Origin of the sequence: Kribbella voronezhensis (assembly GCF_004365175.1) — a bacterium.
Taxonomy (GTDB): domain Bacteria; phylum Actinomycetota; class Actinomycetes; order Propionibacteriales; family Kribbellaceae; genus Kribbella; species Kribbella voronezhensis.
Genome location: NZ_SOCE01000002.1, coordinates 460,571 through 518,241 on the forward strand (window position 1 = coordinate 460,571; position 57,671 = coordinate 518,241).

Here is a 57,671-nt window from a genome sequence, read left to right on the forward strand (position 1 = left end):
GTTGCTCCGGATGCGCGTCGACTCGTACGCGGCTGTCAACGAGATGGTCACGCTCACCCGCGCCGAAGCCGGCCAGAGCCGCAGCGGCCTGGTCAACGCCGTACTGCGGAAGGTCAGCCAGCGCACGCTCGACCAGTGGATCACCACGATCGCGCCGGCGCCCGAGGACGACGAGTACGGCTATCTCGCCATCGCCAAGGCTCACCCGCGCTGGGTGATCGGGGCCTTCGACGATGCGCTCGGTGTGCGTGGCCTCGAACGTGACCTGGTCGACCTGCTCGACGCCGACAACGACCCGCCGCGCGTCACGCTGGTCGCTCGTCCCGGTCTTGCGGAGCTGGACGAATTGATCGAGGCCGGAGCGACCCGCACCCGCTGGTCGCAGTACGGCGCTGTGCTGCAGGGCGGCGGTGATCCGGGACGGATCGGTGCCGTGGCGACAGGTCGTGCAGGTGTGCAGGACGAGGGATCCCAGCTAGTCGCTACTGCACTGGCCACTGCGCCGCTGGAGGGCGACGACGCACGGTGGCTCGACCTCTGTGCCGGTCCTGGAGGCAAGTCGGCACTACTGGCCTCGCTGGCTAACCAGAAGGACGCCCTGCTCACTGCTGTCGAGCCACAGAAGCACCGCGCCGACCTGGTGCGCTCCAACCTTCGTGCGATTCCCGGTGATCACCAGGTGCTTGTCGGCGACGGTACGAAGCCGACGTGGCCTGCCGGGTGGTACGACCGGGTGCTGGCCGACGTACCGTGCAGCGGACTTGGGGCGCTACGCCGCCGGCCCGAAGCACGCTGGCGCCGTACGCCGGACGACATCGCCGAGCTGCAGCCACTGCAGGAGGCTCTGCTGTCGTCAGCGATCACCTCCGTGCGACCTGGCGGCATCGTGGCGTACGTGACGTGCTCGCCGCACTACGCGGAGACCCGCGCAGTGGTGGACGCCGTACTCGACAGCCGGAGTGATGCGGTCGTCGAGGACGCCCGGGAGCTGTTCCCGGGTGTGCCGTCGCTCGGCGGTGGGCCGGATGTGCAGCTGTGGCCGCATCTGCACAGCACCGACGCGATGTACCTCGCGCTGATCCGGCGTACGTGAGGGCCATTCTGCGGACCGCCTGTCAGGTGCATGGCGAGTGACGGTCATGATGGTGCCGTGACAATCACCGAATCCCGGCCTGCCCTGAGTACTCGGCAAAGCCAGATCATCGGACTTTCCGCGGCCTTCGGCATCGGCATGCTGGTCGCCGTCCAGTCCAGGATCAACGGTGAACTCGGCAACCGGCTCGGCGACGGCGTACCGGCAGCGCTCATTTCGTTCATTTCGGGGCTGCTGATCCTCCTGGTCGCCTGCCTGCTGATCCGGCGGATCCGTACCTCGCTCCGCAACGTCTGGCGGACCATTCGTACGAGCTCTGGTGAGCAGGGCCAGCTCCGCTGGTGGCAGTGCATCGGGGGAGTCGCAGGTGCCTTCCTGGTGGCCACCCAGTCCATCACCGTCTCGGTGATCGGCGTAGCGGTGTTCACTGTGGCTGTTGTCGCGGGGCAGGCCGTCAGCAGCCTTGTAGTCGACCGACTCGGTTTCGGGCCGGCAGGGCCACAGCCGTACACCACGCTGCGGGTAGTGGGCGCTGTGCTTGCACTAGCGGCGGTGGTGCTCGCAGTTTCCGACCGTTTGAACCACCCGTCCGGCCTGCTGATCGCAGTACTGCCTGCACTCGCTGGTATCGGCACTGCGGTGCAGCAAGCGATCAATGGCCGCGTGGCGCGCACTGCCTCGGCGGATGCCTACGGCGCGCTCGCTGCCGGCTTCATCAACTTCTTGGCGGGCACTGCAGCGCTGGTGATCGTCCTGCTGATCGACCTGTTCTTCCGCGGTGCACCCCGCAGCCTGCCCACCGAACCTTGGCTGTACTTCGGTGGTGCGTGCGGCGTGATCTTCATCAGCTCCGCGGCCGCCGTCGTCCGGGTGGTCGGCGTCTTCGTGCTCGGCCTCGGCACGATCGCAGGCCAGCTGATCGCGAGCCTGCTGATCGACCTCTTCCTGCCGGCGTCGGACCAGGCTGTCACCTTCCCGGTCGTCGCGGGAACGCTGCTGGCGCTGGTCGCTGTGGTCGTCGCAGCAATTCCCAATCTGCGGAAGAACTGAGCTCTTATTGCACGGGGGTGGCGGCCGACTCGGCCGGAACCTTCGGCTTGCGGGTCCAACGGCCAGGGCTCAGGACGCCCTGAGAGACCGCGACGCCGAACAGAACGACCAGGGCACCCACCGGCTGGTACCAGGTGAGGTGCTCGTCCAGCACCAGGACGCCGACGATGATGGCGAAGATCGGCATCACGTAGGTGACCATCGAGGTCACGCTGGCGCCGACCAGCCGGATCACCCGAAGGTTCAGCACGAAGGCGATCCCGCTGCCCAGAGCACCCAGGGCGATCACGCTGGCGACGGTCTTGAGCGAGAGCGTCCACGGCATCGGCGGTGCGTGCCCGGTGACGATCGGTGCCACGATCGCGAGCTGGACAGATGCGCAGAGCAACAAGCTCGCCGACAGCGCGGTACCGGACAGCTTGCTGCCGGCAATGAACCGCTTCTGGTACGGAATGGCCACACCGTACGAGCAGGCGGCGGCCATGCACAGGAGCTGGCCGGTGAGATCGGCGCCGCCGTGCAGCTGCCAGGCGCCGAGCACGACCAGCATGCCGATGAATCCGAGCACCAAACCGATCGCCCGCTGGGCATTGAACTTCTCGGTCCGGAAGACCAGGACCGCGACGGGCAGCACCACGAGCGGGGTGATGCCGTTCCAGATGCCGGCCAGCAGCGACGGGACCCGCTGCTCGCCGTACCCGAACAGTGTCCAGGGGAGTGCGGAGCCGATCGCGCCCATCACGAAGGTGTGCGCCCAGATCTTCGGCTCGCGCGGCAACGACTCGCGCTTGATCGCGAGAATCACGAGCAGCACCGCGGAACCGGCCAGCACCCGGCCGAGCGCGAGATAGGTCGGATGGAGTTCGCGGACTCCGACGGAGATGAACAGGAAGCTGCAGCCCCAGATCGCGGCCAGCAGCAGCATGGTCGGAAGCCAGGAACGAAGCGGCGGCATGTCAGGAGTCGTCTTGAAGCTCACTCCTGACATCCTGCAGCATCCCGCCGACAATTTCCCCATCCTGCCCGCAATTGGGCAACAACCCCACCTCCGCCGCCGCCCCCGGCACCCCAGCCCTCGGCAATAGCAATGGGCAGCCCCGCGAGAGGGAGTGGAGCCCGCCGGTGGGGCGGCCACACGCGGGTGCGCTGGCGGTGGGTTGGGTTGGGTGGTGAGGATGGGCGGTATGGGTGTCTTCGAGGTGGATTCGGTACGTAAGCAGTTTCCGGCGCTGAGTGAGGGGGCGGCTCATTTCGACGGGCCGGGTGGGTCGCAAACCCCACAGGTGGTCGCGGACGCGGTGGCGGCGACGATGGTGTCCGCGCTGGCCAACCGGGGCCGGTTGACGGCGGCCGAGCGGCGGGCCGACGACATCGTTCTCGGCGCCCGCCAGGCAATGGCGGACCTGCTCGGCACCGAGCCCGGCGGCATCGTTTTCGGTCGGAGCATGACGCAGTTGACCTACGACTTCGCCCGCACGCTCGCGAAGAACTGGGCGCCAGGGGACGAGGTCGTCGTCACCCGCCTGGATCACGACGCGAACATCCGACCCTGGGTGCAGGCCGCGGAGGCGGTCGGCGCGACAGTTCGCTGGCTGGCCTTCGACCCCGCGACGTCGGAACTCGAAGACCTCGAGCCGCTCCTTTCGGAGCGCACCCGGCTCGTCGCCGTCACCGGAGCGTCCAACCTGATCGGCACCCGCCCGGATCTGCCGGCCATCGCCGAGCTTGTGCACTCGGCGGGTGCGCTCGTGTACGTCGACGGCGTGCACCTGACACCGCACGCACCAGTGGACGCATCCTTCGCCGACTTCTACGCCTGCTCGCCGTACAAGTTCTTCGGGCCGCACTGCGGGGTGCTCTCGGCCGCGCCCGCATTGCTTGAGGGGCTCCGGCCGGACAAGTTGCTTCCGGCAACGGACGTGGTGCCGGAACGGTTCGAGTTCGGCACCTTGCCGTACGAACTGCTCGCCGGAACTGCAGCAGCCGTTGACTTCCTGGCCGGTCTCGGCGGAACGGGAGAGAACCGCAGAGAGCGTTTGCTGAGTTCTCTGGCGTTGCTCGAACTGTACGAGGACAAACTGCGCGAAGACCTCGAATCCCGGCTCGCCGCCATCGACGCCGTCACTCTCTACGGCCACGCGCAACGCCGTACGCCGACGTTGCTCTTCTCCGTCGCCGGCCACGACTCACGATCGGTCGCGGCACGGCTCGCTGAAGAGGGCGTCAACGCGCCAGCCGGTTCGTTCTACGCACTGGAGGCGTCCCGGCACCTCGGCCTCGGCGACAGTGGGGCGGTGCGGGCCGGTCTTGCTCCCTACACGAACGAGTCCGACGTCGATCGGCTGGTCGAAGGCGTCACCCGGCTGGTCTCTTGACTGCCTCGGAAGTTAATAACTAAAGTCAATGGGGTAAGTCGGTCCGTGCTGCTCGGCTGGCTTCCGGAACCCGATCTGGAGGAGCCCGCGGAGTGAACGAACCGGCCAAGGTATTCGTCCAGGCGACGTTCGGCGACTCGCTCGCGGAGGCTTCCCGCAGTACCGGCCAGACCTGGACCGCGGCCGGTATCGAGGTCAGCTGGAACGATCCGGAGATCGTTGTGAGCGCGATCCGCGAGGTCTCGCGGGTCGCGCTGCGCTGGGAGCAGCCGCTCGCGCCTGAGGTGCTCGTACTCGGAGACGCCTGGGAACGCTCGTACGGCGATCTCCAGTGGCGCCACCTCCAGCCCGACCGCCTGCTCCCGTGGTACTGGCTGGCTCACGACCGTCGTACCGGCACCACCACCGGCATGGGCGTCGACGTCCATCCCGGCGCCTTCTGCTCGTGGACCGTGGATCTCGCCGGCGTCACCCTCTGGCTCGACCTTCGCAACGGAGGCGGGCCGACCCGGCTCGGCGGCCGTTCCCTGGTCGCCGCTGTGGTCCGCCGGTTCGAGGACGCCGGTACGCCGTGGCTGACGCTGCAGGGGGCGGTGGAGTCCATGAGTTCCCGGCTACCGGCGCGACCTGAGCCCGTGCCGGTAGTCGGGGCGAACAACTGGTACTACGCGTACGGCGAGGGTTTCGACGAGAAGGCTGTCCTGCAGGACGCGGCGACCGTGGTCGAACTGGCCGACGGCCATCCGGTCAAGCCGTTCTCGGTGGTCGACGACGGCTGGAACCCGGGTGGCAACGGTTCGGGCGGACCCTGGGAGAGCGGTATCTCGGGGATCTTCGACGACATGGCCGGTACCGCCGCCGCGATCAAGGCTCTCGGTGCGCGGCCGGGGCTCTGGTTCCGCCCGTTGCTGTCCCGGGAGAGCGGTCTCTGGGGTCGCCAGGGACAGAACGACGGTTTCGGGCGCGCCCTCGACCCCTCGTACCCGGAAGTCCTCGATCTCGTGCGCGCGGACCTTCAGCGCTTCCGGGACTGGGGCTACGAACTGGTCAAACACGACTTCAGCACCTACGACGTCTTCGGCAGGTTCGGTCCGGCGATGGGTGCCCGGCTGACCGACAACGGCTGGCAACTGCACGACACCTCGCGTACTACGGCCGAGATCGTGCTCGCGTTCTATCGCGAACTCCGCGCGGCGGCGGAAGACGTAGTACTGATCGGCTGCAACACCGTCGGTCACCTGGCGGCCGGCCTGGTCGACATCCAGCGGACCGGGGACGACACGTCCGGCCGGGACTGGGAGCGGACCCGGAAGATGGGCGTCAACTCGCTCGCCTTCCGGCTGCCGCAGCACAACCGGTTCTTCACGCTCGACGCCGACTGCGTGCCCTGCACGCCGCAGACGCCCTGGGCGCTGAACCGCCAGTTCCTGGATCTGGTGGCTCGCTCAGGGAGCGCTCTCTTCGTTTCCGTCGACCCGGCAGCCAGGACGGAGCGGACCGATCGCGAGCTGAGCGACGGTATACGGTTGGCGCTCAGCGGTGGAGACGCGGCGCGGGGCGGGATCGAGCCGCTGGACTGGCTGGTCAACACGACGCCGAACAGCTGGCGGGCCGGCGGTGACGAGATCCGCTACGACTGGTCGCAGCCGTGGGGCGCCGACCCGGCCTCGGGCTGAGGGTGCCGTAGTGCGAGGCTCGGCCCGATGGAAGAGACAGGGGGAGTGGTGAACGCCGAACAGCCTCCGGCCGTGGTGCGCCGGGGTACGAACCTGGATCGGGTCGGCGGCTTCAACGACACCGTGGTGCTGGACGCGATCCGCCGCGCCGACCAACGGCTCAGCCGGGTCGAGATCGCCGCGGCAACCGGTCTCTCGGGCCAGGCCATCTCCAACATCACCCGCCGGCTGCTGGACGCCGGCCTCGTACGCGAAGCCGGCCGGCAGAAGAACGCCGGCCTCGGCAAACCGCGCACCCTGCTCGAACTCGAACCCACCGGCCAGTACGCCGTCGGCGTGCACCTGGACCCGGCCGTCGTCACCGTGGTCGTGCTCGACCTGACCGGCCAGGTGGTCGCGCGCCGGCGGTCCGAGACACCGGCGACCACCGACGACCCGGACGTCCTCATCGCCGGTATCGCCGCCAGTGTCGAAGAGGTCATCACCGCCGCGGGCGCACCGCGGGAACGAGTCGTCGGGGTCGGCATCGCAGCGCCCGGGCCGATCGACGTGGACCGGGGCGTGGTCGTCGATCCGCCGAACTTGTCAGCCTGGCACCTCGTTCCGCTGCGCGATGCCCTGCGCGAGCAGACCGGGCTGCCGGTCCTGCTGGACAAGGACGTCACCGCGGCCGCGTCCGCCGAGAAGTGGGCCGGTGGGCCGAACGGCCGCGGCAGCTTCGTCTTCTTCTATCTCGGCACCGGCGTCGGAGCCGGCTTGGTGATCGGGGACGAGGTGGTCCGTGGCTCGTCCAGCAACGTCGGCGAGATCGGCCACGTGATCGTCGACCCGGACGGCCCGCTCTGCTACTGCGGCCGGCGCGGCTGCGTCGGCGAGACCAGCCGCCCCGCTTACCTGGTCCAGCAGGCGATGCAGGCCGGAGTACTTGCCCAGGGCATCGATCTCGACGATCGGCACGCCGTCGACGCCGCCTTCGCCGAGCTGTGCTCGCAGGCAGCCGCCGGCTTCGGATCGGCCCGGGACATCATCATCGCGCTGGCCGGCCGGATCGCCAAGGTGGTCGAGGACATCGCGAACCTGCTCGACCTGGAGCGCGTCGTCTTCGGCGGACCGCACTGGGACCAGCTCGCTCCCTTCTTCGACGAGTTCGTCCGGGCGGCGCTGGTGGAGCGCTTTCTCGTGCGCTCCGTGCACCCGTTCGTCGTCACCGGCACGTCGCTCGGCGCCGATGTCGGTGCGGTCGGCGCGGCCAGCCTCGTGCTCGACCACACGTTCTCGCCGAACCCCTCGGTGTTGCTGCTCGGACCGGCGCCGGCGGAGAATCCGCCGGCCGTCCAGCTCGGATCTGCTGAAAGGTGATGTGTTGATGACCGGTATCGATCGCGAGGTTCTGGCCCGCGCCGTCGAGGAGGTCCGCCGGGCGACCGGCGACCCGGTGATCGCGGGGATGTTCGAGCGCTCGATGGCGGAGAACCTGCCGGCCGTCGCGGAGCGGCTGCCGGACGGGACCACCTTCGTGCTGACCGGCGACATCCCCGCGATGTGGTTGCGCGACTCGGCGGCCCAGCTCCGTCCGTACCTGGTGCTGTGCGGCGACGATCCGGAGCTGCAGGACGTCCTGATCGGCGTACTGCACCGTCAGCTCGAGTACATCGTGATCGACCCGTATGCGAACGCATTCAACCGGGCCGCCGACGGCGCCGGGCACACCACCGACGAGACCGAGATGTCGCCGTGGGTGTGGGAACGCAAGTACGAGATCGACTCGCTCTGCTACCCGATCGAGCTGGCCTACCGGCTGTGGCGGATCACCGGTCGCAAGGAGGTGATCGACCATCGGTTCACCGCGGCGGCGACCGCGGTTCTCGAGTTGTGGCGGATCGAGCAGGATCACGAGCGGAACTCGAAGTACCGGTTCCAGCGCCACGACGATCGACCCTCGGACACGTTGGTCCGGGACGGGCGCGGCCGTCTGACGCAGCCGACCGGAATGTCGTGGAGCGCTTTCCGGCCGAGCGACGATGCCACGGAACTCGGGTTCAACGTGCCGGGCAACATGTTCGCCTCGGCCGTGCTCGGCTATCTGCAGGTGATCGCCCGCGAAGTGCTGGACGACGAGTCGCTGGCGGCCCAGGCGGAGGAGCTCAAGGCCGCCATCGACGACGGGATCGCGCGCCACGGCATGGTCGAGCACTCGACGTTCGGCCGGGTCTACGCCTACGAGGTCGACGGCGACGGGGCGCACTTGTTGATGGACGACGCGAACATGCCGAGCCTGCTGTCCGCGCCGTTGTCCGGTTTCGTGGCGGCCGACGACCCGGCGTACCTGGCGACCCGGAAGCTGTTGCTGAGCCCCGAGAATCCCTACTACTACAGCGGATCCGCCGCGGCGGGGATCGGCAGTCCGCACACACCGCCGGACTACGTCTGGCCGATCGCGCTCGCCGTCCAGGGCTTGACCAGTACCTCGGCCGACGAGCGCCAGCGCGTGCTGGAGGTCCTCCGCGACACCACCGGCGGGACCGGGCAGATGCACGAGGGGTTCCACATCGACGACCCGTCGAAGTACACCCGGGAATGGTTCTCGTGGGCGAACGCGATGTTCTGCGAACTGGCCCTCGCGCATGCCGGTCGCCGGCTGCCCGACTAGGTGACGTCTCGTCGGCGAGTCGTGAAGGCGGCCACGGCGATGAACACCAACGCGTAGCCGAGCAGCGTCAAGAGAGCGCGATCTCCGCCGACCGCCTCCCGTACGCCGGGCGGCGCGTCGGCCGAGGCCATCCCGGTGACCGCGTACACCAGTGAGCCCGCGTTCGCGCCCGGCATCGCGTCGGACAAGAACTCCAGACTCGGCAGCAAGCTGCTCACCAGACCGGCCAGCAACGCCTCGATGCCGAGGATCCACACCACGCCGAGCCCGATCGGCAGCGCGATGTTGCGGAAGGCAACGGCTAGGGCGGCGCCGGCCAAGCACCACACGGTCAGCACCAGCCAGCCGCCGGCCAGACCCTGCAGCAGCTCGAGAGGACTCGGCCAGTTCAGGTCCGCGCCTTCGCCGACGGCGATTCCGATGCTGCACAACGAGCACGCCGCGAAGATGCCGAGAACCCAGACGGCGATGGCGGTGAACAAACCGAGGAACTGGCCTGCCAGCAACGAGCCGCGTCCGGGGCGCTGGGTGAGGATCGTCTTGAGCGTTCCCCACGTGTATTCGCTGCCGATCACCACCGCGCCGAGAACCAGAGCAAGCGCTCCCGCGAACACCGGGAAGCCGCCGACCGTGTTGTCCAGCACGCGTTCCGGCAGCACGCCGCGCAGTACTTCGGCGCGCGGGATCCCGTCGGTCTGCTGATTGCCGTCGCCGGTCACGTAGCCGAGGTACGGCAGCACGTAGCCGAAGACGACGCTCAGCACCAGGCCCGCCGCGAACAGCACCCAGACAGCGGATCGCTTGCGGAGCTTGAGCAACTCGGCTCGATAGCTAGCCAACATCAGCCTTCTCCTTGCTGGTGGTGAGCTCGAAGAACACGTCCTCCAGGGCCCGTTCAGTACTGCGCAACTCGGAGACCGCGATCCCGGCCTGCACCAGGACCCGGTTCACCTCGGCCGCGCGAGCAGGATCCACGGTGACCCGCAACGTGTCGTCGTACTGATGGACGACGTCGCCGAGAGCGCTCCGGAGTACGGAGTGAGCGCTCTCCAGTGGCGCTGCGCGGATCACGAGTTCCTGCTGTCCGCGGAGTTCGTCGACGTCGTGCTCGGCGACCATCCGGCCCGCGCTGATGATGCCGACGCGATCGCAGATCTGCTGGACCTCGCCGAGCAGGTGGCTCGACAGCAGGACGGTGCGGCCGTCCGAGCCGAGTTCGCGGATCAGCCGGCGCATGTCCCGCATCCCGGCCGGGTCGAGGCCGTTGGTCGGCTCGTCGAGGATCACCAGTTCGGGATCCTTGAGCAACGCGGCTGCCACACCGAGCCGCTGTTTCATCCCGAGCGAGTACGTCGAGAAGCGGTCGCGGGCGCGGTCGGTGAGGTCGACCAGTTCGAGCACTTGATCGATCCGGGTCCGCGCCACTTCGGCGTACTCGGCCAGCAGGCGCAGGTTGTCGAAGCCGGACAGGTACGGGTAGAAGGCCGGCGACTCGATCATCGAGCCGGTCCGGGCGAGCACCTGGGCCTGGCCGGGGGAACCGCCGAGGACTCGGACGGTGCCGCTGGTCGGCGCGATCAGGCCGGTCAGGATGCGCAGAGTCGTGGTCTTGCCGGCGCCGTTGGGCCCGAGGAAGCCGTACACCTCGCCCGGATGGACGAGCAGATCGACACCGTCGACCGCGAGGGTGTCGCCGTAGCGTTTCGTCAGGCCGGTGATCTCGACCAGCGGGGCAGTTTCACTCATGCCCCGACCTTGCCGCCCGAGGCTCTGCTTCCGCGTCGGCTCAGGGAAGTGACCGCGCGTACCGCGAGAGGAGTAGCCGCCCCTGAGGCACCCCTGGCGGCCAGGTAGGGGTCCGGTGCCGAGCAGGGCGATCGCCATGCCGTACAAGCGGCGGTGGCACCCTCCCGTGCATGCCGCTGCGAGGCGATGACGTACAGTGTTCGTTGGACGAACGGTGTTCGAGATTAAGGAAGCGGAGCCATGAGCAGAGTGGTCATTTTCGGGGCCGGCGGGCGGACCGGGCGGTGCCTGGTCGACGAGGCGCTGGCGGCCGGCCATCAGGTGAGCGCGGCGATGAGGACCTCGGTGCCGCTGCCGGGAGTCGAGTCGATCGTCGCCGACCTACGGGATCCAGCCTCGGTGGAAGCTGCCGTGAAGGGCCAGGACGTCGTGATCTCGGCGATCGGACCGTCCGGCCGCAAGGCCATGGGCCTCTACTCCGCTGCCGCGCGGGCACTCGTCCCGGCGCTCGAGGCGAGCGGCGGCGCGCGGTTGATCGCGATCACCTCAGCCGGCGTCCGGCGCGACGACCCGAGCTTCAAGCCGATCTATCGCGTGCTCGCCCGGACGGTGATGAAAGAGGCGTACGACGACATGCGGTTGATGGAGTCGATCGTGCGATCGAGTTCTGTCGATTGGACCTTCGTCCGGCCCACCCGCCTGCAGGACGAGCCGGCCACCGGGACCTATCGGGTCCAGGACAACGAGACTCCCGAGGGTGGCTGGCAGGTGACCCGGACGGATGTCGCCCGCTTCATCGTCCAGGAGATCGGGAAGCGTCAGTGGTCCCACGCTTTCCCGACGCTCGCCGAGTAGCTCAGCCGAGCCAGCCGGGGCGGACCAGGCCGGTTTGGTAGGCGAGTACGACGAGTTGCGCGCGGTCGCGGACGCCGAGCTTCACCATCGCGCGGCTGACGTGGGTTTTGGCCGTCGCCGGACTCAGAACCAGCCGAGCGGCGATCTCGTCGTTCGACAGACCTTCGCCGACCAGTGCGACGATCTCCCGCTCCCGCTCGGTCAGCACGTCGAGCTCCTTGCTCGCGTGCGGCTGACGGCTCCGCGTCGCGAACTCGGCAACCAACCGCTTGGTGACGCCGGGGGAGAGCAACGCATCCCCGCGGGCCACGACCCGCACGGCCTGCAGAAGTTCGACCGGCTCGGTGTCCTTGACCAGGAACCCGCTCGCACCGACCCGCAACGCCTCGAACACGTACTCGTCCAGATCGAACGTCGTCAGGATCACGACGTGAACGTCAGAGAGCGCTCCATCCGCTCCGATCTCCCGCGTCGCCTCCAGCCCGTCCATGCCGGGCATCCGGATGTCCATCAACACCACGTCGGGCTTCTCGGCACGTGCCAGTTCCACCGCCGCGGCACCGTCGGCGACCTCGCCGATCACCGTGATGTCGTCCTCGGCATTGAGCAATGACCGGAACCCCGCCCGCACCAACGCCTGGTCATCCGCCAGCAACACCCGAATCATGCGCCCACGCTAAGCCATCCCCCGGTCAGGCCAGACCGGCGTCATGCGCCAGCAGCGCTACCTGAGTGCGGTTTCCCAGGTCCAGCTTGGTGAGGATGTGGGAGATGTGCGCCTTCACCGTCGCCACGCTCATGAACAGCTCCGTCGCGATCTCGGCATTCGCCTTGCCCTGGGCAACAGCCAGCATCACGTCGTACTCGCGCGGACTGAGTCTCTCCAGCGCCACCCTCGCCCGCGTGTGCGCATCGGCTTCCGTCGCGGCCCGATCCATCAGCCGCCGCGTGATCGCCGGCGAGAGAATCGGGTCGCCCGCCGCAACCCGGCGTACGGCCTCGACGATCTGCGCCGGGGGAGTGTCCTTCAGCAAGAACCCGCTGGCTCCGGCCCGCAATGCGTGCAGCACGTTCTCATCGGTGTCGAACGTCGTCAGCACGACCACCTCCGGCGGGTTCTTGCGCGCCCGCAGCCGCCGCGTCGCGACGATCCCGTCCACCCGCGGCATCCGCAGATCCATCAGCACCAGATCGGGGAAGTGCTTGTCGATCGCGGCCGGTACCTCGTCGCCGTCGGCCGCCTGACCGACCACGGAGATCCCGTTCGCGCCATCGAGCATCATCTCCAGACTGGCCCGGACCAACGCGTCGTCGTCCACGACCAGCACCCTGATCAGCTCGGAGTCGCTCATGCGGGCCACGGTAGCGAGGCGTGCAGCCGGAACCCGCCACCGGTCTCGCCGTGATCCAGCGTGCCGCCCGCAAGTTGCACCCGCTCGGTCAGCCCGACCAGCCCCGTACCACTTCCGGGCGTCAGCGGTACGCCGTTCCCGCGAGGGTTGGTCAACTCGATCTGCAGGGTCCCACCCGGCCGCCCCTTCACCACCACGGTCACCGGCCGTCCAGCCGCATGTTTCCGGGCATTCGTGAGCCCTTCCTGCACGACCCGGTACGCCGTACGCCCGGTTGCCGGTGGCAACGACTCCGGCGCGGTGACGGCTTCGTCGTACCGGATCTCGGTGCCCGCGTCGCGGGACTCGTCGACCAGCGCGGCCAGGTCGCCGAAGGTCGGTTGCGGCCGCCCGCCCGGCAGTTCCTCGATGTCGCTGTCGCGCAGGACGCTGATCACCTCGCGCAATTCGTCCAGCGCCTGATGGACCCCGGCGCGGATCACCCCGGCTGCCTGGGCGAGCTTCTCCGGCGACGAGTCCGGCCGGTACTCCAGCGCACCGGCGTACGTCGCGAGCAGCGACAACCGATGCGCCAGTACGTCGTGCATCTCGCGAGCCATCCTCGTGCGCTCGAGAGTCCGCGCCTCGGCGACCCGGCGGCCCTGTTCGTTCTCGGCTCGGAGAGCGCGTTCTCGCAGTGAATGCAGCAACGCCCGCCGAGCCTGCGTCCACTGCCCCCAGCCGAGCAGAGCGGCGTGGATGGCCACGTCGAGGACGACGTACCAGGCCAGGTTCAACCCGTGGATCGGTCGCCAGAAGCCCTGCACCAGATGACCGAGCGTTCCGGCGAGTGCCACCAGAGCCGCGACTCGCAGCGGACGTCGCTGGGCGACCGTCAAGGTGCCGACCGTCGAGGGCGGCGTGGCCGCGGGAGAGAGCGCGGCCAGCGCGGCCAGGGCGAGGGCCGCATGGATCGGGCGGCGGCGCAGCAACAGGATCAGACCGCAGGCGATCAAACCGATGGCGATGTCGAAGATCAACCAGCCCGGCGTCCGGAAGCTTGCCTGGTGACGGCCCAGGATCGTCGTCCCCGTGAGAACGGCGATCGCACCCACCGAGAGGAGGTCGCCCCTCCAGAAGCCCGGCTCCCCGCACTGGTCTGCCGCTGTGCCGGCCATTGGTGGCGCCGGCTGATAGCTCTCCTCCATGCCGCCGACAGTAGGCGGCGATCGGCAAGCCTCGCCACCGACCAAAGTCGAAGCCGGAACGACCTTCGGGGGTACGCCCGCAGTCGCACGACTGATGCCGGGAGGTCGCGCTCTCCCTGATGGTTGGTGAAGTCAGGAACCTCCCGTCGCGAAAGGCACCGAAATGAGCATCAACGAGAGCAACCGAACCGCGCCGGCAGCCGGAGCCTCGCGGCCCCGTCGGGTTGAGGGCCGTCGGAGACTGGACGTCGTCGGCCTCGCGGTCGGCGTAGCCCTGATCTGGTGGGCCGTTCTGTCCCAGGCCGCCGGGATCGATCTGCAGGCCAAGCAGGGATCCGTCACGCACATCAACGGTGTGTCGGTCTTTGTCGCAACGCTCGTGACGAGCCTGGCCGGCTGGGGATTGCTGGCCGTGCTGGAGCGCCGTACGCCGAACGCCCGCAACGTCTGGACCCTGGTGGCAACGATCTTCTGCCTCACCTCGCTGGGCAGTCCACTTCTCAACGGCATCGGAATGGATGCGAAGCTCGCCCTGGCCTCACTCCACCTGGTGGTCGGTGCGGTCGTGATCCTCGGGCTTCGCAGGACCGCGCTCACCGCCCAGGAACGCTGTGCCTGTTGAGTACGTCCGATGGGAATGACAGCTTGGAGCGAGTACGCCGCCGCGAAGTCGCGACTCATCGGCGGGTTGCGCGGAACCGTCCTCGAGATCGGGGCCGGACGCGGCGCCAACTTCGGCTACCTCTCCCCGGACGTGTCGTGGATCGGCCTGGAACCGCACGATCGGACCCGGGCCGCTCTGCTCCGGACAGCAGCCGCTCACGACCTGCCGAGCCGGCAGGTCCTGGCCGCGTCGGCCGAGCGCATTCCGTTGCCTGAGGCAAGCGTTGACGGGGTGCTCTCGACAGTGGTGTTGTGCTCGGTGTCCGACCTCGGTGCCGCCCTGGCTGAAGTCCGGCGAGTACTCCGGCCGGGTGGCCGATTCGTCTTCTTCGAGCATGTCGCCGCGCCGTCGGGCACCTGGACGCACCACCTGCAACGCATCGCAGCACCCTTCACCCGTACCTTCGACAAGGGATGCGACCCGTCCCGAGACATCGGAACTGCGATCCGTTCCGCCGGCTTTGCCACCGTGGAGTTCGATCGCTACGTCCGTCCGGGTCCGCTCCACATCCCTTTCATCGCCGGAACCGCCGACAACTGAACCGGGGACAGCTGATCAGAGGCGCGCGGCGCGGTAGAACCCTTCGATGTGGTCGACGACAAGCTTCGACGCATCGTCGGGTCGGCCCGCTCGAATCGCCGCGATGATCGCGCGGTGCTCGGCCCGGAGACCAACCGCGGTCGTGTCCCAGTCGGGCAGATTGGGCACCGCCGCCAGTACGTAGCCGTGGATGGCCGTCCGCAACGACGACATCACCGCCGCGATCAACACGTTCCCGGCCAGCGCCGCCATCGCCACATGGAACTCCGCATCCAGCAGATGAAACTCCTCCGGCGACAACCCCGCCACATCCATCCGATCCAGCAGCCCCTCAGCCACCGCCAATCCGGCCGCATCCCCAACCTCGTCGCCCAGCCCAACCACCCCACCACCAGCCGCCTCGGCGTCCTGGTGGTCGGTGGCCTGGCGTTCGGCGGCTTGGCGGGCGGCCCAGGATTCGAGCAGGACGCGAGTCTGCACGATGTCGCCCATCGGCAGATGGTTGGTTGCCAGGTGCAACCGTAGGAGCGCGGTCAGCGGCGAGGCCGGCTCGGCGACGATCACCGCGCCGGCCTCCGGCCCCGACCCGGTCGCGGTTCGTACCACGCCCATCGCCTCGAGCACCCGCACCGCCTCGCGCACCGACGGCCGGCTGATCCCGAGCTGCTCCGCCAGAGATCGCTCTCCCGGCAGCCGTTCACCGATCCGCAACCGCCCGGCGGCGAGATCGGCCTCGACCCGGCTCAGCACCAACTCGTAGTTCTTCACGGCCGCACCCGCTCGACAGCGCCCGCCGGCAACTGTTCGTAGTACGCGGCGCTCCTGCTGCTGGACCTCATGCCGGTGAGTGTAGCTGTGTGGTCGGACCACAGGTTATGCTGTGGTCCGACCACACCGTTCCCGGCTGAGAGAGCGCTCCCCGATGACTGATCGACAGCTGCCGCGCTGGTCCGAGCTCAAGCCGCTGCTGCGCGCCAAGCCGGTCACCGTCAACCCGACCGAGCGGAGACTCGAGAAAGCGCTCACCATCGCGGACCTGCGCGCGATCGCGAAGCGCCGTACGCCGCGCTCGGTGTTCGACTACACCGACGGTGCCGCGGAGGCCGAGATCAGCCTGCGCCGGGCCCGGCGGCTGTTCGCCGAAATGGAACTGCAGCCGTCGATCCTGCGCAACGTCGCCGACATCGACCTCGGGACGACGATCCTCGGCAAGCGCTCGGAGCTCCCGTTCGCGTTCGCGCCGACCGGGTTCACCCGGATGATGAACCACGAGGGCGAGAGCGCGGTGGTCCGGGTCGCCGAGCGGATCGGCATCCCGTACGCGCTCTCCACGATGGGAACGACCTCGATCGAGGACGTCGCGGCAGCCGCCCCGGACGCGCGGAAATGGTTCCAGCTCTACGTCTGGAAGGACCGCGACGCGGGGGAGGACCTGGTCAAGCGGTCCGCCGCCGCGGGGTACGAGGCGCTGATGCTGACCGTCGACGTTCCGGTCGCCGGCGCGCGGCTGCGCGACGTACGGAACGGGTTCACGATCCCGCCGTCGCTCACCGTCAAGACTGTCCTGGACGCGTCCATGCACCCGGCCTGGTGGGCAAACCTGCTCACCACCCGGCCGCTGACGTTCGCTTCGCTGTCGAGCTGGGACGGGACCGTCGCAGACCTGCTGAACCAGTTGTTCGACCCCACGATGACCATCGACGACCTGAACTGGCTCCGCTCGATCTGGGACGGCCCGCTGATCGTGAAGGGCATCCAGACCGTCGAGGACGCCCGCCGCGTCGTCGACGCCGGCGCGGACGCGATCGTGTTGTCCAACCACGGAGGGCGGCAACTGGACCGCGCTCCCACACCGCTGCGAATTCTCCCGGAGGTCCGGAAGGCCATTGGCAGCGACGCCGAGATCTACCTCGACACAGGCATCCTGAGCGGTGCCGACATCGTCGCGGCCATCGCCTTGGGCGCGGACGCGTGCCTCGTCGGTCGGGCCTACCTGTACGGGCTGATGGCCGGGGGAGAGCGCGGCGTCGCCCGTGCGGCGGAGATTCTAACGACTGAGGTGCGCAGGACGATGGCTCTCCTAGGCGTCCCCAGCGTCGCGGACCTCAACCCCTCGCACGTCCGCCTGCCCTAGAGTCCGGCGGGCTCCAACGGCAACTGGGCAACGATCCTCAGCCCACCGGCCGGAGTACGAGTTGCTGTGAGCGTGCCGCCGAGTGCGGTGGCCCGTTCACGCATCCCGATGATCCCGTTGCCTTCCTTGGGCGGCCCGGTCAATGACTGCCCGTCGTCGTCCACCTGGAGTACGAGAGCGCTGTCGCCGTACTGGATGCGTACTGTCGCCGACGTCGCCTTGGCATGACGTACGACGTTGGTCAGCGACTCCTGGATGATCCGGAACGCCGCACGGTCCAGGCCGGTCGGCAGCGGTCGTGGAACTCCGTGGATCATGCTGTGCACCTCGAGGCCGGCCATCGACGTACGGCTGATCAGGCTGTCCAGGTGATCCAGGCCGACCACGGGTTGGCGTGGTGCTGCTTCGTCCGACTGGCGCAGGATGCCGACGATCGAGCGCAGCTCGACCAGTGCTTCCTTGCTGGCTTCTTTGATTGCGGCAAGAGCCGGTGCGGCCTGCTCTGGTTGACGATCAGCCAGGTGCAGCGCCGTGGACGCCTGCACGTTGATCAGGGAGATGTGGTGCGCCACCACGTCGTGCAGCTCCTGCGCGATCCGCAGGCGCTCCTCGCCCGCCTTGCGGAGCTCTTCCTCGCGCCTGGTCCTGTCTGCGGCCAGTACACGTTCGCGGTGACCGCGGAAGAGCTCGGCCAGGAAGCCGAGTACGACGAAGCACGTGCCGACCAGGAGGACCTGGTAGATGCTCTGCCCGTTGATCCCGAGCACTGCCCGGCCCAGCACGTGCCCGGCGTACAGGGCCACGAGCGCCGACCAGCCGGGCACTCGGTAGCCCCGGCGGATCGCTGTGAAGACGGCGATGACGAAACTGAAGATGACCGGGCCGTACGCGTACTGCATCAACATGTAGACGAGCGTGGAGACGACAGTTGCCCACAGCACCGGGATCGGCCGGCTGCGCAGCCAGTAGAGCGACACCGAGCCGATCAGGAGCAGCACGACCATGAACCAGTCGGCTGCCCGGCGATCGGTTTCACCGCGTGAGGCCCCGAACGATCCCACCACCGCAATCACCGACACCACGACCGGCAGCATCACCCGCCGGATGCGGTCGTCGTGTGAGAGCTCAGTACTGGTCACCCTCGAACCGTAGATGGCTGCACGTCCCACTGTCATCGCCGCCACGTGGTACTTCGTACTGCTACACCTGCAGTACGCCGTGGGTCAGTACTTGGTCTTGTAGATGCCTGCCTCGTACTGCGGGCCGTAGTACACCTCCAGCTCGGCCAGCTCCGCGTCCTTGCGGTCCAGGGCCTTCGCGATCTTCGCGCGGCTCGGCATCGCATCCGGGTTCCACGTCTCGGGCTTCCAGAGCTGCGAGCGCAGGAACGCCTTGGAGCAGTGGTGGAAGATCTCCTCGATCTCGACCAGCAGCGCCAGTTGCGGCCGGTTGCCCTTCACGATCATGTCGTCGAAGAACGGCGCCTCGCGGATGATCCGGGCGCGGCCGTTGATGCGCAGCGTCTCGCCGCGACCCGGCAGCAGGTAGATCAGGCCGACGTGCGGATTGCTGAGAATGTTCGTGAAGCCGTCGATGCGGCGGTTGCCCGCTCGCTCCGGGATCACGATCGTCGTGTCGTCGAGCACCTTGGTGAACCCTGCGGGGTCGCCCTTGGGGGAGACGTCGCAGCTGCCGTCCGCGGCGGAGGTCGCGATCAGGCAGAACGGCGACTGGGCCAGCCACTGCCGGTCCAGCTCGTGCAGTTCCTTGCGGGTCTTGTCCGTTGCGTGCTGCAACGGTGCCGGGACCACCTCGCGCAGCTCCTCGTACGAGGTGATCTCGGCCAGTCCTGTCAGGTCCAGAAGGTGGTTCATCAGGCGGCGCACTCCCCATTGAGCGACGGCTCGACCACCTGGCTGGCGGGCCGGGTCCGTGCCGCCCATCGTACGGTGGGACCAATCGCCACACTGGTCCCCAGGAACAGTGCACCGAGTACCAGCCAGCCGATCGGGCCCCAGCCGAGGACCAGCGTCGTCAGCAGCGCCGGGCCGAGCATGCGGGCGATCGCGGGTCCGGTTCCGAAGAAGCCCTGGTACTGGCCCTGCTTGTCGGCGGGGGCGAGGCCGAAGCTGATTTCCCAAGCGCCAGAGGCCAGCTTCATCTCACCGAGCGTCAGGAGAATCGCAGCGACAGCCAGTACTGCGGCGGCGCCGGCTGGAGCCATTCCGAAAGCGGTGACCGCGAAGACGCTGCACGCGGCGAGGAAGGCGAGTCCGGCGAATCGGATCGAGCGGGTCGCAGTACGGAGGTCTTTGACGCCGCGAGCGACCCTCACCTGGAACAGCGTGACGCCGATGGTGTTGACGATCAGGAGCGAGGCGACCATCCAGCTGGGAGCACTGGTGCGCTCCACGATCCACAGCGGTGCGATCAGGCTGAGCAGTGGCATGAACATGAGCATCACGGCGTTGAGCAGCGCGAGTACGGCGTACGGGCGGTCGTGCAGGACAGCTAGGCGGGGTTCGCCGGCGACCTTGAGTACCGCGGTGACTGCCGGGACCCTGTGGATCAATGCGGCGGCGATGAGGAAGCTGGCTGCGTCGATCGCAAATACAGTCAGGTACGCCGGTGCCGTGTCGAACCGAAGGGCTACGCCACCGAGTGCAGCGCCTACGGCAAGGCCTGCGTTCACCGTGGACTGCAGGAACGCCCGGATTCGAGTGCGCTCGGCTGGGGCGACCAGTCCGGCCAGTAGAGCCTGGCGTGCGGCGGTGAGGCCGGTTTGGCTGCTGGCGTAGGCGATCGCTGCGATCAGGAACAGCGGGAAGCTTCGGACGAAGAGGAACGATCCGACCGAGAGCGCGGTGGACAGCGCGAGCAGGATCGCGACGCCGCGCGGGCCCTTGCGGTCGGCCAGGTTGCCGAGCGGGACGCCGGTGAGGAAGCCGATCAGCCAGGCGACCGTGAGTCCGAGGCCCACCTGGGCGGTGGAGAGGCCGACCACTCGGGTGAAGAACAGCGCCGAGGTGACGATGAATGCGCCGTCGCCGACGGAGTTGGCCAGCTGGGCCATGGCGAGGTTCCTGGCTGCTCCGGCGGGCGGGAGGAGCCTGGTCAACCGGCCCCCAGTGGAGGTCTCGGTGCGATCGGTGGCGGTGCTGGTCATCGTCGGTCTCCTTGCTCGCGCTTGATGCTCTGAGCCTAGGAGCACAGCGGCCCAGACAGCAGATCCACTTCGGCCGGATCCTGGTGGGCCAATTGTCGGGCCGGCTCGATCGCGCCGGATTGCCCTGTGGACAACCGCGGAACGGGCTGCGAATCGCGGCACCTTGTAGGTATGAGCTTCCTGAATCTCCCCCCGGACTGGTCCGAGAGCCCGCTGTCGGACACCACCCTCGCCGCTGACGTGGTCGATCTCTGCGTGAGCGCGGGCGATCGCCGCCTCGGCCTGTTCAAAGCGATCTTCTGCGACCAGGAGGATCGCTTCCGCGGCGGCGTCGACATCTCGCTGCGTGACCGGCACGGCCAGCTCCATCTGACCGACTGCCGCACGGTCCTCGAGCCTCTCGTGGCCGCCCTCAGCGACCACCCAGACCTCGGTGTTCTGCTGGCGCTCGGCCGGCCCGGGCCCGAGTCATGGCCGGCCGTCGACAACCAGTGGGCCGAGCTGTCGGCAGACATTTGCAACGAGGCCGGCGTCCGCCTTCTCGCCTTCTACGTTGCTAGCGCCGACCACATCCGCCGCGTCGAAGCGCCGGTCAATGTCTGACGGGCGGGCCGTCACTACTGAGCCGGGCCTCGGTGGGTTCGCCGAGGGTGCTCAGCAGGCGCAGGCCGTCCTCGGCCGGGCTTCCGGGTGCCGCGGACAGGACTATGAGTTCCATGCCCGATTCCGCCGGCAGCAGGAAGTTCTCCTGGTGCAGTTCGAGGAGTCCGACCAGGGGATGCTGATAGGCCTTGCGCCCATGGGTGCGGGCGCTCACGTCCGCGCGGGCCCAGAGTTTGCGGAAGCGCGTGCTGCCCATCGCCAGCTCGCCGATGAGGGAAGCCAGCCGCGGGTCGTCGGGGTACTTGCCGGCCGCCAGCCGCAGGTGTCCGACCACGTCGAGAGTGCAGGTCTCCCAGTCGGCGTACAGGCCGCGTTCGGTCTCCTCGAGGAAGATGTGCCGGGCCGTGTTCAAGCCTGGGAGCTGCCGGCCGTAGAGGAGTCCGGCGAGACGGTTCCCTGCGATCACGTCCAGCCGGTGGTTCATGATCAGCGCAGGTGCGTCGGGGACCAGGTCGAGAACGCGCAGCAGCTCGGGTCGCAGTCGTCCGCTCGGCGCCTTCGCGCGGCGGCGACGCTGCCGGGCGAGCCGGTAGAGGTGCGCGCGTTCGGTCTCGTCGAGGCCGAGGACGCCGGCGAGTGCGTCGAGGATCTGTTCGGAGGGCTGGGTGGCGCGGCCCTGCTCCAGGCGGACGTAGTAGTCGACGCTCACCCCGGACAGGTGCGCGACCTCCTCGCGGCGCAGGCCTTCGACGCGGCGGCGGCTGTCGGTGGGGATGCCGACCGAAGCAGGGTCGACCCGGGAGCGCCGGGTGCGCAGGAAGCCCGCGAGATCGTCCATGTCTCCAAGTATGGCCTCGGATGGTGGCCGTGAAGGTGGCCCTGCCGGTACCAGGAAGTCCTGTCCGACGGTGAAAGCGTCCCTGAACAAGGCGGTCTCGAAGGCCGAGCATCGATGGCGAACAACTCCTCGAAGGGAAACAGCTATGAAGACGCACATCGTCTATGCCCACCCCGAGCCGCATTCGCTCAACGGCTCACTGAAGGACCTCGCCGTGACCACGCTCGAAGCCGCCGGCCACGAGGTACAGGTGAGTGACCTGTACGCGATGAACTGGAAGGCCGTGGTCGAGGCGGCCGACTTCGGCGAGCAAGCCACCAGTCCGCTACAGGTCGTCCGGAGCTCGGGTGCGGCGTACGACGCCGGCGCGCTCACGCCCGATGTGATGGCCGAGCAGGAGAAGCTGCTGTGGGCGGACACGGTGATCTTCCAGTTCCCGCTGTGGTGGTACACGATGCCGGCCATCCTCAAAGGCTGGGTGGACCGCGTGTTCTCGTACCACTTCGCCTACGGCGTCGGCGTACACGACGAGACGCGGTACGGCGAACGCTTCGGTGAAGGCACTTTGCAGGGCCGCCGGGCGATGCTCTCGGTGACCGCCGGCGGACCCGAGTCCCACTACAGCGACCGCGGAATCAACGGCCCTATCGACGACCTGCTCTTCCCGATCCACCACGGGATCCTCTACTACCCAGGCCTGGAGGTCCTACCGCCGTTCGTCCTCTACGGCACAGACAGGATGACCGCTGACGAGTTCAAGGACGCCGCCAAGGCCTGGACCGAGCGCCTGCTCTCACTGGAGACAACCGACCCGATCCCCTTCAGACCACAAAACTTCGGCGACTACGAAATCCCCTCCCTCCAACTCAAACCAAACCTGGAACTCCCCGGCCGCGGCAGCTTCGACCTCCACGTCCGGGCCTAGCCCTCAGTCGGCTTGTGGTGGTGGCAATGCCGCATTCGCCAGATCTTAAGGGAACACCTGTTCGAGCCAGGGTGTACTCTGTTGGGCATGGCTGGAGGGCTTCAGGCTTCGTTGCTGGATGCGTTCGAGGATCCTGCGCTGGGATCTCTCGAAGGGCTGCAGCGGACAGAGTTGGGTCAGGGCGCCTGGATCGACGTGCTGCCAGGGTGGTTGACCGGTGCGGACCAGGTTTTCGATCGTCTGGCGGTCGAGGTGCCGTGGCGTGAGGAGCGGCGGCAGATGTACGACCGGATGGTCGACGTCCCTCGGCTGCTCTGCTTCTACGGCGAGACCGACAACCTCCCGTTGCCGATCCTCGACGAGGCGCGCGACGCGCTCACCGATCGGTACGCCGAGGAGCTGAGGGAGCCGTTCCGCACGGCAGGTCTCTGCTACTACCGCGACGGACGGGACAGCGTCGCCTGGCACGGCGACAAGATCGGTCGCGGCGCCCGCGAGGACACCATGGTCGCCATCCTCTCGGTCGGCGAACCACGAGTCCTGGCGCTCCGCCCGCGCCCCGGCAGCACGTCGGCAAAGGTCGCCTCGACCATCCGCTACCCCCTCGGCCACGGCGACCTCATCGTCATGGGCGGCTCCTGCCAACGCACCTGGGAACACGCCATCCCCAAGTCCACCACCCACACCGGCCCCAGAATCAGCATCCAATACCGCCCCCGCGGCGTCCGCTGATCCACCGCCCCCCGGCGTCCGCTGATCTCGCGAGCAGACTCAGACTCCACCCGAGCCGCCCCAGCCGAGCCAATCGAGCTGCCTGCGCCTCCCGAGTCGCCCGAGCGCCGGGCCGCCGAGTCGTCCGAGCCGGGCCGACGGAGCCACCGCTCGCCTTCCGAGTCGCCCGAGCCGATGGAGCCCGCGCCACCCGAACGTCCGAGCTAACCGACCCGCCCAAACACCCGAGCCAAGCGAACCGCCAGCCCCGCTTGAGGCACCCGAACCGCCGACGCCGCTCGCGCAGGCCGGTTGCCCGCGCCGCCCGAGCGTCCCGCGCCTGCCGAGTTCGGCTACCTGAGTCGGCGAGTCGCCCGAGTCCTCGGAGCCCACCTGAGTCGATGGAGTCCGGCCGACCGCGGGGTTTGCGTGGTGCCCGACATGCCCAGCCGCGACGGGGTGACTGGTGGGTCGCGTCGCCGGAGCCGGGAACGATGCGGCGGCGCAGGTCGCCTCGGCTCGGCCCTCGGATGTGGCGGACGGTGGTGCCGACCAACTGCATGGCAGAGGCGACTGGACCGTGGCTGGCACAGACTGGGGGCGTCGGCGCGGTAGAGGTGGAGGATGCATGCGGCAACTGGTGATCCGGAATTGTTCCGTCCTGGTCGTCCCGGAGACGGGGGAGTGCCGTGTCGATGAAGCGCAGGACATCTACGTCCAGGACGGCGCTATCGCCGCGATCACCGATACCGGTACGCCGGTCGCTGGTCGCCCTCCATTCGCGCGCTCAGCCGACGCTCGATCGGTCAGTGCCAGCCAGACCGACGATCACCAGTCCGATGCCGCACCGGGTGCTGCGGGATCGGTGGATGCGCGTTCGGGTGGTGCGGGATCGGCGGATGCAGGACCGGGTGGTGCGGGATCGGTGGGTGCGGGTTCCGCTGATGCCCGATGGGTGGATGCCAGTTCGGGTGGTGCGGGATCGGCGGATGCAGGACCGGGTGGTGCGGGATCGGTGGGTGCGGGTTCCGCTGATGCCCGATGGGTGGATGCCAGTTCGGGTGGTGCGGGATCGGTGGATGCGCGTTCGGGGAGTGCCGGGTCGGTCGAGGTGCTCGATGGGAGTGGGCTGCTTGCTGTGCCGGGGCTGACGAACTCGCATACGCACAGTCCGATGGTGATGATGCGGGGCGCGGCTGAGGACGTGTCGATCGACGACTGGTTCAACCGCAAGATCTGGCCGATGGAAGTGAACCTCACCCCGGAGCGCGTCCGAGTCGGCGCCCGTCTCGCCTGTGCGGAGATGCTGCTCGCCGGCGTCACCACCTTCGTCGACCACTACTTCCACGCCGACCAGATCGCCGAAGCAGCCCTCGAATCCGGCATCCGCGCCGACCTCGCTCCGACCTTCTTCTCATCCACCGGCACCGAAGGTCGAGAAGCCGCCTTCGCAGCGGTCCGCGAGATCCGCGCACGAGGCGAAGCAGCCGCAAACGGCCACCCGCCACGCGTCACCGCCTCCCTCGGCCCGCACGCGCCCTATACCGTCACCGACGAAGACCTCCGCCGTACTGCGGAAGTCGCGCGCGCCGAAGGATTGCGGATCCACCTGCACGCGGCCGAGACCGAGGACCAGACGCAATCGTCGATCGACCGCCACGGCGTGACCCCGATCGAGGTGCTCGCGCGTACCGGCGTACTGGAAGCTGGTGCCCTGATCGCCCACGGGTGTGGCATCCGCGAAGCTGACCTCGCCTTGCTGGCACCCTTCGCCGACCGTACTGCGGTCGCCTGCTGCCCCAAGGTCTACCTCAAACTCGCAATGGGCTCAACCACGCCGATCAAGTCGCTGCAGTCGGCCGGCATCCCCGTCGGCATCGGCACCGACGGGGCCGCGGTCCACAACACCTTGGACCTCTGGGAATCCCTGCGCCTCGTCGCTCTCACCCAGAAACAACGCGAACAGAACGCCGAGTGGATGACCGTCTCGGACACCCTCCGCCTCGCCACCCGAGGCGGCGCGACCGCAGCCGGGCTGCACTACCTCACCGGCGCCCTGGAACCAGGCCGCCGGGCCGACATCGCCCTCGTCGACCTCTCGGCCCCGCACCACCAGCCGATCCACGATGCCCGGGCGAGCCTCGTCTACTCCACCCGAGCATCCGACGTGGTCCATGTCGTTGTCGACGGCAACATAGTCGTCCGCGACCGTACCCTCACCACTGTCGACCTGGCGGAGATCCTCGAGGATGCCCGCACCCTGGCGCACACCCTCGTGGACCTGTCCGCAAACAGCACGATCCAGACCTACGCGCCCTGACCTACACTGCCTGATCGCCTTCGCAGATCCTCCGAACGGTCTCCAGTTCCTCATCGATGAACTTCAGCTGATCCTCGACCGCCTCCTCCGGCGTGCCCGGAGGGAACAAGATCGTGAACTGGTACTCGCTGCCCTCGCCGTTGGGCAGCACCCGGCTGAAGCCGCCGACCCGGAGGTCATGGGCGCGAAGGAAGTCCACCGTCCCGTACTCCGACGAGGTGCGCACCACCACGCGCAGCTGACCCGCCTCGCTGTCGATAACCCACTCGTCACCACTTTGCTCGATCTTCGGCGCGAACCCCGGCGCCCACTCCGGCAGGTTCCGCGCGTCGGCCACGTACTCGAAGACAACCTCCGGGGAGGCGGCAATGGAAATGGTCCGCGTCTCGGCGCGGGGAAAATTAGTAAGCATGTTCAGATCATATGCAACTGCGTATCATCTGTCACTACCTATCATGACCGGGTGGAACGCGAAGACCTCGGAGCCCTGCTCGCCCGGCTGATCCGCCGCATCATGGAAGCGGAGCGCCCGCTGCTGGAGGCGCACGGTCTCTCGATGTGGGGCTACTCGGTCCTGACCCGTCTCGCGGACCGGCCGATGGAGACCCAGCAGGCCCTCGCCAAATCCATCGGCTACGACAAGTCCCGCCTGATCGCGCTCCTGGACGACCTGGAACGCGACGGCCTCCTCACCCGCCAACCCGACCCCTCGGACCGCCGCGCCCGCACCGTCACGCTCACCGCCGCCGGCAAGTCCCGCCTGCGCGCAGCCAAGGCCGACATCCGGGCCATGGAAGAAGACCTCCTCGCCCCTCTGACCCCGACCGAACGCCGTCACCTCTTAACAGCCCTACCCCGCCTGGCCCAAACCCCCGACCACTGACAAAGCGGCCCCGAACTCTGACGAGTCCGGGGCCGCGGTTGGTACGACGGGTTCAGCTGACCGTGAAGGTCTTGGATGCGGAGACCGCGGTGGCGTGGTCTGCGTCTGCTACGAAGACCACTCGGTAGGTGTAGGTGCCCTTCGCCGTCGGCTTGATGCCGAAGGCGTAGTTGCCCGTGCTGTTGAGCTTGGTGGACGTGATGGTCGACCAGGTCGAACCGCTGAGCCGCTGCAGGTACACCAGCGAGCCGGCGTGCTGCGGGCGGACGTAGCCGTAGAAGTTGGTCGAGGCACCGAGTTTGATCGCGGTCGGGGAGACGTACGACGCGATCGTCGGACGAACCTCGACGGTGAAGTTTCCGGTGCGGGAGCCCAACAGGTCAGCCGATCCGTTGTAGCCCCAGGCGAACACGGTCGAAACCGACGGTGCGTAGACCACGCTTGCCGTTCCGTCGGCGGCGGTGGTCCTGCGGGCGATCTCGCGCCAGACGGTGCTGTTCTTGTTGCGGCCGTAGAGCGAGAGCGGCACGCCGGCGAGCGGCGCCTTGGTGTCGATCCTGCTGGCCTTGCCGTTCAGCGTGACCGAACCACCGAAGTTGACGATCGATGCGCTGGCTGACGTCAGGCTCGTGGCAGTGCCGATCAGCTGGGTGGTGGCAGGAGTGGCGCTGAGCTTGCCGCTCCGGTCCTTCACCCACGCGCTGAAGGCGTAGCTCGTCGCATTGGCCAACCCGGTCGCAGTACCGGACGTGGTTGCGCCCGGTGCGTACGCAGTACCGGCGGTCGGCGAGGCAGGCGGCGTGGTTCCGGCTGCACCTCGTACGACGACCTGGTCGAGATCCGTGATGCCCGGGAGGGTCCAGCTCAGCGCGGCCGTGGTGTAGCCACCGGTCGCGTCGAAGGCGCTCAACGGGGCCGGAGCCTGGTCAACCGTGCGGAAGACCGAGGTGAAGCTCGACACGGTCGCCCCGCTGGTCTCCTGCACACCGTCGACCGAGATCCGGTACGGCGTGTTGTCGAGCAACTCCGCGGTCGGCGTGATGGTGATCTGCTTCGTGTCGGCCGCGTAGTCGACCGTGCTCGGCACGACGGCGCCGGTCTTGCCGTTGAGCAGCCGGACAGTGCTGTCGATGACGCTCGCCGGCGACAGGTCCGTCGCCGACGTGATCACGGGCTTCACCGTCTGCGCGACACCGTTCGAGTAGTCGGCCACGGACGAGTTCTGCACCCAGGCGTGGTCGAAGGGAGCGGCCCCAGCCGACGAAGCGGCGTACGACACGGTGTAGGCCCGGCTGTCGCGCGAACCGTTGTAGTTGCGGACGGAGATGTAGTTGTCGCCGACCACCAGATTGACGTTGACGCTCGCCGTCAGCGCTACCGGGGTGTCCGGCTCGTAGTTGATCTCGGCGCCGCCGATCTGCTGCAGGTCCTTGTCGTAGACCTTGACGACGGGAGCGAAGTTCTGCGCCCGGTTCTCGAAGTCGTAGACCGGACTGGTCACGTTGACCACGACGCTGTGCGCGGTGGTCGAAGTGATCTTGTACCAGTCGACGTCGCCTTCGGGGCCGGTCGTGCCGGTGACCGAGCTGCCGGTGATCGCGGTGGCGCGGGCCGGGACGTCGTTGCCGTCCGGTCCGGCGCTCCAGAACTCCGGCGCCCACGAGCCGCCCAGAGCGTTGTAGGCGTCGAGAATGCCGGCGCCGTAGAACGGGTCGAGGCCGCGCGGGCCCGCGTCACGAGCCGTCGACTTGAGACGTGCCATGACCTGAGCCGGCGTGTAGGTCGGGTACTTGTTCCGCACCAGAGCGGCGACGCCCGCGACCATCGGGGCGGAGAACGACGTGCCGCTGCCGGTCCAGTACGGCAGGTAGCCCGCCGGGGTCAGGCTGCGGGGACCGGTGGAGATGATGTTCCAGCCCGGGGCTGCGATGTCGACCCAGTCGCCCTGCGTGCTGAAGCTGGTCAGCGCGCCGTTGTTGTCGGTCGCGGCGACCGAGAGGACCTCCGGGTACGACGCCGGGAAGTGCGGCACGTTGACGCCGGTGTTGCCGGCCGCCGCCACGACGACGACGCCCTTGGCGACAGCGGACTTGACCGCGTCGTGCAGCAGGCTGTCGTCACCGTCGCCGCCCAGTGACATGTTGATCACCTTGGCGCCGTTGCTCGCGGCCCAGTTGATGCCCGCGATGATGCCGGAGTCGGGGCCGGAGCCGCTCGAGTCGAGCACCTTGACCGGGAGGATCTTGACGTTCCATGCGACACCGGCGACGCCGGCACCGTTGTTGGTGTTCGCGCCGATGATGCCGGCGGTCATCGTGCCGTGGCCGTTGTCGTCGTTCGGTGACGTGCCCGGCCGGATCTCGTTGTATCCGGCCAGCACGCGGCCCGCCAGGTCCGGGTGACCGGCGTCGATGCCCGTGTCCAGTACGGCGACCGTCTGCGCCCCGGCCGTCTTCGTCAGGTCCCATGCCTGCGGCATCCGGATGGCGCCCAGGGCGCCGGCCTGATCCGAGCCGTAGTACGTGTCGTTCGGCGCGGAGGACGCGGTCCGGATGTAGTCCAGGGACGCCTTCTCGACACTCGCGTCGGCCTTCAGCGTCTTCAGCATGTCTGGCGCGGCGAGCTCGCTCTTCACCGCGACGATGCCGGAACCGACGGCGGCCGACGAGCGGCTGTTGACCTTGCCGAGTGCCTTGGACTTCGCCGCGGCGGAGGCGGTCTTCTTGAACTTCACCAGCACCGTGTTCGGCGTGTAGGCGTCCTTGGCCGGCTTCGCGGTGCGCGCGAAGTTCGGCTTGACGGCGTACGGGCCGGGCTGCGGCTGGGCGGCGTTACCGGATGATCCGGTGATGGTGACCAGGGTGGCGGCTACCAGAGCAGCGGGCACACCGAGGCGCAGGAGATGGACAGGGCGGACGGGAATCACGGACCCCCCCAAAGGGTCTAAGAGTGACATTCTTGCCGGAGTATGTCAGAGGGTGGGAGCAACTTTCCCGGCTGTCTCGATGTCAAAAGCTGCAATCGCGCTCCGACGTCCCGGCTGGACCGCCCGCAGGAGGCGGAGTTCCGCGAGATAGCGAGGAGATCCCATGAAGTACATGCTGCTGATCCGCCCGGACGTCGACTTCTCCGGTGAGGTGCCGGCCGACATGGTCGCCGCCACTGTTGCCTGGGTGGAGGAGATGACGGAGCGTGGCGTGCGGTTACACGGTGACGCGATCCGTCCTGCGTCAGAGGGGGTCGGCGTGCGCCGGCGCGGGGGCAAGGTGGTCACCACGGACGGCCCGTACGCGGAGGCGAAGGAACAGATGGGCGGGTACGACATGCTCGAGTGCCGTGATCTGGCGGAAGCGATCGAGATCGCGTCCAAGCACCCGGTCGCCGAGATCGGCGTCGTGGAAGTCCGCCCTGTCGCAGAAATCGCCTGACCCCGTACTACGGGTCTGTGGTTGCTTGCAGGCCCGGTACTGCGGACCGGTTACCGCTGTAGCCCTTGTGCCAGGTGCCTTGTGCGAGGTGCCTTGTGCCAGGTGCCAGGTGCCAGGTGCCAGGTGCCAGGTGCTGCCAGGTGCCGGGTGCCGGGTGCCGGGTTGCTGGTGGTCGGGCATGGCGGCACCGGGCCCCTCGGGACAGGGGGCCCGGCGCCGCGCAGTACCGGCTGCTTGGGAGGGGGAGCCGGTGCTGCCGCAGGAGAAGTTGTCAGGCGGGGTCGAAGTACCAGCGCTGGCAGGAGCCGCCGTGGAAGGGCCAGATGATCACGTCGGCGCCGCGGTCGGTCGAGCAGCCTGCGACGTCCAGGGACTTGCCGCTGCCGGTGCCGATGATCTTGTAGGCACCCCCGACGATCGGCTCGATCGTCCAGGTCTGGCAGTCGGCTCCCGCGTAGTCCCACAGATCAACCGGCGTCACGTCGGCCGTCGAGCAACCGGATGCCTCCAGCGCCTTGCCCGTATTGCCGTCGACGATCTTGAACGTGGTCCCGCTGACGTTCTCGATATGCCACTTCTGACAAGGGCTTCCGGCGATCCGGTCCCACATCCGTACGTCGGCGCCGTTCTGGCTCTGACAGTCGACGACGTCCAGGTCGAAACCGCCGGCCTCCGCCCTGAGCCGGTAGACACCGTCCGTCATCGGCGGGGGAGTGCCGCTGGAGACGTCGAGGAAGTTGCTGTCGATGTTGATCGTCACGCCACCCCAGGTCTCGTTGTGGTCGCCCTTGTACTGGTGCAGCCGCTGGTGGTTCACCCACAGCCCACTCGAGATGTACTGGCCCCCGTCGGTGTTAGCGGCCCCGTTCCACCAGGCGAACCAGATGTGGTCGGGCGACGTGTAGCGGCTGTCACCGGCGCCGCTGGCAAGGTCACGGCCACCTGAGCCCGCACTGCTGTAGACGCCGCCGAGGAAACCGCGAGCGCGGAGCTCGTTGGTCCAGCCGCTCACATAAGAGAGCACTGCATCCTTGCAGGCCGCGGTCGTCGGGTAGGCCTCGATGTCGGAGTAGAGAGCGCTCCCTGGGCCGATCCCGAGGTTCAGCGCCGCCTGGGCCGAGACACCGGCGGATTGCGCTCCCTGGTTTCTCGCGGTGGCGGGATCGAACGACATCTTCGGGTTCCGGGTCCCGCACGGCGCCTGGTAGCCGACGTCGATCGGCATGAACGACCAGCCGTTGGCGGCGTTCGAGGAGACCCACGATGCGGTCAGATTCGCTTGGCTGCAGGACCGGGAGGAGCCGCTGATGTAGATGCCGACAGCCTTGAACGGCGAGGCTTTCCAGGCGTTCATCGCGCCGAGCGACGGTGCCGTGCACTGATCGAACGCCTGCTGGTTGATCATGTTGCCTGGGGCAACGACAGTTGCGGCCGTGGTGTTGGGCTGGGTTGTCGCCTTCGGTTGGATGGTTGGCGGGACGAGCTTGGCCGGCGTACCGCCGCTGGTCAGTCGCGCCTTGCCGAGGATCTGGCGTACGGAGGATTCCTGGTCGAAGCCGTGTACCGCGGTGACGAGGACACCGGCGTCTTCGACAGCGACCTGGATCTCGTTGTCCGAGGACGACGCGGTGGCGGGCGCCGTCGCAGTACGGGGCATTGAGGCGACCGCAGTACGCCGGGGTGCTGAGCCGTTGAGTGGCTCGATCACCAAGCCTGCGGTGCGTCCGACGAGGTGAGCCGGGCAGTTCTGTTGTGCCGCGGGGTGGCCGAGGTAGACGGCCGGCTGGTCGAACCGGACGCAGGCTGCCGGGTCGGCGGCGAGGTCGACCATCTTCCAGTCGGACGGTACGGCGACCTGATAGCCGTGGTACTTCACGATCCGGTCGGCTGAGGCGCCTTGGGCAGGAGTGATGCCGGCGGACAGACCGACCACGGCGAGACCGGCGGCCGAGATCAGGGAGAGCGCTCTTCGGGAACGTTTCATGGTGATCCTTCGTGGGCGGCGAGGTGCGACGCCCCCACCGTCCACCCACCCGCCAGCCCCCGCCACCCTTTCGAACCAGACAGAACCTCTGACCGCACGTGACGAGAGAGCCGAGGCGAAACGCCTGCAAGGCGTCTGTGCCGCGGGTTCCGCCGATCGGGTGGCGGGGCCGGGGCTGGCTGAGGGGGTGACGAGAGACGTAGTTCGGTGGCGGGCGATGTGCTGTGCCGGGGTTGGTGTGGGTGCGGCGAGTCGGGGGATGGGGAGGTGAGTGGTTCTAGGGTGGGGAGCCCGAGTGGTTGGAGTTGTGGTCATGGGTGAAGGTGCGCCGAGTTCTGGGTTGGGTGGATGGCGGAAGGGGCCGTTCACGGGTGCGGGGTTGACCTATGACTGCTACGAGAAGGGCTCAGGGCCGGGGGTGGTGTTGATTCCGGAGATTCCCGGGATCACGCCGCCGGTGCTCGGCCTTGCGGATCATCTGGTCGACGAAGGGTTCACGGTGGTGATCCCGTCGCCGTTCGGGACGCCGGGCCGGCCGGAGACGACGGGGTACGTGATGGGCGTGTTCGCGCGACTCTGTGTCAGCAAGGAGTTCCGGGCGTTCGCCGTCGACGCCAAGCGACCGATCACGGCGTACCTGAGAGCGGTTGCTGCCGATCTCGCCGTCCGTACGCCGGGACGCGGGGTCGGCGTGATCGGGATGTGTTTCACCGGCGGGTTCGCATTGGCGACCGCGGTGGACGACGTCGTACTGGCGCCGGTGATGAGCCAGCCGGCCACACCGTTCCCGCTCGGCGCGACCCGGCGGCGTGATCCCGGGGTCTCGCACGAAGAACTCGAGCGCATCGTGGAGCGCTCTCGCACGGATGGTCTCTGTGTTCTCGGACTGCGGTTCAGCGAGGACCGCGCAGTACCGCCGGAGCGGTTCGCGACGCTGCGAGAACAACTCGGCGACGCCTTCGAGGTGATCGAACTCGATTCGAGCCCCGGCAACCCCGGCGGCTTCAAAAAGAGCGCACACGCAGTCCTCACCGCCGAGGTCCGCGAGACCCCCGGCCACCCAGCCCTCGCCGCCCGCACCCGCACGGTCGAGTTCCTCCGAGAACACCTCACCCCCACCACCTGACCCGACCCGCCGGTTCGAGTCGTTGGCCGGGGCGGAGTGCTCGTGTGGTGGTGCGAGGCGTCGGTGCTGTGCGGGTGGGTTGAGAGTGTTCGTCTCTCATTGGCTGGCCCTGACGCGTGGGACCAGGCGGCGGTTGCTCGTGGGTAACAAGAGCCGGGTGGAGTGGGGTGGTGACGGTGGGTGGGGGCAGTGTTAAGGGACGGTATGGAATTCCGTTGGTGTGATTGGGCAGGCTGAGGAGCGGGCACCTGGGATAGCAAAATCGAGGGCGAGCGAGCTTTCCGGCGGTACTGAGCGGTATTCCGTTGCTCTACGCAAGGTGACAGGAGCCGTGCGTGAACCTCGTGGATTTGCTCTGGCCGCAGCCCCCGCGGGCATGGCACCATCGGCCGTCGGGGGAGATATGTCACCAGGGGGCAGACGAATGGCGAAAGCCAAGCGGGCGAACCACAGGACCGGTTCGGAACATGTCGACGAACCGGGCTGGGAGTCTGCGGCCGGTACCGGAAACACCGGTCCGGGTACCAACGGCTACACGGGGCAGAACGGTGGGAACGGCCGAGGCGGCAGCGGCGCCGATGGTGGCAACGGGTCGGATGGCGGCAACGGTGCCAACGGCCACGATGCGGACCCTTCGGACAGCGGTGGATCGGTCGGTGACCGTCCGGTTGCGCAGAGCGCGGAGGGTGGGCGGCCGCCGCAGTACGGGCCGCAGAACGGACCCCTTCAACAGTCCGGCCGTCAGCCACAGGATCAGCAGGCTCGCACTCGGCAGCCCCAGGCCCGGATGACGCAAGGCCAGAACGGGCAGCGGGGACAGAACGGGGTGCAGGGACAGAACGGGGTGCAGGGACAGCGAGGCCAGGAAGAGCAGGGGCAGAACGGGCAGCGGGGCCAGGTTTCGACGGCGGTGTGGCGAACTGTGCAGCGCCCGCAGGATGTACCGCCGAACGGTCAGCCGGGGCAGAACAGAGCCGCCGATCTCGGTACGCCGGTGAAGGTGGACGAGATCGCCATCGCAGCGATGACGTTGTCCGAGAACCTTCAGGCTGCCGCTCGAGGTCTGCCGGAGTCTGTTGAGTCGCGTCAGTTCCGGCGCGATCTGGACGAGGCCGCCGACACTTTCCGGGAAGCCGCCAACGAGCTGGAATCGACCGCCGGCAAGCTACTGCGGCTTGCTGCCAGCGAAGGCGAGACCTGCGGTGTCGTCTGGGGCGATTGCCCCGATCACGGTCTCACGCTGATGAATGTCGGCGAGGTCGTCACCTGCCATGTGCTCGGCTGTCACCGCGAGTACGAAGGCGTCATCGAGCGCTGCACCCAACCCGTCGCCTACCGGGTCGTCGACGCCGCCGGTCCTGCCCTGATGACTTGTGCCGGTCACGCGATCGCCTGCCGGCTGCACCTCGACGGCGCAGTCATCACGCTCGCCTCCGACAGCCTCGAAGTGCTCTGACCCCCGGCAGGTTGGTCCGCCGCAACGGACCAACCTTCACGCCTAGGGCGGGACCGACCTCCGGGATTCGCATCGGCCAACCGCGATCGGGTAGGCCCGATCGCCTTGACTCATGACCGGCCCAGGTCCACCACGCGTCGCCGCTTGTCGGGCGGGAAACGAGAGAGCGCTTACTGGATGCGGCAGGAGGTCAGTTGGTCGTTGGCGTTCGGAGTGAGGGTGGTGAAGTTGGCCGTGTCTGCTGTCCGGGTCCAGCTCTGGCCGGAGAAGTTGTCTTCGGCATAGATCGTCACCGACCAGCCGGCCGGAACGCGCACCGACGACGCCCAGTTGTCCTGTACGCCGGCCGCCAGCAACTGCGCTCGCGTGTAGTTGCCCTTGGCAAGTGGTTGGCCGGCCGCGCCGAGATAGTCCACGTGCTCATAGAACGTCACCGCGCCACCACCTTGGCTCGGCATCGGTGGGGTCGGCCTGGTCGCGGTGAGCGCGATCTGCCCCTTGAACATCTGGCCGCCGTCGTTGGTCAGCCGCAGATAGTAGTCCGACGAGCACGCCGTACCGTCCTCGTCGAGCGCCCGGATCCCTGACCCACTGGGAATCCAGGCCGCGCTCTCCGCGGTCTTGGCGATCTGGTTGCCCTCGTTGAACTCGTCGAACATGGAGATGTACATGCCCTGTACGCCGACCCGCGTCAGGTTGTAGAACTGCCGCCACATCAGCTCGCCGTGCCGCCGGTGCCCGGACTGCAGATCGCCCGGAATCACGCACGGCTGGTAGTCGATCCCATGAGCGTTGCAGTCCGCCTGATCCTGCTGATTCACGTTGTTGTAGTAGTGATCCGCGCCGGCCAGGTCGCTGATCCGGCCGACCATCCACGGCGAGATCATGTCGAACGCGTGGTACACGTCGAGATACCCGGGTCGCGAGTCCTCGTTGCCCGGCAGCCAGTGCGTGGGAACGCCACCGATGACGTAGCAGCCCTGGCCCTTGAACCAGTTGACGACATCGAGACAAACCGAAGCAGGGAAGGCCTTGTTGGCCTCGTTGAAGCCGAAGCCCCAGATGCAGACGACCGGCTTGCCGTTCTGCTTCGCGTACGCCGGTGACGAGGTGTACGCCCGCATCTTGTTGATCCAGTCGGCCTTCATCTCCGACTGCATGTTCGTCCAGTCGGTCGCGTCGTACATGATGTAGAACTTCCGGCCGTACTGTTCGGCGGCCTGCCGGACCTTGGCCGCCATCGCGTCCCGGGTCGGGCCTTCGCCGCCGGTCGGGTTGAACCGTTGCAGCGCGGCGGTGTCGCAGCCGTTCTGCTGCATCCACTGGAAATGCGTGTTCACCGTCTGCTGGTCGTACGACGAGAACAGCTTGGCCGGCCGGCCGTTGCCGAGATTCGCGTACGCCGTTTGGTAGGTGGCGGAGAAGTCGCGGACATCCGGCCAGCTGACGATCGTGGTGTTGTTCGGTGAAGGTGGCTGACTCGCGTTCTGGCTGTAGTGCCACCAACTGTTGATCGGGGCACCGTCGCCGATACAGGCGAACCAGCCCTGGTAGCCGACGGTGATCTTACCGACGACATCGCCGACCGGACTGGCGGCCGGCGTCGCCGTGGTACTGGAATTGGCCCGGGCCGCCAGGGCGTTGCCGACGGTGGTTCCGGCGGCGGCGGTGGCTGCTGAGGCGGCCAGGAAAGTGCGTCTGGTGAGTGACATGTGCAGGCTCCTGTGGGGGGCGGGCAGGACTGCGGAGAGTGGCGCGAGCGTACAAACGGCTGCGGTGCCACGCAAGGGTTGACTGCAAATCCTTGACGAAGACTTGCAAGATCATGATGGAAGCGTGATCGAGAAACATTCTCGCAACATCTTGACGCGGCCTCTCCCGCTACTTAGTTTGTTGGTTCAACAGACAAAGTCTGTGACTGGGCTCACAGATGCTGTCTCTGGTCGGGGGAGAAGGGGTGGGACCGGCATGACTTTGACCGAAGGCAGCCGTCCGGGCCGTGGCGTTGTGGCTGCCGATCACGTCTCACTCCGGCGGAACAACCTGTCCGTGGTGCTTCGGCACGTGCGGGAAATGGGATCGCGCTCTCGCGCGCGGATCGCGGCCGACACCGGCCTGAACAAGGCGACCGTCAGCAGCCTGGTTGCCGAGTTGGTCGAACGTGGGCTACTTCGCGAAGGTCTCGCCGAGTCCGAACGCGGCGCCCTCGGCCGCCCGGGCCAACTGGTCGAGCTCGACGGCAGCGCTGTCTGTGGCGTCGGTGCGGAGATCAACGTCGACTACCTCGCCGTCACGGCGCTCGACCTCAGCGGCGAGACCGTGATCGAGCGGCGCGTCCCGTTGGACGTCGCCCACCTGGACCCCAGTACGACGCTCGACCAGCTCGCCAAGCTGATCCTCCATGCCGTGGCGGCCGTAGACGTGCGTGGCGGCCAAACGGCCGGTGTCACCCTGGCGGTGCCCGGCCTGGTGCAGAGCGCGACCGGCTCCCTCAAGCTGGCCCCCAACCTTGGCTGGGCCGAGGTCCCGGTGGTCGAGTCGATGCGGGAGCGGCTCGGCGATCCGGCGTACCCGCTGCGGGTGGACAACGAGGCGAACCTGGCCGCGCTCGCGGCGTACGCCGAGATGCAGATCGGGCCGGAGGACAAGATCCAGGATCTCGTGTTGCTCACCGGCGCTGTCGGCGTCGGTGGCGGCATGGTCACCGGCGGGCATCTGCTGCGCGGCGGGCACGGGTTCAGCGGCGAGGTCGGGCACATGCCGGTCGCACCGGCCGGCGGCACCTGCGGCTGCGGCCGGACCGGATGCTGGGAGACCGTCGTCGGGCTGACCGCTTTGTTGCAGAAGGCAACGGAACCGGACGATCCGGTCCGCGACCCGTCGCTCGATGTCGAGCAGCGGCTCGCCGAGATCACCCGCCGGGCCGAGGCCGGCGAGGCGCGAACGCTCAAGGCGCTGGCCGAGGTGGGCGAGTGGCTCGGGATCGGCGGCGCGATCCTGGTGAACATCCTGAATCCCGACGTGCTGGTGCTCGGCGGCTACTTCGCGGTGCTCGGCCCGTGGCTGAAAGAACCGCTGGAGAGCGCGATCGCGGATCGCGTGATCGCCCCCGAGGGCGGCGGTTGCCGGGTGGTCCAGTCGGACCTCGGGTTCACCGCGGCGGTTCGCGGCGGCGCCCAGATCTCCCTGGATCAGGTCTTCCTCGACCCGACGCTGGTCGGACGTGCCGCGACGGGGATGGCCCAATGACTACAGGCATTCGAAGGACAGCCGCACGGGGTGGACCGATCGGAGTGGGGCGATGAGCGCGCAAGCCAGTGGCGGTGAGTTGCTGCGGATGACCGGGATCGTCAAGGAGTTCCCGGGCGTGCGCGCTCTCGACGGCGTGGACCTGGATGTACGGCGGGGAGAAGTGCACTGTCTGCTGGGCCAGAACGGCGCCGGGAAGTCGACGCTGATCCGCGTCCTCACCGGAGCCCACCAGCCGGACGCCGGGACGATCCATGTCGGCGGCAACGAAGTGTCGCTGAACAGTCCGACGGACTCGATCGGGCTCGGGATCGCCGCGATCTACCAGGAACTCGACCTGGTGCCCGATCTGACCGTCGCAGAGAACGTGTTCCTCGGCCATGAACCGGCCAGGTTCGGGCTGACGCGCCGGCATGAGGCGAACAGTCGCGCACGCGAACTGCTGAACGGCCTCGGACACGGCGAGATCCCGCCGGGCCGCACGGTGGGCCTGCTGTCGGCGGCCGGGCAGCAGGTCGTGAGCATGGCAAGAGCGCTCTCTCGTGACGCTCAGCTGATCGTGATGGACGAGCCGTCGGCCGTGCTCGACTCCGAGGAGGTGGCCAACCTCTTCCGGGTGATCCGCGGTCTCACGGCTCGCGGCGTCGCGGTGGTCTACATCTCGCACCGGCTGGAGGAGATCCGCGCGATCGGCGACCGGGTCACCGTCCTCAAGGACGGCGCGACCGTGGCAACCGGTCTCGACGCGCGGGAGACGCCGACCGCCGAGCTGATCCGGCTGATGACCGGCCGCTCGATCGAGTACGTGTTCCCGCCCCGAGCCGAGATCGTCAGTACCGCGCCGGTCGTGCTCGAGGTCGAGAACCTGTCCCGCCCCGGCGAGTTCGCCGAGATCGCGTTCTCGGTCCGGGCGGGGGAGATCCTCGGGCTCGCCGGTCTCGTCGGTTCCGGGCGCTCCGAGGTACTGGAGACCGTGTACGGCGCGCGGCGGTCGGCGACCGGCGTCGTACGGGTGGATGGCAAGGAACTGCAACCCGGGCGGGTGCAGAGCGCCGTACGGGCTGGGGTCGGGTTGGCTCCGGAGGAGCGGAAGAGTCAGGCGTTGCTGCTCGACGAAGCGGTGTACAAGAACATCACCGTCTCGACGCTCGGCCGGTTCGCCAGTGCCGGGTTCCTGAACGGCAGGGCCGAGCGGGAAGCCGCTGAGGAGTTGACCAAGGCGCTCGACGTACGGCCTGCCGGGGTGGACCATCCCGTCCGCAACCTGTCCGGTGGGAATCAGCAGAAGGTCGTGCTGGCCCGCTGGTTGCTGCGGGACTGCCGGGTGCTGCTGCTCGACGAACCGACGCGCGGAGTCGACGTGGGAGCGCGTTCCGAGATCTATGCGCTGGTGCGCAAACTGGCCGCCAACGGGGTCGCGATCGTGCTGGTCTCCAGCGAGGTCGAAGAGGTGCTCGGTCTGGCGGACCGGGTCGTGGTGATGCGGGAGGGGCGGGCCGTTCACACCGGACCCGCGCAAGACATCGACGAGCACCGGGTCCTCGACCTGGTGATGGAAGGAAGTGCCGTGTGATGAGTGAGGAAGTCGCACGACCCGAAGCAACGACCGAGGAGCCGGTCACCACGGCGTCCACCCAGGCGACGGTGATCCAGGCGCCGGGGACGACCGGCAGCCGAACCGCGGGCAGCTTGTTCAGAGGGGGGTTCGGCCGGAACCTCGGCCTGGTGATCGCGCTCGTCCTGCTCTGCATCGTGGGGGTGGCGACCGCGGGCGACCGGTTCGCGAGCGGCGCCAACGTGCTCACCATCCTGCGGCTGGCCGCCGTCATCGGTGTGGTCAGCATCGGGATGACCTTCGTGATCACCGGCGGCGGGATCGACCTGTCGGTCGGCGCGATGGTCGCGCTCGCCTCCGTCTGGGCCACCACTTTGGCCACCCAGCAGCTGGCCGCCGACTACCACTGGATGTTCATGGTCAGCACGGCCCTCCTGGTCGGTGCCGCCTGCGGCCTGGTCAACGGGCTCTTGGTTGCTTACGGCAAGATAGTTCCCTTCATCGCGACGCTGGCGATGCTGGCCGGTGCGCGCGGACTGGCCGAGATCATCTCCGATCGCAAGACCCAGATCATCACCGTCAACTCGTTCGTCGACTTCTTCGGCGGCTCGCTGCTCGGCGTACCGGTGCTGGTCTGGATGTTCGTCCTGGTCGCGGCGGCGGGCTGGGTGCTGCTCAACCGGACCACCTTCGGCCGGCGGACGTTCGCGGTCGGCGGCAACGCCGAGGCGGCGCGGCTCGCGGGCATCAAGGTGCAGCGGCACACGGTCGCGCTCTACGTCCTGGCCGGCCTGTGCTGCGGGATCGCCGCGGTGATGCTGATGGCCCGGACGACGACCGGCAGTTCGACGCACGGCCAGTTGTACGAGCTGGACGCGATCGCGGCGGTGGTGATCGGCGGCACCCTGCTGTCCGGTGGCCGCGGCACGATCGTCGGCACCGTGATCGGCGTCCTGATCTTCACCACCCTGAACAACGTCTTCACCCTCAACAACCTGAGCATTTCCGCCCAGTCGGTGGCGAAGGGCCTGATCATCGTGATCGCCGTCCTCCTCCAGCAACGCCTGGCGTCCCGAGCCACCTGATCGAGGCGGTGGGGGGAGCAGTACCGCAACAGCCTTGACAAGCACTGCCCGTTCTTTGGAGGAGAAAGATGTCCGCACGATCCGCTCGGTTACTGATCACGGCAGGCCTGGTCGGCCTGAGCTCGATGGCGCTGATCGCCTGTACCGGCAACACCCCGGAAGCGGCCAAGACCGAGTCGGCCACCAAGGTCGCGGCCGGGAAGAACGACGAACCCGGCAAGAAGGTCAAGATCGGCTTCTCCGCCCCGGCCGCCGACCACGGCTGGATGGGCGCGATCACCAAGGCGACCAAGGCCGAGGCGGCCAAGTACCCCGACGTGGAGCTCGTCGTTGCCGAGGGCACCAATGACGTCAACCTGCAGATCAGCCAGGTGGAGACGTTCATCAACCAGAAGGTGGACGCGATCGTGCTGCTGCCGTTCGACGGCGCGGCGCTGACCGCGGTGGCGACCAAGGCGATGCAGGCCGGGATCACGGTGGTGAACGTCGACCGTGAGTTCGACAGCTCGTTCGCGGCCCGGACCACGATCCTCGGTGACAACCACGGGATGGGCGTGTCCGCGGGCAAGTACATCTGCGACCAGCTGAAGGGCAAGAAGGACGCGGTGATCGCGGAGATCGCCGGCATCGACTCGCTGCCGTTGACCCAGGCCCGTAGTACCGGCTTCAAGGAAGCACTCGCCGATTGCGGGCAGAAGGTGAGCAACCGGGTGGCGGCCGAGTTCACCGTCGAGTCCGGCGAGAAGGCTGCGGCGAACCTGCTGCAGGCCGCGCCGAAGATCGACGCGATCTGGAACCACGACGACGACCAGGGGGTCGGCGTGATGGCCGCGATCAAGAACTCCGGCCGCAAGGAGTTCTTCGTCGTCGGCGGGGCCGGTTCGGCGAACGTGATGCGTGACATCAAGGCGGGCAACACGCTGATGCGCGCGACCGTCATCTACCCGTCCACGCAGGGTGCGGACGGCGTCCGGCTGGCTCGCCTGCTGGTGCAGAAGAAGGCCCTCGGCGACCTGGTGGAGGTCGAGGTCCCGCGCACCGTCCAGCTCTACGCGCCGGTCGTGACGAAGGACAACGTGGATCAGTACCTGCCAACGGCGTTTGAAAGCTGACAAAGGAGAACACGCAGTATGACGAACCTGGGCATCGGCCTGATCGGGTACGCCTTCATGGGTGCCGCCCACTCGCAGGCCTGGCGGAACGCGCCGCGCTTCTTCGACCTGCCGCTGAACCCCGCGATGAACGTGCTTTGCGGCCGTAATGCCGACGCGGTACAAGCGGCGGCCGGCAAGCTCGGCTGGGCGCAGACGGAGACCGACTGGCGGAAGTTGCTGACCCGCGACGACGTCCAGCTGATCGACGTCTGTACGCCGGGCGACAGCCACGCCGAGATCGCGATCGCCGCGCTCGAGGCGGGCAAGCACGTGCTCTGCGAGAAGCCGCTCGCCAACACGGTCGCCGAGGCCGAGGCGATGGCGGCCGCGGCGGCGAAGGCGGCCGGGCAGGGGATCAGGTCGATGGTCGGGTTCACCTACCGGCGGGTGCCCGCGATCGGACTGGCCCGCAAACTCGTTGCCGAAGGCAAGATCGGCGAGATCCGGCACGTCCGCGCGCAGTACCTGCAGGACTGGATCGCCGATCCGGAGGCGCCGCTGTCATGGCGGCTGGACAAGGAGAAGGCCGGTTCCGGCGCGCTCGGCGACATCGGCGCGCACATCGTCGACCTGACCCAGTACATCACCGGCGACCGGATCACCGAGGTCAGTGGACAGCTGGAGACGTTCGTGAAGGAGCGCCCGGTCGCCGCCGAGCACAGCGGCCTGGCCGGTACGGCGGGCTCCGAGCGCGGGCCGGTCACGGTCGACGATGCCGCGATCTTCCTGGCCCGGTTCGGCGACGGCGCCCTCGGGGTCTTCGAGGCGACCCGGTTCGCGACCGGCCGGAAGAATGCGATCCGGATCGAGATCAACGGCAGCAAAGGCAGTCTGGCGTTCGATTTCGAGGACATGAACCTGTTGCACTTCTACGACGCGACCGAGCCGGCCGAGACGGCGGGCTTCCGCCGGATCCTCGCCACCGAGCCGGTCCACCCCTACGTGGCGGCCTGGTGGCCGCCCGGACACCTGCTCGGTTACGAGCACGGTTTCACCCACCAAGTGGTCGATCTGGTCACCGCGATCGCCGAAGGCGCCGATCCGACACCGTCGTTCGCCGACGGGCTGCAGGTGCAACGAGTACTTGCGGCAGTCGAGGACAGTTCGACCTCCCGAGAATGGCAGGAGATTCCTGGATGAACTCATATACGCCGACCAAGAACGACAAGTTCTCGTTCGGGCTGTGGACCGTGGGCTGGGAGGGCGTCGACGTCTTCGGTACGGCGGTCCGCGCCCCGCTCGACCCGGTGGCAGCCGTCGAGAAGCTCGCCGAACTCGGCGCGGCCGCGATCTCGTTCCACGACGACGATCTGGTGCCGGACGACGCCAAGCGGGAGCAGACGCTGGAGCGCTTCACCAAGGCTCTCGCCGACACCGGCCTGGTGGTCGAGATGGCGACCACCAACCTGTTCGCGCACCCGGTCTTCAAGGACGGCGGCCTGACCGCCAACGACCGCGACGTACGCCGGTACGCGCTGGCCAAGATCCTGCGCAACGTCGACCTGGCCGCCGAGCTCGGGGCCAAGACGTACGTGCTCTGGGGTGGCCGCGAGGGCGCCGAGTCCGGTGGCTCCAAGGACGTTCGCGCCGCCCTCGACCGGTACAAGGAGTCGATGGACCTGCTCACCGGTTACGTCCGGGAACAGGGCTACGACATCCGGTTCGCGCTCGAGCCGAAGCCGAACGAGCCGCGCGGCGACATCCTGTTGCCGACGATCGGGCACGCGATCGCGTTCATCAACGACCTGGCCGATCCCGACCTGGTCGGGATCAACCCCGAGGTCGGGCACGAGCAGATGGCCGGCCTGAACTACGCGCACGGCATCGCCCAGGCGTTGTGGCACGGCAAGCTGTTCCACATCGACCTGAACGGCCAGCACGGCCCCCGGTTCGACCAGGACCTGCGGTTCGGCGCCGGGAACCTCCGGGAGGCCTTCTGGACCGTCGACACCCTGCTCGGCTCGGAGGACCGGCCGGGGTACGACGGCTTCGTGCACTTCGACTACAAGCCGCCGCGGACCGAGGACCTGGACGGCGTCTGGGAGACCGCTCGGGCCTGCATGCGCAACTACCTCGTCCTGCGCGAGAAGGTGCAGGCCTTCCGCGCGGATCCCGAGGTGATCGAGGCGGTGGCGGCAGCCCGGGTCGGCGAACTCGCGGTACCGACGCTCGGGGCCGGCGAATCGCTGGAGGAGTTGCGCAAGGCAACGTACGACCCGGAGGCCCTGGCCGCTCGTGGCCTCGGCTTCGAGTACCTCGACCAGTTGGCGATGGACCACTTGCTCGGCATCCGCTGAGTTAGCTCCCGCGCAGGGCAGAGCACGGGAACCGCAGTAGCTGAACAGGCAGTACCAGGGCCGAAAAGTCCGGGGACCCGCCCCGGAAACCGATGGAGCGCGCGCCTTATCCGACCCATGAGGAGCAACCCCATGATCCAGCTACGCCGGCACGGAACACTCGTCCGTGCCCTCGTGCTCGCCCTGATCGCCACGCTGGCGATCCCGTTCACCGCGTCCACCGCGCAGGCCCATCCCGGGCACGGCGACGAGACCTTCAACGCACTGGTCTTCAGCAAGACGGCCGGATTCCGGCACGACTCGATCCCGGCCGGGATCCAGGCGATCAAGGACCTGGCCGCCGCGAACAACTTCACCGTCACCGCGACCGAGGACGCGGCGATGTTCAACGACACCGAACTCGCGAAGTACGAGGTGGTCATCTGGCTGTCGACCACCGGTGACGTGCTCAACGCGGACCAGCAGGCAGCGTTCGAGCGCTACATCCGCAACGGCGGCGGGTACGCCGGGATCCACTCGGCGTCGGACACGGAGTACGACTGGCCGTGGTACGGCAAGCTGGTCGGGGCGTACTTCGACAGTCACCCCGCCGGTACGCCGAACGCGACCGTGAAGGTCGAGGACCACGCGCACCCGTCGACGAAGGATGCGCCGACACTGTGGCCGCGCACCGACGAGTGGTACAACTACCGGTCCAACCCGCGCGGTGCCGTCCACGTGCTCGCCTCGATGGACGAATCGTCGTACACGGGCGGCAACATGGGCGTCGAGCACCCGATCGCCTGGTGCCAGAACTACGACGGAGGCCGCGCCTGGTACACCGGGATGGGTCACACGATCGAGTCGTACTCCGATCCGGCCTTCCTCAAACACATCCTCGGCGGGATCAAGACGGCGGCCGGGGTGGAGCCGGCCGACTGCGGCGCCTCGCTCACCGCGAGCTACGAGAAGGTCACCCTGGACGACAACACGTCCAACCCGATGGAGTTGTCGATCGCCGACGACGGCCGGGTCTTCTACATCGACCGCAACGGTGCGGTGAAGATCGTCAAGCCCGACGGCAGCGTCGTCACCGCAGGCACCCTCGACGTCTACACCGGCCAGGAGTTCGGCCTGCTCGGGATCGCGCTCGACCCCGCGTTCACCACCAACGGCTTCCTCTATCTGTACTACTCACCGACCGGATCCGATGCCTACGACAAGGTGTCCAGATTCAAGGTCAACGGCGACACGCTGGATCTGACCAGCGAGAAGCAAGTACTGCGGATCGACACTCAACGCGAGCAGTGCTGCCACGCCGGTGGTGCGCTCGAATTCGATGGCCAGGGCAACCTTTTCGTTGCCACCGGCGACAACAGCAACCCGTTCGACTCCGACGGCTACGCACCGCTGGACGAGCGGACCGGCCGGTCGGCCTGGGACTCGCAGCGCAGCGCCGCGAACAGCAACGTCCTGAACGGCAAGGTACTGCGAATCCACCCGGAGCCGGACGGCTCGTACACGGTGCCGTCGGGCAACCTGTTCCCGGCCGGTACGGCGAAGACGCGGCCCGAGATCTACGCGATGGGCTTCCGCAACCCGTTCCGGATCGGCATCGACCCGACCACCAACCACCTTTTCGTGGCCGACTACGGCCCCGACGCCGGCCAGTCCTCGCCCACCCGCGGTCCCGACGGCCGGGTGGAATGGAACATCCTGTCCAAGCCCGGCTTCTACGGCTGGCCGTACTGCGTGGGCAACAACACGCCGTACAACGACTACGACTTCGCCACCGGTACGTCGGGCGCCACATTCGACTGCAACGCGCCGGTGAACAATTCGCCCAACAACACCGGTCTCACGCAGCTGCCGGCCGCTATCCCGGCCACGATGTGGATGGGGAAGTCGAGTTCCGGCGTACCGGAGATCGGCGGCAGCGGTGCGCCGATGACGAGCGGCGCGTACAAGTTCAACCCGGACAGTACGTCGGATCGCAAGTGGCCGGAGTACTTCGACGGTAAGGCCGTCTTCGCGGACTGGAACGACAACCGGTTGTTCTCGGTGCAGCTCACCGATGACCGCAGCAAGGTCGCGGACGTCTCCCGGATGCTCCAGGAGATGAACTTCATCCGGCCGCATGCCTTGCAGTTCGGGCCGGACGGAGCTTTGTACGTGATCGAGTGGGGGAGCGGGTTCGGTGGCAACAACGCCGACTCCGGGCTCTACCGGATCGATTACGTACAAGGCAATCGGGCACCACTGGCACAGTTCACGACGGACAAGACGTCCGGCCAGGTGCCGTTGACCGTCGCCTTCGACTCCACCGGCTCGCGAGATCCCGACGGACAGGCGATCACGCCGGCCTGGGACTTCGACGGCAACGGAACGACGGACAGTACCGAGGCGAAACCGTCGTACACGTACACGACGCCGGGAGTTTTCACCGCCCGGCTGACCGTGACCGACAGCGATGGCCGCGCGGCCGTCTCGAACAAGACGATCACCGCCGGCAACACCGCACCGACGATCACGGTCGAAGGCCCGGTCGACGGCGGGTTCTTCGACTTCGGCGACACGATCCACTACAAGGTGACCGTCACGGATCCCGAGGACGGCACGGTCGACTGCAACGACGTGATCACCCAGCCGGCGCTCGGCCATGACGAGCACGCGCATCCGTACGAGCAGTACCACGGGTGCGAGGGGACCTTCCCGCTCCCGGGTGACGAGGGCCATGTCGGCGCGAACATCTTCGGCATCGTGACCGTGACGTACACCGACAAGGGTGCGCCGGGGACGGGCAAGATCACCACGCAGAAGGTGGTCCAGCTGCAGCCGAAGACGCGCGAGGCGGAGTTCTTCAGCGAGACCGGCGGGCCGGGCGCGACTCCCGGCGTACAGGTCGAGGACACCGGCGATGTGGCCGGTGGCGGCAAGAACATCGGCTTCATCGAGGACGGCGACTGGTGGAGCTGGAAGCCGACCAACCTGACCGGGATCGACCAGATCCAGTTGCGGGCGGCCTCGCCGGATGCGGGAGCGACCGTGCAGGTGCGGCAGGGTTCGCCGACCGACGGTCCGGTCGTCGCGACCATCCAGGTCACGCCGACGGGTGCCTGGCAGACGTACGGCAACTTCACCGCGCCGGTGAGTGGCGCGTCGCCGGCCAGCGGCCCGCTGTACTTCGTGAAGACGACCGGCCAGCTGAACGTGAACTGGGTGAAGTTCATCGGCAAGGGCGTGACGGAGAACCAGCGGCCGGCCGTCACGGTCACCGCGTCCACGGTCCAGGGACCAGCTCCGCTGAAGGTGGACTTCACGGCCGCGGCGACTGATCCAGAAGGCGATCTGCCGTTGTCCTACGCCTGGACCTTCGGCGACGGCGCCACGGCGACCGGTGCGTCGGTGAGCCACACCTACACCACCGCGGGGACCCACGTGGCGACCGTGAAGGTGACAGATGCACGAGGAGCAGCCGGTACTGCGACTGTCTCGGTGAAGGTGGACGCTTCGGCGCCACCAACGTGTCTCACCGGCCGATCGGACGGCTTCGACGGTACGTCGGTCGACACGTCGCGGTGGAACTCGATCGTCCGGGGCAACCAGGAACTTGCTGTGAGCAACGGAAACCTGGTGCTTCCGCTGACCGCGACCGACATCTACGGAACCGGCAACACCGGTACGCCGAACATCGTGCTCCAGTCGCTCCCGGCCGGAGCCTGGCAAGCGACCACCAAGTTCACGTTGCCGGCCCGCCTCGCCTACCAGCAGGCCGGGTTGATCGTCTACGGCGACGACGACAACTACGCCAAGATCGTGCTCCAGGGCCGTAACACCACGGCTTCGGCGGCGGACCGGATCTTCCAGTTCATCCGCGAGGAGAACGGCGTACCGAACGAGGTCGCGGACTCCAACACGGCCAACCTCGGCGCGGCGTACCCGGACACCGTCTGGGTGCGGTTCACCAGTGACGGGGCCAACCTGAAGGCGTCCTACAGCGCCGACGGTGCCACCTTCACCGAGATGCCGGAGACCAAGCAGTTGGCCGGGATCACCAACCCTCGTATTGGTCTCTTCGGGTTGGCGAACCGGACCGAGGCGCTGCCGATCACCGCACAGTTCGACTACTTCACCATCACGCCGGACGACACCGCCGAGCAGCCCGCACCGGACGACGAATTCACCGGTGCGACGCTGGACGCCTGCCGCTGGTCCGCGATCGTGCGGCCCGACGCGTCGGCGTACCGGGTGACCGGTGGCGCTGTCGAGATCGACACCAGCAAGGGCGACATCTACCAGGGCACGGCCACGAACCCGAAGAACCTGCTGCTGCAGCCGGCTCCCGACGGTAACTGGACGATCGAGACCAAGGTGGACGCGTCGGCCTTCAACGAGGCGTACCAGCAAGCCGGCCTGATGCTGTACGCCGACGACGCGAACTACGTGAAGTTCGACTTCCTCACCACCAACGCCTCCGGCAGCGCGGTCAGCCGCGGGATCGAGTTGCGCAGTGAGGTTGCCAACGCGATCGTCGACCCGGCCCCGAACGCCTCGCCGGCGCCCACCCAGGGCGTCTGGTACCTGAGGCTGGCCAAGAACGGGACCACCTTCACCGGTTCGTACTCCGCCGACGGGCTGACCTGGACGGCCTTGCCGGCCGTCACGAATACGGCCGTCGGGTCGGCCAAGTTCGGGATCTATGCCTTCGGGGTGGACCAGGTCGCGTCGAAGACGGCGAAGTTCGACTACTTCAAGCTCGTCCGGGACACGGTGGCGCCGCAGGTGAACCTGTCGGTGAACCCGTCCACCCCGTCCGGGCTCGACGGCTGGTGGAACGATGCCGTGGTCGCCACGGCGATGGGCACGGACGACCAGCCGGGTCAGGTCTACCTGGAGCGGAAGGTCGACGACGGGGACTGGGCGGAGTACACGGCTCCGATCACCGTCTCGGCCGAGGGAACGCACACCGTCCAGGTCCGGGCGAGTGACACCGCCGGGAACGTGTCGGCGGTGGAGTCCGTCACGGTGAAGCTGGACCGGTCGGCGCCGAAGACGATGGTGACCGGAATGACCAGTGGTGGTGAACTCGGCGTCGCTTCCGTGGCGACGGTGGCCGCGACCGCGACGGACGCGCTGTCCGGTGTGGCCTCGGTGACGATGACGGTCGACGGGAGAGCGCTCCCTGCGACCGGGAAACTGGATGGGGTGGCACTCGGGCTCGGCGCCCACGAGCTCGCGGTCACCTCGACGGACAAGGCCGGCAACACGGCGGTGACCAAGGTTCCGTTCACGGTCACTGTGTCGTACGCCGAGGCAACCAAGCTGGTCGAGCGGTACCGGGTCGCCAAGACGTTGCCACTGGCAACGGCAGCGGTACTCAAGGTGCAGCTCGCACTGGCCGAACAGCAGCAGAACAAGGGCCACCGCGCGGTGGCGATCGTCGCCATGAACCAGTTCCTCGCCCAGGCGCAGACGGTTCGCGACGTGCCGGCCCGGACGCTGCTCACCGCTGTGGGTCAGACCCTGTTGCGGAGGATCTGACCCGATGATCGTCGCCGTGCGAAACCGCATCCTGTCCGACGCGGAGAGGCGTACAGGAGCTCTCGCCGTCCCGGAGCGGTTCGGCCCCGCACCCGGAACGCGGGAGAGCGGTTTCGCACGGTCGGCGGGGGACCGGTGCAGCCGGTCCTCGTCCCCGGCGCCGGGGCTGCGCTCCGCATCCGGCGCCGGGGACACCCGAACACCAGTCATCGAGAAGGAGTAAACCGTCATGGCACGACCGATCACCCTGTTCACCGGCCAATGGGCCGACCTGCCGTTCGAGGAGGTGGCCCGGCTGGCCTCCGAATGGGGGTACGAAGGGCTGGAGATCGCCTGCTGGGGTGATCATCTGGACGTCCGCAAGGCCGCCGAGGACGAGTCGTATGTCCGCAACCGGCTGGACATCCTGGAGAAGCACAACCTGAAGGTCTGGACGATCTCGAACCACCTGCTCGGCCAGGCGGTCTGCGACGACCCGATCGACCAGCGCCACCAGGCGATCCTGCCCGCGCACATCTGGGGCGACGGCTCACCGGAGGGCGTGCGGCAGCGTGCTGCCGAGGAGATGGCGACCACGGCACGGGCAGCCCGGGCGCTCGGGGTGGACGTCGTCGTCGGGTTCACCGGGTCGTCGATCTGGAAGACCGTGGCGATGTTCCCGCCGGTACCGCAGGCGATGGTCGACGCCGGCTACCGGGACTTCGCCGACCGCTGGAACCCGATCCTCGACGTGTTCGACGAGGTCGGGGTCCGGTTCGCCCACGAGGTGCACCCGTCGGAGATCGCCTACGACTACTGGTCGACGACCGCGACGCTGGAGGCGATCGGGCACCGGGAGGCGTTCGGCCTGAACTGGGACCCGTCGCACTTCGTGTGGCAGGACCTCGACCCGGTCGGCTTCCTGTGGGACTTCAAGGACCGGATCTACCACGTCGACTGCAAGGACGCGAAGCGCCAGGTCGGCAACGGCCGCAACGGCCGGATGGGTTCGCACCTGGCCTGGGGCGACCCGCGGCGCGGCTGGGACTTCGTGTCCACCGGCCACGGCGACGTCCCGTGGGAGGCGTGCTTCCGGATGCTCAACACGATCGGCTACGACGGCCCGATCTCGGTCGAATGGGAAGACGCCGGCATGGACCGCCTGGTCGGCGCCGCCGAGGCCCTGCAGTTCGTGAAGTCCCTGGCCTTCGACCCCCCGACCGCATCCTTCGACGCGGCCTTCTCTTCCTGACCACGCAAGCTGCTGGACAACGCGATGGTGCGCCGTGGCTGGAGTCCCCAGCCACGGCGCTCCGCCGTAGTACTACTCACCTGAGGCGTTTGCGGCGCCTGTGCGGAACAGCCTGCCGTAGCCGTCGATCTGCAGCTTCGTCCCCGTGGCGGCCAGTAGTGACCAGAGCAGCACCTGGTTGGCCTCGAGAACCAGCTGACCAGTACGGCGTTCGAGTTCGGCGATCGCCGATGCCGCACGAAAGCCGTTGCCGGCGATGAACACCGCCTCGGTCGAGGCGTCCACCTGCTCGCTGACAAAGGCGATCACCTGCTCGGGTCGCACTTGGGTCGGATCCTCGGGCAGCGATGTCGCTGCCAAGGTGACGACGTCGATCTCCTGATCCTGGAAGTACCGTGCGCCGAGGTCCGCCATCTCTTCTTCGAACCACGGTGGGTGGATCAGAGCGACTCGTCGTACGCCGAAGATCTTCAACGCCTGCGTCGCGGCGAGTCCACTGGTGACGACGGGCACGCCGGCCCAGTCGCGGAGCTGCCTGGTCAGGTCGGTTTCGGCCGGGGGTCCGATCGCGTAGCCGGAGGTGGTCGATGCGTAGGCGATGGCGTCGACCGACGCTTCGCGGAGCGATTCGACGGCCGGCCGCAGGGCCGCGGGCGTTGCCAGTGTTCGAAGGTTTGCAGCCGTGGAAGGGGACTCCGGACTGGTCACGGTGCTGTCACGGCGTCGCGGGATGCGCGTAACGATCACCTCGAGAGTTGCTGACGCCATGGCGGGAATCTCGACCTCGGGCCCGGCGGCGGCGTGCGGCGTCAGCACTCCGACTGTGAGCGCCTGATCCATGGTTCGTCCTTCTCAGGCGTGCTGGGGCCGGTAGGTGTGGACCACGACGCCGTTGCTGAAGGGGATGGCCTCGACGAGGTTCAGGTGCCGTGATTGCGGCAGCTGGTCGAAGAGGGCCTGTCCGCGGCCGAGGAGCAGCGGCTGGATGAAGAGGCGGTACTCGTCGATCAGGTCGGCGGCGGCCAGGGCGCCGGCGAATCGAGCACCGCCCCACGCGATCACGTCGGGGCCCGGCTCGGCCTTGATCGCGGCGATCTCGGCCGCGAGCTCGCCGCGCGCGACCCGGCTGACCGGCCAGGACGCCTCGGCGTCGCTGAGCGTCGTGGAGAACGCGATCTTCGGGATCTCGTTCATCGGCGCCGCGTAGGGATCGTTCGAGTGCGGCCAGTACGACGACATCTGTTCGTACGTCACCCGGCCCATCAAATGCGCGCCGGCTTCGCTGATCCGGTCCAGCTTCCACTGCTTGAGCTCGCTGCTCTCGGGAATCGCCGTCCCGGGATGCTCGCGGTCGCCGTCGACCAGGCCGTCCAGCGACATCGACATGTACAAGATGACCTCTCGCATGGCTACCCTCTCGTGGTGCTGTTGGTTGCTTAACTCCTGACTTCGACGTTCGCAGGCTGCCCACCGGGCATCAAGGTCTCTTTCGGTCCTCCATCGTGTAGCGTGACTTCGCGATGGCCGAGATCGAGCTGCGCGAACTCCGCCTGTTCCTCGTGCTGGCCGAGGAGTTGCACTTCGGCCGAGCCGCGGAACGGCTTGGGCTCACCACGTCGCGAGCCAGCCAGACGCTGCGAGCCCTGGAGCGCAAACTCGGCGGGCGACGCTTGTTCGAGCGCACGAGCCGCGTGGTCACCCTGACCGCGGCCGGACAGGCGCTGCGCGACGAGCTCGCACCTGTCGTGACCGGCTTGGACACCACACTCACCCGGGCCCGAACGCGAGCGGCCGGGCCCGGAACGATCCGGCTGGGCGTCCTCAATGCGGCATCCGGGACCCTTGTTCTGAACGCGGCGATCACGCTCTTCGAAGAGGCACACGAAGGCGCCGCGGTGCGGCTGGTCGCGACTCCGCTGAACGACCGGCTCGGGCCGCTTCGCCGACGCGAGGTGGACCTGTCGGTGACCCGACTGCCTCTTGACCAACCCGACATCGTGATCGGCCCCCTGCTGTCGAAGGACGATCGCCGCGTGGTCATGGTGGCCGGTGACCATCCGCTCGCCGGACGGCGCGAGGTCTCGGTGGAAGACTTCGCGGACTACCCGGTGCGGAGACCGGCGGACGTCCCCGAACTGGCGGAGGCCGCCTGTCCGAGCTACACGCCCAGTGGCCGCGCGATCGTGCCCTCCGACATCGAGGTCAACGACGTCTCCGAACTCCTGCTGCTCATCGCTCAGGGGCGGCTGGTCCACCCGACCGTGGCCCCGTTCGCAGAGCATTTCCGGCATCCGGGCATCGCCATCGTGCCGGTCCGGGACCTACCACCCTCGTCGACCGCGCTGGCCTGGCTGGACGGGTACGAACATCCCGCCCGGGACCTCTTCGTGGCTACCGTCGAACTAGTCGTCGCGGCACACCCGCGTACCTGATCCACGCCATGGGCTCGGTCGCTTCCTCAACGCTGGAAGGCGAAACGGCCAAGTGCTGCTCTCGGGTCGCCTGTGGTGCCGGGGCTGTGCTCTTGCCCCGGCACCACAGGAGTCGGTCGGTACTACGGTCGGCCGGGCAGGCGGTAGTTGTCGCCGAGGACCTGGCCTCGGTCGGGTTTGTAGAGGTCGAAACCTCGCGAGTTGCACTGGAGTCCGCCGTTGATGCAGTGGCTCACCAAGGCCGCCAGTGTCTGCGGGTCCCAGGCGTTGAAGAAGTCGTAGTGCCAGGAGTATCCACGGCCGCTGGCCAGGTGGATCTGGCTCTCGTCTCCGTCGGCGGGAAACGCGATCTTGAATTCCAGCATCGGTACGGCGACCGGGTGGTCGGCGGGGCAGACGTAGTTGACCGGGTAGGCCATGTGGCTCTTGTGGTCGGCGGAGTCCAGGTGGACACCGTCCCAGCAACTCGGCGCCTGGTAGCGGACGTTGAGCTGAGTACCGGCCGGGCAGTTCGCCGGGAAGTCCCAGTTGTGCGAGCTGTCGCCGCACTCCCAGCCCTCGACGGCACCGGGTGAGGTCCGGAACTGCTCCTGGGTCGCGGCCGGACTGCCGACGACGAACCGGATGCCCGGCGGGAACGGACGAACATCTTGGTATCGCAGGATGCCCGACTTGTAGTAGATGGTCTGCGCCCAGGTCTGGATGATCGGCTGGTCGCCGCGGAACATGGTCGGCCACCAGTACGCCGAGAGGTCGTCCGGGTTGAGGCAGGTGGTCGAGTAGGCGCCGGCCGCGGTCAGCGAATCGAGCGTGGTGGCGGCATTGGTGGTGGTGTTGCCCACGAAGCTGTGTTCGTGGGAAGCACCCGGCATGTTCGGGAACACGATCGGGTCGTTGGTCGCGCGGTGGTGAACCGTGCAGTTGACCTGGAACTCGTGGTGCGTGACCAGGTCGTCGGCCTGGGCCGGGTTACCGGTCGCGGCCGTCAGCAGGGCGGCCAGGGTCAGGGCGGCGACGCCGCCGGCGGACAGGGCTTTCTTCCTTCGTGTGAACACGGAGCTCCTCCTGTCGGGGGATTTCCGCGGGGCGGTGGCCATCGGCAATGCGATTAGGGCAGTGCGACTACGGCGGCTGGCCCGCGGTGGGACACATCGCGGGAGAGCGCTCTCTGGAACAGCCTCGGCCCGGCCCTTCCGGCTGTCAAGAGTCGCGTGGTTCCGGAACCGGCTGAGCGTGACGAGACGTTGACAACCAGCCAACGCAGCGGCAACCATCAGCTCCACGAGAGAGCGCTCTCTGATCTCTCGGCCACCGGCGTCGCACGTCCCCTCCGCCGGTCGCTGTGCCGTTCCGCCCTCACAGCGAGGAGTACCCCGATGAATTTCGTGACAAGTCACGACCGGCCGCGCCCGGAAAGGCGCAGACGTCGTGTCCGCTCGGCAGTCGCCGCCACGGTCGCGGCTGCCACCGTGCTGCTCGGCAACGTCGTCCTGCTGGCCCAACCCGCCCACGCCGCAACCCTTCTCTCACAGGGCAAACCGGTCACCGCCTCAGCGATCGAAGGCGCCGGTACGCCGGCATCCGCGGCCGTCGACGGCGATCTCAACACCCGTTGGTCGACCCCCTTCAGTGATCCCCAATGGCTGCAGGTTGACCTCGGCGCCGCGGCTGATGTCAGCCAGGTGGTCCTACGGTGGGAGGCGGCCTACGCGACGGCGTACCGGATCGAGGTGTCGAACGACGCGCAGAGCTGGCAGTCGATCTACAGCACGACCACCGGCCACGGTGGTACCGAGACGCTGAACGTGAACGGCAACGGCCGCTACGTGCGCTTCTACGGCACTCAGCGCGTCGGCGGCTACGGGTACTCGCTGTGGGAGTTCGAAGTCCACGGCACCCCGGGCACCAGCGGTCCGCCGCAGGGCACCGGCACGGTCCGGATCGCCGGCAGTCAGGGCAACTGGCAACTGCTCGTCGACAACGCGCCCTTCCAGATCAAGGGACTCACCTGGGGTCCGCCGGCCGGCGAAGCGGCTCAACGGCTGCCCGAGTTGAAGTCGATCGGTGTCAACACCGTCCGGACCTGGGGGACCGATGCGAGTTCCAAGCCGCTCTTCGACGCCGCGGCCGCGAACGGGATGCGCGTGATCGCCGGCTACTGGCTCCAGCCCGGTGGTGGACCCGGTAGCGGTGGCTGCGTCAACTACGTGACCGACACGGCGTACAAGGCCAACATGCTGGCCGAGATCCAGCGCTGGACGACGGAGTACAAGGACAACCAGGGCGTGCTGCTCTGGAACGTCGGCAACGAGTCCGTGCTCGGCATGCAGAACTGCTTCTCCGGCACCGAGTTGGAGAATCAGCGCATCGCGTACGCCAAGTTCGTCAACGACGCGACGAAGGCGATCCACGCCATCGATCCGAACCACCCGGTCACCTCGACCGACGCGTGGACCGGAGCGTGGCCCTACTTCAAGCAGTACACGCCCGATCTCGACCTGCTCGCGGTGAACTCGTACGGGCACATCTGCCAGGTGAAGCAGGACTGGATCAACGGTGGCTACACCAAGCCGTACATCGTCACCGAGGCCGGACCCGCCGGTGAGTGGGAGGTCCCGAACGACGCCAACGGAGTACCGAACGAGCCCACGGACGTGCAGAAGCGCGACGGTTATCTGCAGGCGTGGAACTGCATCACCGGGCACGCGGGAGTCGCCCTTGGTGCAACGCTCTTCCACTACGGCACCGAAAACGACTTCGGAGCCGTCTGGTTCAACCTCACGCCGGCCGGCGAGAAACGGCTGTCGTGGTACGCCGTACGCCAGGCCTTCGGTGGTCAGCAGGGCGGCAACACGGCACCGGTGATCAGCAACATGACGCTGAGCCGTACCGCGGATGTCCCGGCCGGCGGAACGATCTCGGTGAACGTCAACGTGACCGACCCTGATGGGGACGCGTTGACGCACGAGTTCAAGGTCGGTGGGAAGTACATCGACGGCAGTGGTGCTCTGGTGACCACGCCGTCGTCCGGGAACGGCCCGTTCACGGTGACCGTGCCGCAGCGGCTCGGGGTGTGGAAGCTCTACGACTATGTGCGTGACGGGCATGGGAACGTGGGAATCGAGACCAGGTCGTTCCGGGTCGTCGCTCCACCCGTCCAGGGCACCAACATCGCCCGCGGCCGGCCCGCGACGGCGTCGTCGTACCAGCAGGTCGGCAACGGAGCGCCGTACCCGCCGTCGAACGTGACGGACGGGAACAACACCAGCCGCTGGGCGAGCGACTGGTCGGATCCGCAGTGGATCCAGGTCGATCTCGGCTCGGTGCAGTCGTTCGATCGGGTCCAGCTGATCTGGGAGAGCGCGTTCGCGCGGTCCTACCGGATTGAGGTCTCCGACGACGGGAACGCGTGGAGAGCGCTCTACAGCACCGCTGACGGGAACGGTGACGTGGACGATCTCGCGCTGGCCGGATCGGGCCGGTACGTCCGGCTCACCGGCACCCAGCGGGGGAGCGGCTTCGGGTACTCGCTGTACGAATTCGGGATCTACCGGCGCTGAGAGATTCACTGAGCCCGGCGGCTCTGTCGTTGCGCAGCAGCAGTCGTCGGGCCTGTGGACGAAGGACAGGGGAGACGGCGTTGACAGAGATACGATCCGGTGCCATGAGCACGAAGTCTGCGGATCGCCAGCCCACCTTGGAAGATGTCGCCTTGGTGGCCGGCGTTTCGCGGGCGACCGCGTCCCGGGTGATCAACGGGAGCAAGAAGGTCAACGCGCAGATGATCCGGAAGGTGCAGCGGGCCGTCAAGACGACCGGCTACGTCCCCAACACGGCCGCGCGGACGCTGGTGAACGGCAAGACCGGCTCGATCGCGCTGGTGCTGTCCGGCTCGGACGGGTCGGCCGAGCAGGTGTTCGGAGATCCGTTCTTCGGTCGCGTCGCCGGCGGGGTGGTCAAACACCTGAGTAATGAGGGAATCCACCCCTCGCTGGTGCTGGCCGATTCGGACGAGGCGCGCGCCAAGGCGATCGCCTACGTACGCCGGGGTGGCGCCGACGGTGCGCTCCTGGTCTCCACCCATGCCGACGACCCGTTGCCCGGATTGTTCGTCGACGAACGTCTGCCGGCCGTGCTCTTCGCCAGGCCAGGGCGACCGACGCCGATCAGCTTCGTCGACCTCGACCATGACAAGGGTGCCGCGCTCGCTGCCGAGCGGCTGGTCGCGCGCGGCTGCCGGAACATCGCCACCATCTCCGGTCCGCCCGCCGTGCTGGCCGCGCAGGATCGCGAGAAGGGTTTCCGGCAGGCGATGGCCCAGCACGGCCGGCCGTACGTACCGGTTGCCATCGGCAACTTCACGCGGGAGAGCGGTGAGCTCGCGAT

47 protein-coding genes (2 of these 47 running past the window's edge) are annotated in these 57,671 nt (G+C 67.9%); 29 read left to right on the top strand and 18 right to left on the bottom strand.

Annotated features, from left to right (window positions below; all coding sequences use genetic code 11):
* Window positions 1-1,093, top strand: partial view of an RsmB/NOP family class I SAM-dependent RNA methyltransferase gene (locus tag EV138_RS29530; protein WP_133982822.1) — the 3' portion only. 299 nt of this gene lie to the left of the window's left edge; 1,093 of the gene's 1,392 nt are visible here — the last part of the coding sequence; the start codon falls outside the window, past its left edge; it ends in the stop codon at window positions 1,091-1,093.
* A 57-nt stretch (window positions 1,094-1,150) separates the two neighbouring features.
* Complete coding sequence (locus EV138_RS29535; protein WP_238158499.1) at window positions 1,151-2,143, top strand: DMT family transporter; 993 nt, start codon at window positions 1,151-1,153, stop codon at window positions 2,141-2,143.
* A 4-nt stretch (window positions 2,144-2,147) separates the two neighbouring features.
* Here EV138_RS29535 and EV138_RS29540 read toward each other — a convergent pair whose 3' ends face one another.
* The gene (locus EV138_RS29540) at window positions 2,148-3,122 is read right to left on the bottom strand and encodes a DMT family transporter (protein ID WP_202866998.1); all 975 of its coding nucleotides are present in this window, start codon (window positions 3,120-3,122) and stop codon (window positions 2,148-2,150) included.
* Between the two features lie 205 nt (window positions 3,123-3,327).
* On the opposite strand from EV138_RS29540, the gene EV138_RS29545 reads away from it, so the two are divergent.
* From EV138_RS29545 to EV138_RS29560, 4 genes are all read left to right on the top strand, one after another.
* Window positions 3,328-4,518: a cysteine desulfurase-like protein gene (locus tag EV138_RS29545; protein WP_133982828.1), complete on the top strand. Its 1,191-nt coding sequence runs from the start codon at window positions 3,328-3,330 to the stop codon at window positions 4,516-4,518.
* A 92-nt stretch (window positions 4,519-4,610) separates the two neighbouring features.
* A complete protein-coding gene (locus EV138_RS29550) occupies window positions 4,611-6,194 on the top strand; it encodes an alpha-amylase family protein (RefSeq protein ID WP_133982830.1) in 1,584 nt (527 codons plus the stop codon).
* Window positions 6,195-6,221: 27 nt separating this feature from the next.
* Window positions 6,222-7,553: an ROK family transcriptional regulator gene (locus EV138_RS29555; protein WP_166678791.1), complete on the top strand. Its 1,332-nt coding sequence runs from the start codon at window positions 6,222-6,224 to the stop codon at window positions 7,551-7,553.
* A 7-nt stretch (window positions 7,554-7,560) separates the two neighbouring features.
* On the top strand, window positions 7,561-8,844 hold the full coding sequence (locus EV138_RS29560; RefSeq protein ID WP_133982832.1) for a glycoside hydrolase family 125 protein: 1,284 nt from the start codon (window positions 7,561-7,563) through the stop codon (window positions 8,842-8,844).
* Here EV138_RS29560 and EV138_RS29565 read toward each other — a convergent pair.
* Both EV138_RS29565 and EV138_RS29570 read right to left on the bottom strand, forming a co-directional pair.
* Window positions 8,841-9,686: an ABC transporter permease gene (locus EV138_RS29565; RefSeq protein ID WP_133982834.1), complete on the bottom strand. Its 846-nt coding sequence runs from the start codon at window positions 9,684-9,686 to the stop codon at window positions 8,841-8,843. The two genes, EV138_RS29560 and EV138_RS29565, sit on opposite strands and share 4 nt — an antisense overlap.
* On the bottom strand, window positions 9,676-10,590 hold the full coding sequence (locus EV138_RS29570) for an ABC transporter ATP-binding protein (RefSeq protein ID WP_133982836.1): 915 nt from the start codon (window positions 10,588-10,590) through the stop codon (window positions 9,676-9,678). Before EV138_RS29570 ends, EV138_RS29565 begins: the two co-directional genes overlap by 11 nt.
* Window positions 10,591-10,830: 240 nt before the next feature.
* Between EV138_RS29570 and EV138_RS29575 the strand changes: the two genes are divergently transcribed.
* Entirely contained in the window at window positions 10,831-11,445 is a 615-nt protein-coding gene (locus EV138_RS29575; protein WP_133982838.1) for an NAD(P)-dependent oxidoreductase, read from the top strand.
* A 1-nt stretch (window position 11,446) separates the two neighbouring features.
* Here EV138_RS29575 and EV138_RS29580 read toward each other — a convergent pair whose 3' ends face one another.
* Genes EV138_RS29580 through EV138_RS29590 form a run of 3 tightly spaced genes read right to left on the bottom strand, consistent with a single transcriptional unit; the run spans window position 11,447 to window position 13,984 of the window.
* Complete coding sequence (locus EV138_RS29580; protein ID WP_112238143.1) at window positions 11,447-12,112, bottom strand: response regulator; 666 nt, start codon at window positions 12,110-12,112, stop codon at window positions 11,447-11,449.
* Window positions 12,113-12,137: 25 nt separating this feature from the next.
* Window positions 12,138-12,797, bottom strand: coding sequence for a response regulator (locus EV138_RS29585; RefSeq protein WP_133982840.1), 660 nt, complete (start codon window positions 12,795-12,797; stop codon window positions 12,138-12,140).
* Window positions 12,794-13,984, bottom strand: coding sequence for a sensor histidine kinase (locus EV138_RS29590; protein ID WP_238158500.1), 1,191 nt, complete (start codon window positions 13,982-13,984; stop codon window positions 12,794-12,796). The genes EV138_RS29585 and EV138_RS29590 overlap by 4 nt, the downstream gene beginning before the upstream one ends.
* Before the next feature lie 163 nt (window positions 13,985-14,147).
* Here EV138_RS29590 and EV138_RS29595 point away from each other — a divergent pair, with 163 nt between their 5' ends.
* Window positions 14,148-14,606 carry a DUF6069 family protein gene (locus tag EV138_RS29595; protein WP_133982842.1) on the top strand — a complete coding sequence of 153 codons (459 nt, stop codon included), beginning with the start codon at window positions 14,148-14,150 and terminating at the stop codon, window positions 14,604-14,606.
* A 9-nt stretch (window positions 14,607-14,615) separates the two neighbouring features.
* Complete coding sequence (locus EV138_RS29600) at window positions 14,616-15,188, top strand: class I SAM-dependent methyltransferase (RefSeq protein WP_133982844.1); 573 nt, start codon at window positions 14,616-14,618, stop codon at window positions 15,186-15,188.
* 15 nt (window positions 15,189-15,203) lie between these two features.
* Here EV138_RS29600 and EV138_RS29605 read toward each other — a convergent pair whose 3' ends face one another.
* Window positions 15,204-15,956 carry a FadR/GntR family transcriptional regulator gene (locus EV138_RS29605; protein WP_133982846.1) on the bottom strand — a complete coding sequence of 251 codons (753 nt, stop codon included), beginning with the start codon at window positions 15,954-15,956 and terminating at the stop codon, window positions 15,204-15,206.
* 154 nt (window positions 15,957-16,110) lie between these two features.
* Between EV138_RS29605 and EV138_RS29610 the strand changes: the two genes are divergently transcribed.
* Complete coding sequence (locus EV138_RS29610) at window positions 16,111-17,322, top strand: alpha-hydroxy acid oxidase (RefSeq protein WP_133982848.1); 1,212 nt, start codon at window positions 16,111-16,113, stop codon at window positions 17,320-17,322.
* Here the strand turns inward: EV138_RS29610 and EV138_RS29615 are convergent.
* From EV138_RS29615 to EV138_RS29625, 3 genes are all read right to left on the bottom strand, one after another.
* Window positions 17,319-18,461 (bottom strand): sensor histidine kinase, encoded by a 1,143-nt coding sequence (locus EV138_RS29615; RefSeq protein WP_238158501.1) that lies wholly within the window; start codon window positions 18,459-18,461, stop codon window positions 17,319-17,321. The two genes, EV138_RS29610 and EV138_RS29615, sit on opposite strands and share 4 nt — an antisense overlap.
* A gap of 84 nt (window positions 18,462-18,545) precedes the next feature.
* Window positions 18,546-19,196 (bottom strand): pyridoxamine 5'-phosphate oxidase family protein, encoded by a 651-nt coding sequence (locus EV138_RS29620; protein WP_133982850.1) that lies wholly within the window; start codon window positions 19,194-19,196, stop codon window positions 18,546-18,548.
* Window positions 19,196-20,488 (bottom strand): MFS transporter, encoded by a 1,293-nt coding sequence (locus EV138_RS29625; RefSeq protein ID WP_133982853.1) that lies wholly within the window; start codon window positions 20,486-20,488, stop codon window positions 19,196-19,198. The genes EV138_RS29620 and EV138_RS29625 overlap by 1 nt, the downstream gene beginning before the upstream one ends.
* Before the next feature lie 171 nt (window positions 20,489-20,659).
* Here EV138_RS29625 and EV138_RS29630 point away from each other — a divergent pair, with 171 nt between their 5' ends.
* A complete protein-coding gene (locus EV138_RS29630; protein ID WP_133982856.1) occupies window positions 20,660-21,091 on the top strand; it encodes a hypothetical protein in 432 nt (143 codons plus the stop codon).
* On the opposite strand, the gene EV138_RS29635 is transcribed toward EV138_RS29630, so the two are convergent.
* Complete coding sequence (locus tag EV138_RS29635; protein WP_133982858.1) at window positions 21,081-21,929, bottom strand: helix-turn-helix transcriptional regulator; 849 nt, start codon at window positions 21,927-21,929, stop codon at window positions 21,081-21,083. The genes EV138_RS29630 and EV138_RS29635 overlap by 11 nt on opposite strands.
* A gap of 145 nt (window positions 21,930-22,074) precedes the next feature.
* Here EV138_RS29635 and EV138_RS29640 point away from each other — a divergent pair, with 145 nt between their 5' ends.
* The 3 genes from EV138_RS29640 to EV138_RS29655 all read left to right on the top strand — a co-directional run bounded on the left by EV138_RS29640 (window position 22,075) and on the right by EV138_RS29655 (window position 25,885).
* Window positions 22,075-22,854, top strand: a complete 780-nt coding sequence (locus tag EV138_RS29640; protein ID WP_133982860.1) for an NAD(P)H-dependent oxidoreductase — start codon at window positions 22,075-22,077, stop codon at window positions 22,852-22,854.
* Window positions 22,855-22,941: 87 nt separating this feature from the next.
* Window positions 22,942-23,586 (top strand): alpha-ketoglutarate-dependent dioxygenase AlkB, encoded by a 645-nt coding sequence (locus EV138_RS29645; RefSeq protein ID WP_133982862.1) that lies wholly within the window; start codon window positions 22,942-22,944, stop codon window positions 23,584-23,586.
* A gap of 607 nt (window positions 23,587-24,193) precedes the next feature.
* A complete protein-coding gene (locus EV138_RS29655) occupies window positions 24,194-25,885 on the top strand; it encodes an amidohydrolase (RefSeq protein WP_305000180.1) in 1,692 nt (563 codons plus the stop codon).
* Between the two features lies 1 nt (window position 25,886).
* Here EV138_RS29655 and EV138_RS29660 read toward each other — a convergent pair whose 3' ends face one another.
* Window positions 25,887-26,297: an SRPBCC family protein gene (locus EV138_RS29660; protein WP_133982864.1), complete on the bottom strand. Its 411-nt coding sequence runs from the start codon at window positions 26,295-26,297 to the stop codon at window positions 25,887-25,889.
* A gap of 51 nt (window positions 26,298-26,348) precedes the next feature.
* Here EV138_RS29660 and EV138_RS29665 point away from each other — a divergent pair, with 51 nt between their 5' ends.
* Window positions 26,349-26,768, top strand: coding sequence for a MarR family winged helix-turn-helix transcriptional regulator (locus EV138_RS29665; protein WP_133982866.1), 420 nt, complete (start codon window positions 26,349-26,351; stop codon window positions 26,766-26,768).
* A gap of 52 nt (window positions 26,769-26,820) precedes the next feature.
* On the opposite strand, the gene EV138_RS29670 is transcribed toward EV138_RS29665, so the two are convergent.
* Window positions 26,821-29,694, bottom strand: coding sequence for a S8 family serine peptidase (locus EV138_RS29670; protein ID WP_238158502.1), 2,874 nt, complete (start codon window positions 29,692-29,694; stop codon window positions 26,821-26,823).
* Between the two features lie 163 nt (window positions 29,695-29,857).
* Between EV138_RS29670 and EV138_RS29675 the strand changes: the two genes are divergently transcribed.
* Window positions 29,858-30,196, top strand: coding sequence for a YciI family protein (locus tag EV138_RS29675; protein ID WP_133982871.1), 339 nt, complete (start codon window positions 29,858-29,860; stop codon window positions 30,194-30,196).
* 271 nt (window positions 30,197-30,467) lie between these two features.
* Here EV138_RS29675 and EV138_RS29680 read toward each other — a convergent pair whose 3' ends face one another.
* Window positions 30,468-32,180: a glycoside hydrolase domain-containing protein gene (locus EV138_RS29680; protein WP_133982873.1), complete on the bottom strand. Its 1,713-nt coding sequence runs from the start codon at window positions 32,178-32,180 to the stop codon at window positions 30,468-30,470.
* 379 nt (window positions 32,181-32,559) lie between these two features.
* Here EV138_RS29680 and EV138_RS29685 point away from each other — a divergent pair, with 379 nt between their 5' ends.
* Together EV138_RS29685 and EV138_RS29690 are read left to right on the top strand one after the other, a co-directional pair.
* Window positions 32,560-33,306 (top strand): dienelactone hydrolase family protein, encoded by a 747-nt coding sequence (locus tag EV138_RS29685; RefSeq protein ID WP_202866999.1) that lies wholly within the window; start codon window positions 32,560-32,562, stop codon window positions 33,304-33,306.
* Window positions 33,307-33,730: 424 nt separating this feature from the next.
* Window positions 33,731-34,762, top strand: a complete 1,032-nt coding sequence (locus EV138_RS29690) for a hypothetical protein (RefSeq protein ID WP_133982877.1) — start codon at window positions 33,731-33,733, stop codon at window positions 34,760-34,762.
* A 170-nt stretch (window positions 34,763-34,932) separates the two neighbouring features.
* Here EV138_RS29690 and EV138_RS29695 read toward each other — a convergent pair whose 3' ends face one another.
* Window positions 34,933-36,474 (bottom strand): glycoside hydrolase family 99 protein, encoded by a 1,542-nt coding sequence (locus EV138_RS29695; RefSeq protein WP_133982879.1) that lies wholly within the window; start codon window positions 36,472-36,474, stop codon window positions 34,933-34,935.
* A 256-nt stretch (window positions 36,475-36,730) separates the two neighbouring features.
* On the opposite strand from EV138_RS29695, the gene EV138_RS29700 reads away from it, so the two are divergent.
* The 8 genes from EV138_RS29700 to EV138_RS29735 all read left to right on the top strand — a co-directional run bounded on the left by EV138_RS29700 (window position 36,731) and on the right by EV138_RS29735 (window position 50,853).
* Window positions 36,731-38,011 (top strand): ROK family transcriptional regulator, encoded by a 1,281-nt coding sequence (locus EV138_RS29700; RefSeq protein WP_133982881.1) that lies wholly within the window; start codon window positions 36,731-36,733, stop codon window positions 38,009-38,011.
* Window positions 38,012-38,063: 52 nt separating this feature from the next.
* The gene (locus EV138_RS29705; protein WP_133982883.1) at window positions 38,064-39,584 is read left to right on the top strand and encodes a sugar ABC transporter ATP-binding protein; all 1,521 of its coding nucleotides are present in this window, start codon (window positions 38,064-38,066) and stop codon (window positions 39,582-39,584) included.
* Window positions 39,584-40,651 (top strand): ABC transporter permease, encoded by a 1,068-nt coding sequence (locus EV138_RS29710; protein WP_133982885.1) that lies wholly within the window; start codon window positions 39,584-39,586, stop codon window positions 40,649-40,651. Before EV138_RS29705 ends, EV138_RS29710 begins: the two co-directional genes overlap by 1 nt.
* A gap of 68 nt (window positions 40,652-40,719) precedes the next feature.
* On the top strand, window positions 40,720-41,763 hold the full coding sequence (locus EV138_RS29715; RefSeq protein WP_133982887.1) for a substrate-binding domain-containing protein: 1,044 nt from the start codon (window positions 40,720-40,722) through the stop codon (window positions 41,761-41,763).
* Window positions 41,764-41,781: 18 nt separating this feature from the next.
* Entirely contained in the window at window positions 41,782-42,945 is a 1,164-nt protein-coding gene (locus tag EV138_RS29720) for a Gfo/Idh/MocA family protein (protein WP_133982889.1), read from the top strand.
* Window positions 42,942-44,102 (top strand): xylose isomerase, encoded by a 1,161-nt coding sequence (xylA, locus tag EV138_RS29725; RefSeq protein WP_133982891.1) that lies wholly within the window; start codon window positions 42,942-42,944, stop codon window positions 44,100-44,102. The genes EV138_RS29720 and xylA overlap by 4 nt, the downstream gene beginning before the upstream one ends.
* A gap of 132 nt (window positions 44,103-44,234) precedes the next feature.
* Complete coding sequence (locus EV138_RS29730; protein WP_133982893.1) at window positions 44,235-49,622, top strand: ThuA domain-containing protein; 5,388 nt, start codon at window positions 44,235-44,237, stop codon at window positions 49,620-49,622.
* A gap of 229 nt (window positions 49,623-49,851) precedes the next feature.
* On the top strand, window positions 49,852-50,853 hold the full coding sequence (locus EV138_RS29735) for a sugar phosphate isomerase/epimerase family protein (protein ID WP_133982895.1): 1,002 nt from the start codon (window positions 49,852-49,854) through the stop codon (window positions 50,851-50,853).
* A gap of 72 nt (window positions 50,854-50,925) precedes the next feature.
* Here the strand turns inward: EV138_RS29735 and EV138_RS29740 are convergent, their stop codons facing one another.
* Entirely contained in the window at window positions 50,926-51,693 is a 768-nt protein-coding gene (locus tag EV138_RS29740; protein ID WP_133982897.1) for a maleate cis-trans isomerase family protein, read from the bottom strand.
* Between the two features lie 12 nt (window positions 51,694-51,705).
* Window positions 51,706-52,260: a dihydrofolate reductase family protein gene (locus tag EV138_RS29745; protein ID WP_133982899.1), complete on the bottom strand. Its 555-nt coding sequence runs from the start codon at window positions 52,258-52,260 to the stop codon at window positions 51,706-51,708.
* 113 nt (window positions 52,261-52,373) lie between these two features.
* On the opposite strand from EV138_RS29745, the gene EV138_RS29750 reads away from it, so the two are divergent.
* On the top strand, window positions 52,374-53,285 hold the full coding sequence (locus tag EV138_RS29750) for a LysR family transcriptional regulator (RefSeq protein ID WP_133982901.1): 912 nt from the start codon (window positions 52,374-52,376) through the stop codon (window positions 53,283-53,285).
* 122 nt (window positions 53,286-53,407) lie between these two features.
* Here EV138_RS29750 and EV138_RS29755 read toward each other — a convergent pair whose 3' ends face one another.
* Entirely contained in the window at window positions 53,408-54,340 is a 933-nt protein-coding gene (locus EV138_RS29755; RefSeq protein ID WP_133982904.1) for a DUF1996 domain-containing protein, read from the bottom strand.
* Between the two features lie 321 nt (window positions 54,341-54,661).
* On the opposite strand from EV138_RS29755, the gene EV138_RS29760 reads away from it, so the two are divergent.
* Both EV138_RS29760 and EV138_RS29765 read left to right on the top strand, forming a co-directional pair.
* Window positions 54,662-56,845 carry a discoidin domain-containing protein gene (locus EV138_RS29760; RefSeq protein ID WP_133982906.1) on the top strand — a complete coding sequence of 728 codons (2,184 nt, stop codon included), beginning with the start codon at window positions 54,662-54,664 and terminating at the stop codon, window positions 56,843-56,845.
* Window positions 56,846-56,949: 104 nt separating this feature from the next.
* On the top strand, window positions 56,950-57,671 hold the 5' portion of the coding sequence (locus tag EV138_RS29765) for a LacI family DNA-binding transcriptional regulator (protein WP_133982908.1). It continues 307 nt past the right edge of the window; the window shows 722 of its 1,029 coding nt (coding positions 1-722); its start codon is at window positions 56,950-56,952; the stop codon falls past the right edge of the window.

Coding starts and splice junctions, on each gene's coding strand:
- EV138_RS29545 (WP_133982828.1), top strand. CDS start 3,328: ATGGGTGTCTTCGAGGTGGATTCGGTACGTAAGCAGTTTCCGGCGCTG.
- EV138_RS29555 (WP_166678791.1), top strand. CDS start 6,222: ATGGAAGAGACAGGGGGAGTGGTGAACGCCGAACAGCCTCCGGCCGTG.
- EV138_RS29560 (WP_133982832.1), top strand. CDS start 7,561: ATGACCGGTATCGATCGCGAGGTTCTGGCCCGCGCCGTCGAGGAGGTC.
- EV138_RS29565 (WP_133982834.1), bottom strand. CDS start 9,686: ATGTTGGCTAGCTATCGAGCCGAGTTGCTCAAGCTCCGCAAGCGATCC.
- EV138_RS29570 (WP_133982836.1), bottom strand. CDS start 10,590: ATGAGTGAAACTGCCCCGCTGGTCGAGATCACCGGCCTGACGAAACGC.
- EV138_RS29575 (WP_133982838.1), top strand. CDS start 10,831: ATGAGCAGAGTGGTCATTTTCGGGGCCGGCGGGCGGACCGGGCGGTGC.
- EV138_RS29580 (WP_112238143.1), bottom strand. CDS start 12,112: ATGATTCGGGTGTTGCTGGCGGATGACCAGGCGTTGGTGCGGGCGGGG.
- EV138_RS29585 (WP_133982840.1), bottom strand. CDS start 12,797: ATGAGCGACTCCGAGCTGATCAGGGTGCTGGTCGTGGACGACGACGCG.
- EV138_RS29590 (WP_238158500.1), bottom strand. CDS start 13,984: ATGGAGGAGAGCTATCAGCCGGCGCCACCAATGGCCGGCACAGCGGCA.
- EV138_RS29595 (WP_133982842.1), top strand. CDS start 14,148: ATGAGCATCAACGAGAGCAACCGAACCGCGCCGGCAGCCGGAGCCTCG.
- EV138_RS29600 (WP_133982844.1), top strand. CDS start 14,616: ATGGGAATGACAGCTTGGAGCGAGTACGCCGCCGCGAAGTCGCGACTC.
- EV138_RS29610 (WP_133982848.1), top strand. CDS start 16,111: ATGACTGATCGACAGCTGCCGCGCTGGTCCGAGCTCAAGCCGCTGCTG.
- EV138_RS29620 (WP_133982850.1), bottom strand. CDS start 19,196: ATGAACCACCTTCTGGACCTGACAGGACTGGCCGAGATCACCTCGTAC.
- EV138_RS29625 (WP_133982853.1), bottom strand. CDS start 20,488: ATGACCAGCACCGCCACCGATCGCACCGAGACCTCCACTGGGGGCCGG.
- EV138_RS29630 (WP_133982856.1), top strand. CDS start 20,660: ATGAGCTTCCTGAATCTCCCCCCGGACTGGTCCGAGAGCCCGCTGTCG.
- EV138_RS29635 (WP_133982858.1), bottom strand. CDS start 21,929: ATGGACGATCTCGCGGGCTTCCTGCGCACCCGGCGCTCCCGGGTCGAC.
- EV138_RS29640 (WP_133982860.1), top strand. CDS start 22,075: ATGAAGACGCACATCGTCTATGCCCACCCCGAGCCGCATTCGCTCAAC.
- EV138_RS29645 (WP_133982862.1), top strand. CDS start 22,942: ATGGCTGGAGGGCTTCAGGCTTCGTTGCTGGATGCGTTCGAGGATCCT.
- EV138_RS29655 (WP_305000180.1), top strand. CDS start 24,194: ATGCGGCAACTGGTGATCCGGAATTGTTCCGTCCTGGTCGTCCCGGAG.
- EV138_RS29660 (WP_133982864.1), bottom strand. CDS start 26,297: ATGCTTACTAATTTTCCCCGCGCCGAGACGCGGACCATTTCCATTGCC.
- EV138_RS29675 (WP_133982871.1), top strand. CDS start 29,858: ATGAAGTACATGCTGCTGATCCGCCCGGACGTCGACTTCTCCGGTGAG.
- EV138_RS29680 (WP_133982873.1), bottom strand. CDS start 32,180: ATGAAACGTTCCCGAAGAGCGCTCTCCCTGATCTCGGCCGCCGGTCTC.
- EV138_RS29690 (WP_133982877.1), top strand. CDS start 33,731: ATGGCGAAAGCCAAGCGGGCGAACCACAGGACCGGTTCGGAACATGTC.
- EV138_RS29695 (WP_133982879.1), bottom strand. CDS start 36,474: ATGTCACTCACCAGACGCACTTTCCTGGCCGCCTCAGCAGCCACCGCC.
- EV138_RS29700 (WP_133982881.1), top strand. CDS start 36,731: ATGACTTTGACCGAAGGCAGCCGTCCGGGCCGTGGCGTTGTGGCTGCC.
- EV138_RS29705 (WP_133982883.1), top strand. CDS start 38,064: ATGAGCGCGCAAGCCAGTGGCGGTGAGTTGCTGCGGATGACCGGGATC.
- EV138_RS29710 (WP_133982885.1), top strand. CDS start 39,584: ATGAGTGAGGAAGTCGCACGACCCGAAGCAACGACCGAGGAGCCGGTC.
- EV138_RS29715 (WP_133982887.1), top strand. CDS start 40,720: ATGTCCGCACGATCCGCTCGGTTACTGATCACGGCAGGCCTGGTCGGC.
- EV138_RS29720 (WP_133982889.1), top strand. CDS start 41,782: ATGACGAACCTGGGCATCGGCCTGATCGGGTACGCCTTCATGGGTGCC.
- xylA (WP_133982891.1), top strand. CDS start 42,942: ATGAACTCATATACGCCGACCAAGAACGACAAGTTCTCGTTCGGGCTG.
- EV138_RS29730 (WP_133982893.1), top strand. CDS start 44,235: ATGATCCAGCTACGCCGGCACGGAACACTCGTCCGTGCCCTCGTGCTC.
- EV138_RS29735 (WP_133982895.1), top strand. CDS start 49,852: ATGGCACGACCGATCACCCTGTTCACCGGCCAATGGGCCGACCTGCCG.
- EV138_RS29740 (WP_133982897.1), bottom strand. CDS start 51,693: ATGGATCAGGCGCTCACAGTCGGAGTGCTGACGCCGCACGCCGCCGCC.
- EV138_RS29745 (WP_133982899.1), bottom strand. CDS start 52,260: ATGCGAGAGGTCATCTTGTACATGTCGATGTCGCTGGACGGCCTGGTC.
- EV138_RS29750 (WP_133982901.1), top strand. CDS start 52,374: ATGGCCGAGATCGAGCTGCGCGAACTCCGCCTGTTCCTCGTGCTGGCC.
- EV138_RS29760 (WP_133982906.1), top strand. CDS start 54,662: ATGAATTTCGTGACAAGTCACGACCGGCCGCGCCCGGAAAGGCGCAGA.